This is a genomic window from Aquirufa regiilacus (assembly GCF_032470275.1).
Classification (GTDB): domain Bacteria; phylum Bacteroidota; class Bacteroidia; order Cytophagales; family Spirosomataceae; genus Aquirufa; species Aquirufa regiilacus.
In genome coordinates, this window is record NZ_JAVNWW010000001.1 from 346,030 (window position 1) to 403,700 (window position 57,671).

The following is a 57,671-nucleotide window of genomic DNA, read 5'->3' on the forward strand; positions in this document are numbered from 1 at the left end:
GGTGGTTACGGTAGGTTTTGCCGACAAGAAAAATGCCAAAGGGAAGTACGAAAAAGACCGTAAGATTTCATTCGTTCAAATTCCCTTGAACTTGACGCGTTTATATGTGATTGAACGGGATGATAAGGTTTTATTCTTGCCGATTGAACAGATTATCCAACATTACCTTCAAGTATTATACCGGAATGTGGAGATTGAATCGACGACTTTATTCCGCATAACCCGAAACGGCGATTTTGACGTGGTGGAACACGAAGATACGGAGACGGATTTCGTGGATGAGATCAAGAAAAAAATTAAAGATCGTCGTTTAGGTCGCGTTACGCGGGTGGAGGTTGAAGAGAATCATTCAGATTTCTTATTAGGTGAAATGTTGAAACGCTGGACGCTTGAGAAGTCGGATATCTTCATCAAGAAATCCATTTTGGATTTTACGGCATTTTGGCAAATCTTAAAACATCCTGAATTTAAGACCAAATTAGCTGCTAATCATGCGGTTGTGCCCCCATTGGGTTTGAAGTCGGTGAAAATCAGTGACATTTTTGATACGATGAAACGTGGGGATATCCTCTTGCATCATCCTTACAATAATTTTGAGCCGGTTATCCAATTGTTGGAACAAGCTGCCGAAGATTCTCAGGTATTGGCCATTAAAATTACGCTTTACCGGATCTCGAAAAATTCACGCATTGCAAGCGCTTTATTGCGCGCCGCTGAAAATGGCAAACACGTTTCTGTATTATTCGAAGTAAAAGCTCGTTTTGATGAAGAGAATAATATTCGCGAGGCGACACGCTTACAGAAGGCAGGTTGTTTTGTGATTTATGGAATTCCCGGTTTAAAAACGCATACCAAATTACTTCAGGTTATTCGAAACGAAGGTTCTCATGTCATGAGTTATGCCCATTTATCGTCGGGTAATTACAACGAGGATACGGCGAAACTGTATACGGATTTAGGCTTATTGACCACGGATTCGCGGATTACACAAGATATCTCCGAGTTTTTCAATGTAATCACGGGGCACTCCATGCCTACGCATTATGAACATTTGATTACTGCTCCACGTGATATGCGTAATCGATTGATTGAAATGATCGAAGAAGAAGTTGAAAATCATAAACAAGGAATTCCGGCTGGAATTTGTTGGAAAATCAATTCCTTACAAGATTTAGATACGATGGAGGCTTTGTATAAAGCTTCCAAAGCCGGTGTTCCTGTCTTATTAATTATTCGGGGTATCTGTTGTATTCGACCACAGCGTTCGGGTTTATCTGAAAATATCTTCATTAAATCGATTGTTGGAAATTACCTTGAGCACACACGCTTGTATTATTTCCATCGCGGGGGCGAAGCGAAAGTTTATGGAGGCTCTGCGGATGTAATGGTTCGTAGTTTTGACCGACGAATTGAGTCCTTATTTGAAATGGTCAATCCAAGGGCTAAGAACATGGCCATCACCATATTAGATTGGAATTTACGTGATACCGTTAATTCTTACGAGATGCAAGAGGATGGAAATTACTGGAAAGTTGAAAGTAGTGAGCCATTTAATATACATGAAGCTTTTTATCAAATTGCCGAGGAAGATTTAATAGAACAGCTTACCTTTGAAAAATATACCGTCAATTTGGCGCAAACGGAAAACTAAATTACACCAACAACAAACGAATGGAAAGATTTACAGGCTTACTGGGGATTGTCTTGATATTAGGCGTTTCTTTTTTAATGTCAAACAACCGCAAGGCAATTAATTATCGCACCGTGGGTGTGGGGCTATTATTGCAAGTAAGTTTAGCCGTTTTTATCTTAAAGACGGAGGTAGGTCAGGCCACTTTTCAATGGTTAGGTGATTCGATTAATACTTTGTTGGGCCAAGCAGATAAAGGCGCTCAATTTGTCTTTGGTTCTTTGGTGGATCGTAAGTTGATGTCCCAAGCATTCGGTGCTGGGAATGATTATATCTTCTTTTTCAAAGTTGTACCTACCATCATTTTTGTGGCGGTTTTGGTGAATATGTTTTATCATTTGGGTGTGCTCCAACGTGTCGTTTCTACGATGGGTAAAGGAGTTCACTGGTTAATGGGTGTGAGTGGAGCGGAGGCTTTGTCCAATGTTGCATCAACTTTTGTAGGCCAAGTGGAAGCTCAAATCATGATTAAGCCCTATTTGAAAAATATGACCAATTCGGAATTGATGGCATCCATGACAGGGTCGTTCGCATGTATTGCGGGTGGCGTAATGGCGGTCTACATTTCACTAGGTGTTCCTGCTGCTTATTTATTGGCGGCTAGTTTAATGGCTGCTCCCGGTGCTTTGGTGATTTCGAAAATCATGTTCCCAGAAACGGAGAAGTCGGAGACCCAAGGAATGGTTAAAATGGAAATTACAAAAACACATGCGAACTTAGTTGATGCGATTGCCGCCGGTGCGAGTGAAGGACTGAAAGTGGGTATGAATGTGATCGCGATGTTGATCGGTTTTATTGCCTTAATCGCTTTGGTAGATTTAGGCTTAGGCCATATAGGTTCTTGGATTAATATGCCAGAGCTTTCGATGAACTTGATTTTGGGAAAGGTATTCTCTGTCTTTGCATTTGCTATGGGTGTTCCTGCGCAGGATGTGGAGGTGGCAGGCGCCTTGATGGGTAAGAAAATGGTTGTGAATGAGTTTGTTGCTTATTTGGACATGGTGAAATTGAAAGCAACCTTGGATCCGAAAACCATCGCCATTACCAGTTTCGCTTTGTGTGGTTTTGCGAATTTTTCTTCTGTTGCGATCCAAATCGGGGGTATTGGTGAATTAGCGCCATCTCGACGTTCTGATTTAGCAAAATTAGGTTTCAAAGCATTAATCGCTGGAACCTTAGCTTCTTATTTATCTGCAACATTAGCCGGTTTATTATTGTAATATGCGCATTGATCCCGAAACCGTCGAGCGAATAAAGCAAACGGCTGCCGTGGCAGACGTGATCGGGGATTATGTGACAGTCAAGAAAAAAGGGGCTAATTATTGGGCCTGTTGCCCATTTCATGGGGAGAAGACGCCTTCGTTTTCTATTTCACCCAGCAAGGGAATCTATAAATGTTTTGGTTGCGGTAAGGCGGGCGATTCGGTTCGTTTTATCATGGACATTGAGGGGCTCGGCTACGGTGAGGCGCTTCGTCATTTGGCCAAAAAATACGGCATCGATATTCAGGAGGAGGAAATGACAGATGACCAACTCCTTCGCCAAAATGAGCGGGAGAGTTTGTTGATCATCTTGGAATATGCCAAAGAATTTTTCAAGAAACAATTAACGGACTCCGACGAAGGTAAATCGATTGCCTTGCCGTATTTTAAGGAGCGAGGATTTTCGGATGCAACCATTCAGGCTTTTGATTTAGGGTATAGTCCCGAAGGATGGGATGTCTTTTTGAAAACTGCGCTGAAGCACGGTTTCAGTCAGGATATCATTGAAAAGGCAGGCCTGGTGACCAATAAAAACGATGAAGGAAAGGTTTATGACCGCTTCCGGAATCGGGTGATTTTTCCTATCCACAGCGTTGCGGGTAAAGTCATTGCCTTTGGTGCCCGCATTCTGAAATCAGATGCGAAGAATCAAGCCAAATACCTAAACTCTCCCGAAACGGTTGTTTATCATAAGTCGGCGACGCTGTATGGCATCGCGCAGGCGAAGAATGAAATCCGACAAAAAGATGTTTGTTACCTCGTAGAAGGGTATACTGATGTGATTTCTTTGCATCAGGCGGGTATCAAAAATGTCGTGGCTTCTTCCGGTACTTCCTTGACCATCGAGCAGATTAAATTGATCGGCCGATTTACCAATCACGTGACGGTTCTCTACGATGGAGATTCTGCCGGTATCAAGGCGGCATTGCGTGGGATGGATTTGATTTTGGAAGAAGGTTTGCAGGTCAATTTAGTTGTATTTCCGGAAGGACAAGACCCCGATTCATTTGTTCGCTCGATTGGGAGTGAAGCATTTATCGAATACATTCAGAAAGAGGCGCGGGATGTTATCTCGTTCCAAGCAAATCTTTTCATGAAGGAGGCGGGAGATGATCCCTTCAAAAAATCCGAGTTGATTAAGGAAATGGTACAAAGTATCTCGAAGATACCGGATGCCATCCAACGGAGTTTATTCATCCAAAAGACATCGCAATTGATGCGTTTGGAGGAAGATGTGCTCTTGGCTGAGATGAATAAGTTGCACTTGAAGAAGGTGCAGCAAAAATCAATGCCCACTTTGTCTCCCCAAAATGAAGCTGAGTTACAAGCTTTATTTGAACCGGGTCCTGAAGTGGATGCGCCGGTTGAGGTTCAAAATTTGGCCTATTACCAAGAACTGGAATGTATGCGCTTGTTGGTCAATTATGGCCATCTCGAAATCAGTCCAGAGAAAGCCCCAGGCGTAAGTTTATTGCAATACCTGATACATGAGTTGGAAGAGGTACATTTCCAAACACCTTTATTCAAAGGTATCATGGATACTTGTCGGTCGGAATTCGCCCGCGGAGTCATCCCGGAGCCGTCCTTTTACTTGCATCACCCGGAAGAGGAGGTGCAGCGATTTGCGATCGACGCTTCTTCGGATAAACATGTATTATCGACTGTTTGGCGGGACCGACATGAGATTAAGGTGAAGAAGGATGAAGAGTTGTTGGAAGACTTTGCCTACAAGAATATCTTACGCTTACGTAAGGTTTACAACGATCAGCACATCAAAGATGTGATGGAGCGCATGGACCAGTACGTGGGTGATCCCAATGAAATGAACGATTTATTGCTTGAATTCATTCATTTAAAGGAAATTCAGAAAAATATTTCACAGGAATTGGGTACAGTTATTGAAAAATAGCTTATTTTCGTCCTGTTAAAATGAAAAGAATCCTGTCCATTATGCTATTGTTTGTCCTCCTGTATCAAGCGGGTGGCTTTGCATTGCGTTTCATTGCGCAGGATACGCATACATTTGAGGCAGGAGAAACCATTGTTGTTGAAATGCCTATTTCATTGCCTTATCAGACTGATTGGGATGCCCCACAAGCGGTTTCTGGAGAGATTCGTCAAGGAGATAATTTTTACCAAATGAAAGACCAGCAGGTCATTGACGGTAAATTGGTCACTACCTTGGTTGCCGATCAGAGCGCACGTGATCGATTCTTCGATTTGGCGGCTCAGGTGAATGAACATATGTCGGACCAGCCAGATAAGGCACCCGCGAAATCTAAATTAATCAATACCCTTGTTAAAGAATATTGTGCGCATGCATCTGCATGGGTTCTTTATGTGATGGAATGGCCTTCTCGTTCTGCAGAGCCATCTCACCCTGTTTTATCTACAACAGCGATTTCCGCTGATTTCTTCTCGCCTCCGAGGCAAGCTTAAATTTTCTCGATACTCTTTTGTTTTGATGGCCCAAAGGCCTTTGAAATCGTATGTGTATTTTAAAATTTAAGCATGAAAAAAATCTTACTATTGCTTTGTCTTGTGTTAATTACGGGACAAGCTGCTATGGCGCAAATGCCACATGATGGCATTTACATGAATAAAAAATTAGCCTGCGGGGCTGTTATTTACAGTAATTCCTCTTGGACCAATTTCTGGGAAAATCAATTATTTCGTGATAACAAGAATATCGGCCGTTTGACTACGGAATCCGTATCGGCCATGTTGGCCTATGGAATCACCAAGAAGCTTAACGTAATCGCCGTCGTTCCTTATGTGCGCACCAATGCGTCAAAGGGTAATTTGATGGGACAAGAGGGTCTTCAGGATGCTTCTTTGTGGCTAAAGGCGAAAGGCTATGCTGCGCATGGGTTAACCTTGCATGGGGTGGTGGGACTCAGTGTTCCCGTGTCGAATTATGTACCTGATTTTTTGCCGATGTCCATTGGAATTGGTTCAAAGGCATTAATCACGCGTGGCATGATTTCGTATGATTTGCCTAAACACCTTTATTTGAATTCCTCGATTGCGTATCAAATGCGAAGCAATGTTCGTGCGGATCGCGATGGGTATTTAGCCGGAAGTCGTTTTTATAATACCTCTGATGTTGCGGTTCCAGATGCTTTTGACGCTGCTCTTCGTTTGGGTTACTTGAAAAAAGATAATCAATTGGAGCTTTTTGCGGAACACTTTTCGTGCGTGGGTGGTGATCACATTCGTCGGAATGACATGCCATTTATAACAAATGACATGACAATGACGTCAGTAGGTGTTTATGGAAAATTCCAACCGAAAACCTTGGGTGTTAACGCGAGGGTTGCTTATGTAGTGGATGGTCAAAATGTAGGCCAAAGTTTGAGCCTATCGGTGGGGGTGTTGTACCAATTTAAATTATAATTCGATGAAATATATCTATACATTATTAGTTTTTGTCTTGCTGGCCTCTTGCACGAAAGAGGTAGATATGGTGGTTGACCAACCCTACGTTCCGTCTAATTTGGATGTGAGCGCGGGTGGATGGAAAACCTTTATTGCATCAGATGTTAGTGTAGCTGCTCCTCGATTGGTGACGGATGCAGCCTATTTGAAGGAAATCGATTCCTTGAAAACGGTGGTTATACCCTCGTTGACAGCTGCTCAAAAAACGGCTGTTCAGTATTGGGGTGCCGGTGCTGTATTGCGTTGGAATGAAATTGCACGTGAATTAGCGGCAAGATACAATCAAGCGCCTGCTGCGAATGCGGCTGGTGTTTATCCCGTTCCGAATGCCGCAGATCCATTAGCGGATCCCCGTTTTCCATTCGCAAATCCACCTTACACGGCGAGGGCTTTGGCTTATTTGAGTGTGGCACAATATGATGCATTGGTGACTGCTTGGAAATTTAAGTATCAATACAATCGTAAAGCGCCATATGTCGAAGATGCGACGATTAAACCTTTATTACCGGTTACATCTTTGCCAACTTACCCCGCTGAAGATGCTGTTGTGGCTCAGGCGAGTTATGTGATTTTATTGGCTATGTTCCCTGGGGAAGGTCCGTTTTTGGCTGAAAAATTAGCGGAAGCGAAAAATGTACGTATTTGGGCTGGAATGAATGTGGGTTCTGATGTTGCTGCAGGTGCAACGCTTGGAGGAGCAGTGGCTGCCCAAGTGATGGCGCGTGCGAAAACGGATGGAATGAGTGTAGCAAATAACCAAGCGATTGTAACGGGTTTAATTGCAAATTCAAAGTCTTTGGGCTTTGTAAATCCATGGGCAAGCCAAGAAATTCCGGCGCGTCCTCCGATGTTACCTAATTATGGTGCTGTGAAAACCTGGAATTTTGATCGTGCAACGATGGAATCAATTCGTCCAGCCATACCTTATTTAGAAGGATCGGCTGAATTCAAGAAGGATTTGGCTGAATTGGAAACAATTAATAAGAATCAAACGCGCAACCAAGCGGCGATCGCTAATTATTGGGCAGATGGTCCAGGGTCGTATACGCCTCCAGGACATTGGCATCGTTACGCTTGTGCTGCAGGAGTTGAGGCTAAATATTCTGAAGTTCGTATGGCGAGAATGTTAGCCTATGTTGGAACAGCATTAATGGATGCCGGGATTGCTTGTTGGGAAACAAAATACTATTACTACAGTCCACGTCCCCAACAGTTTGGTTTAAAAACCTCGGTGGGTCTTCCTAATTTCCCAAGTTACACGTCGGGACACTCCACCTTTTCATTTGCGGCGGCAACGGTTTTGAGCTCTTTTTTTCCTGCTAAAACAAGTTTGTTTAGTGGCTATGCGCAAGAAGCATCTGATTCGCGTGTGTATGGTTTAATCCATTTCCGTGTTGATTGCTCGATGGGAGGGAAGCATGGTAAGTTGATTGGAGATTTTGCTGTGAAACGTTCGCAGACTGATGGTGCACAATAAGTTGATTTTCTTAAAACATAATTGTTATGGTAACGATAAGTAAAAATAGACTCCATGCACTGGTTACGGCCTCATGGATGAATCGCGCGATGATCGCGATGGTATATATTTGGTTCGGATTATTGAAGGTCTTGGGAACTTCACCTGCGGAAGGATTGGTGACAAGGTTGTTTGATATTACGTTGGCACCCTTCATGAGTATCCAACAATTTTTGATGTTGTTGGGACTGATGGAATGTTTGATAGGTATGTTGTGGTTATTCCCTCGCTTGACAAAAATTGCATTCTGGGTAATGGGTGCTCATTTATTTACAACCTTTTTACCTGTCTTATTTTTGCCAAATGAAACTTGGCAATCTTTTTTTAGCTTGACACTGACCGGGCAATACATTATCAAGAATGTGGTATTGTTATCAGCGGCTTGGTTTATTTATGTTTTTTCCGAAAATTAGGGGTGAGGGTAAACGCTGCCGGGGTTAAAAACCCCGGCAGCGTTACGCTTTTTTCCATTTTAAGGCGACAAAAAACCCCTTATCCGTTCGAATAAGGGGTTTTTATTTGTATTTCGAATAATTCGATTTTAGACTATAGGCCTAGAATCTTCTTATTTAACTCTTCGTCAGCGCCAGTTCCCGCGAAATCATCGAACACTTTTTCAGTCGCCTTGATGATGTGGCTTGAAATAAATGGTGCTCCTTCTGTCGCTCCTTGAACCGGATCCTTGATGCAGCATTCCCATTCTAACACTGCCCAGCCATCATAACCGTATTGCGTTAATTTCGAGAAGATGCTCTTGAAATCTACTTGGCCATCACCTAATGAACGGAAACGTCCCGCACGATTGATCCAAGATTGGTATCCACCATAAACACCTTGCTTACCTGTTGGGTTAAACTCCGCATCTTTGACGTGGAACATTTTGATACGTTCGTGGTAGAAATCGATGTATTGTTTATAGTCCAATGCCTGTAAAACAAAATGCGATGGATCATACAATAAGTTGGCACGCTTGTGGCCTTTCACCTCATCCAAAAACATCTCGAACGTCACGCCATCATGCAGGTCTTCACCAGGGTGAATCTCATAACATAAATCTACGCCGCATTCGTCGAAGGTATTCAAAATCGGTAACCAACGGCGACCTAATTCTTTAAACCCTTGCTCAACTAATCCCGCAGGACGTTGTGGCCATGGATAAACCGTGTGCCACATCAAAGCTCCCGAGAATGTCGCATGTGCGTTCAATCCCAAGTTTTGAGAAGCCTTAGCCGCATATTTCAATTGTTGGACCGCCCATTCCGTTCGCGCTTTTGGATTTCCTTTCACAGAATCCGGTGCAAAACCATCAAATCCTAAATCGTATGCCGGGTTAACGGCAACTAATTGTCCTTGTAAGTGCGTAGATAACTCGGTGATTTGTAAGCCTTTGGCAGCCAACATTCCCACGATTTCATCGCAATACGTTTTTGACTCCGCCGCTTTTTGCAAATCGATGCAACGTGAATCCCATGATGGAATTTGAACCCCTTTGTATCCCAAAGACGCCACCCATGTGGTGATGCTATCTAAGGAATTGAAGGGAGCTTCATCCCCCATAAATTGTGCCAAAAATATCGCTGGCCCTTTGATCGTATTCATATTATTAAAGGTTTAGATTTTAACCCACTTTTGTGAACGTGTCGAATCCAAGATGCGCTCGCAAATCAATAACTCGCGGTATCCGTCGGCAAACGTCGGGTATTTTGGATTTTCAGGTTGCTTACCTGCTTCAACAGCCGCGTAAACTTCCTTGAATAATTGCTTCGATGTATCCGAGAATCCTTCGTTATGACCTCCTGGGAATGTCATTAATGCAGATGCTTCTGGATATGCCAATGATGGATCGCGCATTAATACTTGGTTCGCTTGATCGCGGTTACCAATCCAGATTTCGTTTGGCGATTCTGAATTGAAGGCAAATGTTTTATTTGATCCTGAAATTTCTAATTTCAATTGGTTCTTACGACCCGCTGAAACTTGCGATACCGTCACACAACCACGGTTTCCATTGTCAAAACGTAATAATACGTTGGCATGATCTTCCGTGTTAATATGTACATCCGCATAATCTTCGGGTTGCAACATTTTGCCTGAATAAGTCTCCACTGGCTTTAAAGGCTTTTTACGCACCTTGTGAACCGTGTTAAAATCAGCCATTACTTCCACCGTTTTCAAGCCTGTGATATATTCAATCACGTCTAACAAGTGTGAACCGATATCCGCAATCGCACGAGAATCGCCTGATTTATCCGGTTCTAAACGCCAGTTGTAGTCTGTATTATAAAATAACCAATCTTGTAAATAGCTACCGATGATCGAATAAATTTCTCCCAAATCGCCCTTCTCGCGCATGGTTTTCATTTGACGAACCAACGGATAATAACGCAAGTTGAAGTGCACCGCATTCACCAAGCCTGTTTTCGCTGCCAATTCCACTAATTCCTCAGCCTCATGTAAATCTTTGGCCAAAGGTTTTTCACATACCACGTGCTTACCTGCTAATAAAGCAGCTTTCGATTGCGAGTAGTGTAGGAAGTTTGGCGTACAGATATGTACACATTGTATGTCGTCTTGTTTCAATAAGTCTTCGAAAGTATACCAACGGCCAATGCCCAATTGCTTCGCTTTCGCTTCAGCTAATTCAATCGTTACTTCACAAAGTGCAGCGACGTCGATGTTGGGTAAGCGGCGAAGCGCTTCGATGTGTGCGGGTCCGATGAAACCGGTACCTACGATACCTACTTTAATTTTAGTCATGATCTATTAAATTTCGAATTTTGTCCATTTGTTTTGGTTGTCTTTGGCCGAACGAACCACGTTCTCAATGAATGCCATCCCCATAATTCCCTCCTCGATGCCTGGGAAATCGTACATCGGATCTTGTGGCTTTCCAGCCCATCGCGCGCGAACCGCAAAAGCAAAGTTGCGGTAGATGTTTGCGAATGTTTCTACATAGCCTTCTGGGTGTCCAGCCGGTTGGCGTGAATGCGCATTCGTCGCCGCAGATAAATTACCCACAGCCGTACGAATCGTACGTGCCCCTTCGTCACGGGTACGGAAGGTCAGGGTATTGGGCTCCATTTGATGCCAAGTGATACCTGCCTTACTTCCATAAATACGGAAATTGAAGTCATTTTCTTCACCGTTACAGATTTGTGAGCAATTCAAAACACCTTTGGCCCCATTATTATAATGTAGCAAGATGTTTCCATCGTCATCCAACATACGGCCTTCCACGAAGATCGTCAGATCCGCGCAAAGCTCCATAATGTGTAATCCAGTAATGTATTCAATTAAATTCTCGCAGTGGGTACCGATATCACCAATCGCTCCAGCTGCACCACAACGTTCTGGGTCTGTACGCCAAGCAGCTTGTTTCTGACCGGTAGCTTCGACTAAGTCGATCAACCATCCCTGCGGATATTCCACAATAATCTTGCGAATCTCGCCTAATTGGCCCGAATCAACGAGGTGTTTCGCCTCTTTGACCATCGGATAGGCAGTATAATTATGTGTTAATGCGAAAATCAGACCTGATTTATCGATGATTTTTTTCAATTCTTTGGCCTCGGCTAAATTCAATGTGGCTGGCTTATCGCAAACGACATGGAATCCATTTTCTAAGGCGAATTTTGCCGCTGGAAAATGTACGTGGTTAGGCGTTACAATGGAAACAAAATCCATACGCTCGCCTTCCGGAAGCTCTTTTTCTTTCAGAATCATCTCTTCGTAAGAACCATACACACGATTCTCTGGAAGATATAATGCCTCGCCTGTTGCTTTGGATTTTTCGGGATTGGAGCTGAATGCCCCACAAACTAATTCAATTTCGCCGTCTAATTGGGAACCTCTGCGGTGAACGGCACCGATGAAGGCTTCGGTACTTCCACCGATCATGCCCATTTTTAATTTTCTTCCTCGCCGACTAGCTGCGGTTGTGGATGTTCCACCTTGGATCATATATGATAGATTTAGATTGTTACAAAAATAGGGCTTAATTTGATTAAATTACCCTTTAAAGGGTTCAGATTTTTGAAATATTTTCAAAATAAATCAGGTTTGTCGGTGGAATTCAAAAATCTTTTTGTTTTTTTGGTACGATTTTTCCAATGTTGAATTTAATTTTTTTAAGATTACGAATTCTCTAAACTTTTAACTAAAACTAATCTATTATGAATCAAACTGTTAATGCCAATCGTTTATTTTTGGCGTCCTGTTTTGCACTCATCACTACTTCCATGGCTTTTGGAATTCGTGCGGGGGTTTTAACTCAATTGGGACAAGATTTCCAATTAGACAATGAACAATTAGGCTATGTGAATCAAATGGCATTTTTAGGTTTCCCTATCGCTATGATCATCGGTGGACCTTTGTACAATGTTCTAGGGCCAAAGAAAATCATCTGGGTTGCCTTCTTTACACACGTTATCGGTTTAGTGATGACCATTTTTGCTGGTGGTTTTTGGTCATTATTATTATCAACTTTCTTTGTTGGTTTCGGTAATGGAACTGTTGAAGCAGCTTGTAATCCCATGATTTCCGACATGTTCGAAGGAAAAGAGAAGACAAAAATGTTGAATCGTTTCCACATGTGGTTCCCAGGAGGTATCGTAATCGCGACACTTTTATCTCAGTATATGACAGGTGCCAACATGGGTTGGCAATTGCAAATCGCAGCTATCTTAGTTCCTGCTGTGATTTATGCGTATTTGTTCTTCGGTCAAGCATTCCCAGCTGCGAAAGTGGAAGGTGGTGCTTCTACAGGCGAAAACTTCAAGGCGATGCTTTCTCCGTTGTATTTATTTATGTTGGCTTGTATGGCCTTGACTGCAATCTCTGAATTCGGTCCTGAGCAATGGATTGGACCTATTATGGGCCAAGCAGGTGCAAGCCCCATGATCATTTTAGCTATCGTAACAGGTTTAATGGCAGTTGGTCGTTATTTCGCAGGACCTATCGTTCACAAATTAGATGCGGGTGGTGTATTATTAGTTTCGGCTATTTTGACAGCCATCGGTGTTTATTTGATGAGCTCTGCTACAGGTGAAATGGTGTATATCTCAGCGATTATTTTTGCATTAGGTGTATGTTATTTCTGGCCAACAATGATTGGTTATGTGGCTGAGAACATTCCGATGACAGGTGCTTTTGGTCTTTCGATCATGGGTGGTATGGGGATGTTTGCTACGTCTATTTTCCAACCGATCATCGGTAAGTGGTTAGATGCTAATACAGCTGAGGCATCAAAAACTTTAACGGGTGATGCAGTGGCTTTAGCGGCTGGACAAGCGACAATGGCACAAATGGTATTATTCCCATCGATTTTGATCGTAGCTTTTGCAGGTTTATATTTCTTCGGAAAGAAGACGAAACATGCTTAATCAATTCCTTGATAATTTTAAAAAGGGAGCCGGAGCTCCCTTTTTTTTGTGCCCATTTCCAACTAGCTTTGGCAAACCTTCAAGGATTGCCAAAGCTTAGGTGCGTATGCGGTATTTGTTTTTTTGCTTGTTTCTATTTGCCTGTAAACCCGATTACAATGTGGATCCATCCCAAGTGGAAAAAGCATTACGCGCGCAAGAAAATGAATATCCCGAAACCAAGATTTTAGGTGAAACGCGTATCGGAAATTTTGAGATTACATTAGCGAAAGAAACACCTTTACATCGCATTAATTTCGTGCGCTTAGTCAAGCTGGGTTATTTCACCGACCGCTATTTTTATCGAAATGTCTATGAAATAGGTATGCAGGGTGGGGGAGAGTTCGCGGATCGTTTGGCATATCTGGTGCCTGCGGAATACCCTGATCACCTGAAGCCGGAACGCGGAACCATTGCCATGGCGCGCTACGATGAAGGAAATCCTCAAAAGGCATCATCGCCCACGGAATTTTTTATCGTGACCAATACGGAGCAGGCTGCCCGCTTTTATAAGCAATACGTCGTTTTTGGCAAGATTACAAAAGGCTTGGCGGTCATTGATTCGATGCAAAAACAACGGTCTTTTGACGAAAAACCAGTGATTCCCGTCAAGTTTACGCTGTCTTTGTTGAAGGACTAATCAAGCTCGAAATGCCTGCGAAGGCCATGACTAATAAGCACCCCAATACATTCAGCCATAAAAAGGCCATCAAATCAATGTACCAGGCATAAATCACGATGGCTTCCGCCACAATCGCCGACCAAAATACTTGATTCCCTGAGGTGCGGGGTAAATAAAAGGCACATAAAAAGACACCCAAGATTGTGCCGTAAAACCAAGATCCGAGGATGTTGACGACCTCAATTAAACTCCCCATATTGACGGCAAAATGCGCAACAATCAGACACAGAATTCCCCAGCCTAGCGTAATCAATTTGGACACCCACCAATAATGTTGGTTTGAGCCCTCTGTGTTCATAAACCGCTGGTAGATATCCACCATGCTCGTAGATGTTAGCGATCCAAAAGCTGACGCCATGGAACCCATGGAAGCTAATAAAATCATAGCAATTAAAAAGCCTACAATCCCTACGGGCAGGTTGTCTGTGATAAATCGCAGAAATACATAATTTGTATCCTGTTCCTCAAAATCTGCGTGGGACTTTTTGATTTCGGTTACGGCTTTGCTACGTAAATCCTTTTGCTTTCCTTGTAAATCTTGAATGGATGTCTGTAGCTGTTCAGTTTTGGCAACATCATGGGTTTTAATGGCTTTCACCAAAGCGATTTCCTGTTGTTTTTTAACTTCAAACACATGACGATGCTCCGTACTTACTTGCTTGTAATTCGCTTGTTGGCTCCACAATCGCTCCGAATTCTTATTGAAAAATATAGGAGCCTCTTGAAACTGATAAAAGATGTATACGAAAATCCCCACGAGTAGAATCAAGAATTGCATTGGGATTTTTAGGAATCCATTTAATAGCAGCCCTTTCTTACTCGCGGTAGCCGATTGCCCGGAAAGGTAGCGGCCTACTTGGCTTTGGTCTGTACCAAAATAAGAAAGCTGGAGAAAAAATCCACCGATGATCCCCGACCAAATGTTATAGCGGTTATTGATATCAAATTTCCAGTCAATCAAATTGATCTTGCCCATTTTACCTGCGATGAGCAAAGATTCATGAACGCCAATCTCTTCGGGTAATTGATGTATGATCAACACCGCCGCAAGAAACATACCAGCTAAAACCACCGACATCTGTAACATTTGGGTGTAAGAAATTGCTTTTGATCCACCCATCATGCAATAAGTCGTCACGAGCGCTGCCGTCATGGCATTGGTCCAAGATAAATTCCAGCCCAATAAAGTTGATAAAATAATGGAAGGGGCTGCAATGGTAACTCCCGTCGACAAGGCTCGAGGAATCAGAAATAATAAGCTTGTTAAAATGCGTGTTTTGGAATCAAATCGCTGTTCTAAAAATTGATAGGCTGTGTAAACTTTTAGTCGGTAATAATTAGGAATGAAGGTGACCGAAAGCACAATCATGGCAATGGGCAATCCTAAATAGAATTGTACAAAGCGCATTCCATCCGTGTAGGCCTGGCCAGGAGCTGATAAAAAAGTAATGGCTGAGGCTTGGGTTGCCATGACCGACAACAAGACATGATACCAGGGTAATTCACGATCGGCCAGTAAGAAACCTTGCAAGGAGTGTTTTGTCTGTTTTCCACGGTAAATCCCATAAAAGACGATTCCGCCAATGGTACTTAGTAATACAATCCAATCGATGAGCGTCATTTCTTATTGATATAGGTAGCTGAAAACGATAAAGAACAGAATAAGTCCTAACAGAAATAATCCGAGCGATATATACCAATTAGCCCATTTGGGGACTTCTTGTTGGGGTTCAGTTTCCATGACAAAGGTTTAGTGCCCTGAAATTACACATAAATCCTTGATTATTTTGGGTGCCCTATTGGAATAATACATTTTGCTTCTTACCTTTGCAGTCCAAATTACGCGGGTGTGGTGGAATTGGTAGACATACCAGACTTAGGATCTGGCGCCGCGAGGCATGGGGGTTCGAGTCCCTCCACCCGTACCAAGGCAAGCCCTCAACACCGTTAGGTTTTTGAGGGCTTTTTTTAATTGAATAAATAAATAATTCTATATGAACATTTCACTCAATAAAGCAAGTGATTTACAAGGTCGTTTGACTGTTGTTGTAACAGAGGCTGATTACAAAGAGAAAGTTGAAGCTAAATTGAAAGATTACCGTAAGAAGGCATCGATCAAAGGTTTCCGTCCAGGCATGGTTCCTGCTACTTTGATCAAGAAATTGTATGGTCAGTCTGCATTGGTGGATGAAATTAATCACGAATTGGGTCATGCCGTAAGTGATTATATCAAAGAAAATAAATTAAACTTAGTAGGTGAGCCTTTGCCAGCTGTAGAAGAAGCAGATGCGATCGACTGGGAAAAAGATACAGAATTTACCTTTCACTATGATTTAGGTTTTCACGGTGATTTCACGGTGGACTTAGCTAAAATGAAAGCGATTCAATCCTACGAAATTAAAGCCGATAAAAAGGAGATTGACGAGACCATCGAAAACTTGAAAAAGCAATTTGGTGAGCAAACGCATCCAGAGTCGGTTGAAGATCGTGATTTAGTTTTTGGAACGTTTACACAAGGTGACTGGGTTGAGAAATCAGCTATCCCAATGCACGCGATTCAAGATAAATCTAAGAAAGTATTTGTCGGCGCTAAGAAAGGGGATACCTTGAAATTTGCGATCGATAAAGTATTTGTTGATGCGAAAGCTTTGGCATTAGCAACAGGAAAGAAAGAAGAAGAGGTTGCAGAATTGAAAGGTGAGGTTTCTTACGTGGTAGAAGACATCACGCGTCAAGTGCCTTCTGAAATGAATGTAGCATTTTTCGATAAGGTTTTAGGACCAGGAAAAGCAACGGATGAGAAGTCATTCCGTGCGGAAGTTGAGACGATTGTAGGCGAAAATTATGCTCGCGAAGCGAAATATTTATTGCGCATCGATGCTGAAAAAGCGATTTTAGAATCTGTTAAAATTGATTTGCCAGAAGAATTTTTACGTACTTGGTTGATTCGTATCAACGAAGGTAAATTCACACCGGAGCAAATTGATCAAGATTTTGATAATGTGAAGCGTGACATCCGTTGGAACCTAATCAAAAACGAAATCGCTGAGAAATTTGACGTGAAAGTTGACTACCCAGAAGTAGTTGAAAAAGCGAAAGATATGGTTCGTCAGCAGTTTGGTGGTTATTTATCTTCAGACCAACCGGGTATCGAAGAGATGATTGAGAAAATTGCAATGGGTTATTTGAGCGACAAGTCGAAAGGAGATAACTTCATGAACTTGTACAATCAAGCATTCTCGGATAAAGTTTCGAATGCGATTGTGGAAAATATTCCAAACAAAACGACTAAAATTGATGTTGATAAATTTAAAGAAATCGCAGCGGCGCTTTAATTTTAGAATTGTCACAATATTTTTGAAAACCCCGCTCTTCGCGGGGTTTTCTGTGAACTAAGGTTCGTACATTTGTGTTTTGCGTATTTAATGCCAAAATATTTTAAATTTGATTTTTAAACATTGAATCCTATGTATCCAAAAGAATTGTCAGGAGAAGAGTTTCGTAAATATGCCGTACATCACCGTGGCTTGAATGGCTTAGCGGTTGATCAATACATGAATCACATCGGCGATCGTCCGTTGCACCAAATTGAAGACATGACACAATACATCATTGAGGAGCGCCCGATGCGTTTCGCTCAAATCGATGTATTCTCGCGTTTGATTATGGACCGTATCATTTTCATGGGTGTTCCTGTGGATGATTACATGGCCAATATCATCGTGGCGCAATTGTTGTTCATGGAATCAACGGATGCAAAAAAAGATATCGTGATGTACATCAATAGCCCAGGTGGATCAGTTTATGCTGGTTTGGGAATTTATGATACAATGAATTACATCCGTCCAGAAGTAGCGACCGTTTGTACTTCTTTAGCTGCATCCATGGGTGCTGTTTTATTAGCCGGTGGTGCAGCTGGAAAACGTTCAGCTTTAGAGCATGCGCGTGTGATGATTCACCAACCATCAGGTGGAGCTCAAGGTCAATCACGCGATATTGAAATCACTGCCCGTGAAATCGTGAAAATTCGTCAAGAATTGTACGAGATTCTAGCGAAGCATTCTGGTAAATCATTCGAGGAAATCGAGCGTGATTCTGATCGTGACTATTGGATGAAAGCTGCTGAGGCCAAAGAATATGGTTTGATTGACGAGATTTTAACCCGTACGGTATAATTCATGGCGAGTAATAAAAAAGTAAGTTGTTCTTTTTGTGGCCGAGCTAAATCGGTGATTGAAAGCAATGCGGGTATGTTGTTGTCGGGTATCGAAGGACATATTTGCAATAGCTGCATCCAGCAAGGCTATGAGGTTATCAAAGAGGAGTTAGGCGCACCCGTGGCATCTGCATCTCATCATCAATTTGAATTGGTGAAACCCAAAGACCTAAAAGCCTATTTGGATGAATATGTCATCGGTCAAGAAGAGGCGAAACGTCACCTTTCTGTGGCGGTCTACAATCATTACAAGCGCTTGATGCAACCCGCATCCGCAGATGATGTGAAGATTGAAAAATCAAACATCCTCATGGTAGGTGAGACAGGTACGGGTAAAACTTATTTAGCCAGAACACTTGCGCAAAAATTACAAGTTCCTTTCTGTATCGCAGATGCGACCGTGATTACGGAGGCAGGTTATGTGGGGGAGGATGTGGAAACGATTTTAACACGTTTGCTTCAAGCAGCCAACTACGATGTGGAGAAGGCTGAATGTGGTATTGTGTTCATCGATGAGATTGATAAAATTGCCCGTAAATCGGATAATCCTTCGATTACACGTGATGTGTCTGGGGAGGGGGTCCAACAAGCCTTATTGAAATTATTGGAAGGTTCGATTGTTAATGTACCGCCACAAGGGGGGCGTAAGCATCCGGATCAAAAAATGATTGCCGTAAATACAGAAAACATCTTGTTCATCTGTGGAGGTGCTTTTGATGGAATCGATCGCCATATTTCGAAGCGTTTAAATGCGCGTCCGATTGGTTTTTCAGGTGATGATACATTCCATGATTCCTTCGAGAAGGATCAAATCATGAAGTATGTTTCGGCGCAAGATTTGAAGTCTTTTGGCTTAATTCCTGAATTATTGGGTCGTTTGCCTGTCGTAACATTTTTAAATCCATTGGATGCGACGGCATTGTTATCAATTTTGACGGAACCTAAGAATGCTTTGGTCAAACAATATGAGAAATTATTCTCGATGGAAGGTGTAGCCTTGCATTTTTCACCTGAGGCGTTAAGCTATATTGTGGAGCAAGCGATGCAATATAAATTAGGTGCACGTGGATTGCGTTCGATTATGGAAGCAATCATGACGGATGCGATGTTTGAAATTCCTTCGCAGTCGGAGCTTACTGACTTTACCATTGATTTGACCTATGCTAAATCGAAATTCGAACGTACCGTTTTTCACCAAATGAAAGTTGTCGCATAATATGAAAAGGATCGGATTATTATTCATACTAGCTTTATTAGCTAGTTCTTGCGCGAAAAAAGCGGTTGTCGCCGCTTTCGCACCTACGCCCGTATCGTCGGAGCCTGTAAAAGCTCCCGTAAATGAAGCTGAAAAACAGCGTGTGATGAATGAGGTAGTTCCAAGCAATAACGTTAATCAACCTGCTCCTCACCATGTGCAACAAAATAGTATCGAGGCATCTTTGCCGGCGGTTGCTGCTCCGGTTGCACCTAAAGCCCAACAAGAATCCGCTTCTTTGCATATTGATCGAATTTTAGATGCAAGTCCTGTAAAGTCTTACGTCAAAAAAGCTTCGTTTAAGCATTATAAGGCTAATCCACAGGGACCTAAGCATTGGGCACCCCAATTGAAAATTGGTTTGACTTTATTGGCTATTGGTGTTGTTTTAGCTGTTTTCGGTTTAGGCTTTGTTGGAGGACTCGCTGCACTCATCGGATTATGTTTCACCATTGTAGGACTTTTGGTTACCTATTAGGATGAGGCCATCGTTGGTTTTGTTGCACGGTTTTGGCGAGGATGCTCGGATGTGGGATGATTTTATTCCTGGTCGTTTTCCTAATCAAACCTTGCATATTCCCAATTATGCGGATTGGTCGGATTGTTTGACGATTGCCGAATATGCCCGAAAAATAGTGGATACTCTTCCACAAGAACAATCCTTTATTTTGATAGGTCATTCCATGGGTGGTTACATCGCATTGGAGTTGGCCAAGCAGTTTCCTCAGCAAGTGCAAGGAATCATTATGCTCCATTCAACGCCTGTTGCAGATTCCGCAGATAAGAAACTGCAACGCGATAAGACGGCAGCATTTATTCAAGAACATGGATCCGAGAAGTTTATTCGGTCTTTTGTTGCTAATTTATTTGCCTCACATTTTGTCGAATCCCATCAAGAATTGATGGATATGCTTGCAAATCGTTATTCCCAATTAAATCAAACGGGATTAATCGCTTCCACTTTAGCGATGAAAGTTCGCGAAGATTTGCAGGATTTTGTACGGTCAACGGACATTCCGACCTTATTTGTGTTGGGCGAAAAAGACCCTTTGATTACAACTGAAGCTATCGTTGAGTTGTTGGCGGGGAAAGACCAACATAAATACGTAATTTTATCGGGCGTTGCGCACCAGGGTTGTTATGAAGCACCCGAGGAAACATACGCTGCGATTAACCAATTTATCAACGAGATTCATGCCTAAGATTATTGTGGCCTTGGATGGCTTTTCTTCTTGTGGAAAGAGTACAACTGCCAAACGTGTAGCTGCCAAATTGCATTATGCGTTTGTGGATACGGGTGCGATGTACCGTGCCGTTGCTTTGTATTTTCATCGCAATCAAATTGATCTTGCCAACAAAGATGCCGTGGCAGATGCCTTGCAACATATTGATATAACTTTCGAGTTTAACCAACAAAGACAAGCGTCTGATACCATCTTAAATGGGGAGAATGTTGAGGTGGAAATCCGAAAAATGTATATCTCTGAAATGGTAAGTCAAGTGGCTGCGATAACCATTGTTCGTCGGGCCATGGTAGCACAACAGCAGCAGATGGGTAAGAAAAAAGGGATTGTGATGGATGGTCGGGACGTGGGAACCGTCGTTTTTCCAGATGCCGAGGTGAAAATTTTCATGACTGCACAACCGCATATTCGTGCGCAGCGGCGTAAACTAGAACTTTTGCAAAAAGGCGAGGACTTGCCTTTGGAAGATATTATTGAAAATTTACGCATGCGCGATGAGATTGATTCTAATCGGGAAGAAGGTCCATTGAAGCGCGCGGAGGATGCCATCGATTTAGATACCTCATTTCGAAGCATGGACGAACAAGTTGATTTTGTCTTAGCACAGGTTGAACGTGTCAAACGTGAAAATAAGTAAGCCCTATTTGATTGTTGGCCAAGGTGTCGCAGGAACTGTCCTCGCGCATCACTTCCTGCAAGCCAATATTCCTTTTCAGATTTGGGATTCTCCCATACATTTTAATTCTTCTTATGCTGCTGGTGGGATTTTTAATCCTGTTACAGGCCGTAAACTTGAAAAAACGTGGCTAGCTGATGAGTTGTTTGATTATCTTTTTCCTTTTTACCAACAACTCGAAAAGACTTTAAACGCCTCTTTTTTTTATCCGATGCCTTTGTTTCGTCCCTTTGCGAATGCAGAAATGAAGCAATGGTTGCTCGATCGAAAGTCGGAAATCAACCATGATTTTTTGACTTGGACCGATGACGGGGTTTGGGTCAAGCAAGCCGGTTGGGTGGATGTGGCTAGTTTGTTACGTCATTCGAAAAACTATTTTGAGAAGCAGGGCATTTACGCCGCCAAAACATTCCAAGTGGCAGATGCCATGGATTTTGAAGGAGTTATTTTTTGCGAAGGTTTTCACGCTACGCAAAATCCCTTGTGGAATAAATTGCCTTTCCTTCCTGCTAAGGGTGAATTAATTCGTTTTCAATCGAATGAACCTTCCCGCGATTGTATTCTAAACAAAAATGGGTTTATCCTCCCATTGCCGGATGGCGCGTTCAAAGTGGGCGCGACGTACCGTTGGGATGAATTCACACAAACGCCTACCGCATCGTCACGCGAAGAACTTTTCGGTAAATTGACTAGCATGGGTGTATCGAACTATGAACTTTTAGATACTTACGTAGGAATACGACCGGCAACGCAAGATCGCAGGCCATTTGTCGGGATGCTTTCCGGAAATAATCGGGGAATATTCAATGGTTTTGGCTCTAAAGGTGTATCCTTAAGTCCTTATTTTGCGCATACCTTTACACAAGATATCTTGGGTGAAAAAGAACTGCAAGCAGATGTTTCAATTCGTCGCTATTCGCATTTATTTTCGGTATAAATCCTTAAATTTGATTTCGTGTAAAATTCTATCGGATGCGCTTTTTCCGTTTGCTTTTATTGGGCTTGTGTTCTTTGCTGTTTGCACAGCAATTGCAAGCACAAGATTTTTACCCGAGCCAACGTGCTTGGGATAAGACGCGCATTCAGCATCAAAAATTTGCCTGGAAGTATCTTGCGAATCAAAATTTTGAGGTCTATTATTTTGGCAAAAATGAGGCTTTAGCTCGAACGACTTTACAGCTATTGGATGCAGATTATCAACGCATTACGAATTTGTTGTCCTATACGCCTTATCAAAAGACGCGTATTTTTGTCTATCCCTCGGGAAATGAATTAGCCCAGTCAAATAGTGGAATTAGTTACGCGAATGCACAAGAGGCGGCAGACGAAAATCGGGCAAAGTTCCGGATTGAAATTGCATACCAAAACCAATTCCAAGAATATAGGCTGAACTTGCTGAAGCAGCTTTCTCAGGTTTATTTACATGATATTTTGTACGGGGGTAGCATCAAGGATGCACTGCAAAATTCTTTATTATTGTCAGTGCCCGAATGGTTTACGTCTGGATTGTCGGCTTACCTCGCTGCTGGCGAAACGCCTGCTATGAATCAATACATGTTTCAGGTAGTCGTTGCGAATAAAGTTCGGAAACCTGTTTTGGCACGCGGTATAGAAGCCGAATATTTAGGTCAATCGATCTGGTCTTACATTGCTAGGGTTTATGGTGCGAACCAAATTGGGAATATTGTCAACTTAACGCGTATTATTCGAAATGAACAATCGAGTATTTCGAGTACACTTCGAAAGCCTATTGCTAAATTCCTGAAAGAATGGTTTGAGTTTTATGTCAGCGAAGCGAAGCAATATGAAGTCAATGTGCAGCCTGTTCCTCAAAAGACATTATTGTCTTTTGATATGACGAAAGGCGAACAAATTCGTGATGTCCAACTAAGTCCAGATGGTAAATGGTTTGTATATCTACTAGATGATTCGGGCCGATTCCGCGTCATGTTAAGATCGGTGCTAGGTAATTCAACAAAGGAAATCTTTCGTACAGGATTAAAAGATCCCTTGCGCAAAGAAACAAGTGTATCCCCTTTGGTTCAATGGGCTGCAAATCAAGATTTATACATCCTAGCGAATCAAGAGGGTAAAAGTTTTCTTCATGTTTTTCAGTGGACGAAGCAGAACTTAAAGCTTGCCTCTAAACGTAATTTAGGGGACATTCGTTTTTTAGATTTTGAATTAAATGCAAATGCCCAACGGATGTTGGTTCGATCCTTTAAACTCGGCCAAGTTGATGTGGGTATCTATGATATTCGTCGGAATCGTCTTTCAGCCATTACGCAAGATTCCAATCAGGAATCCGAAGCGCATTGGTGGGGGAATGAAGGGGATGTTATTTATTTGACGGATCGAATTTCGGATAGTACCTATTTAAAAGAAAAGGGTTTGTTTGTGATGAAACATTGGCGAGCGGAAGATCCAGCCAATGCGAAGGAGCTGTTTATGCATAAAGGCACCATTCGAAATGTCAGACCTATTTCGGATTCCTTGATTTATTTTCTGAATGAAAATCCAGCAGGGAATGAATTAGTATCCTATCATGCCGCGGATCAAAAGTTGTATCAAACCATTGTAAAATCAGGAGATTGGTCAGCCTTCAGATGGGCAGGGGATCAATTGTTGGTGCAAAATCGGTCGGTTCTGACAGAGCAAGTACAACAGTTTGAAGGTAAGTCGCTCGCGAATATCCCAAGCTATTTGTGGTATCCTATGTTACCGGATACATCAAGTGCTTTAGCTCAACCGATACCAAGTGATGAAAATAGACGGGTCACGGATGTGCGAAAATCACGTATTGAGCGCCAACAAGCCTTGCGTCTACGAAAAGATACGAATCGATTAATAGGTCCTTTGGATTACCAAAATTCGTTGGTTCTCAACGGTTCCGAAGGTAGTTTTAAAGTTGATCCTATCCGTGGCTTAGGGTATAGTATGGATTTGAAAATGAATGATTTGTTAGAAAATCATTTGTTTAAAGTGGGGTCCTATGTATCTGCGAACATCAAGAATGTTGACCTTTGGGGGGAATATAATTACTTGGCCAATCGGGTCGATTGGACATTGCGGGTTGATCGGAAGATACTAGATCAGGAAACGGAGATTTTATCTCAAAAAATCCGTTATAATCGCGTGGAATTGAAGGCTGTTTACCCATTTACGTTGGTGAGTAAATTTAGTGTTTCCGGGATGTTTACGAATAATCGGGCAATCGATCAATACAATGTGAGTACGCCTGAAAATGTTTCTTCTTATGTGGGGGGGCGACTTGCTTATACTTTTGATAATACGGTTCATGTTGCTGAGAATCTGCAAACGGGATTTCGCTTATTTACGGGTATTGAGTTCCAACAATCCATGCAAAAATCTTCCTTTACACGGATCAATTTAGATGCGCGGAGGTATTTAAAAATTTCGAATAGTCTGTTTTTAGCCACTCGACTTTCCGCATCACAAGCCGTAGGAAATGCAGCCACCCAAACTTTATTAGGCGGGATGGATAATTGGTTGTTTATCGATCGTGAGATTCAAAATAAAGAAAATCCCTTGGGGACAGCTGGAATAGCCCAACGCGATGTATTCATGAGCGATTTTGCCACATCACTTCGTGGTTTCAAAATGAATAAGTTGGCAGGGAATAGTCATTTGCTTCTGAATGTAGAACTACGTGTTCCCTTGAAATCATTGTTAGGACCAAGTTATGCTAAATCTCAATTTTTGAATACGTTCCAAATGCTGGGCTTCTTTGACATGGGCAGTGCGTGGACAGGTGCAACGCCTTTTTCTCGGACAAATGGATTTAATACGAATACCTATGGTGGGAATACCAATCCATTCCAGGCCACGGTGACTGATTTTCGAAATCCTTTCTTATTTGGTTATGGGGTAGGTGCCCGAGCCAACATTGTTGGTTATTTTGTCAAGTTGGATTATGCTTATGGCATAGAAAACGATGAAATTAAATCGCCTATTACGTACTTAACGCTAGGTCATGACTTTTAGATTACTTTGTATTTTCCTTTTTGTACAGTCTCAATTATTCGCACAAAGCCTGTCGGTTTCTAATTTGCCAATTTTGCAAATTAATACGAAAGGGGCAACGATCGTAGATGAGCCTAAAATACCGGCTAAATTTACCTTGTTTGATCGAGGGAAAGGACAATTAAATCAATTGACCGACAAGCCAACATTTGTTTTTTGGGCGGGTATAGAATACCGTGGAAGTTCTTCTCAGGGTGATTGGTATTTCCTGCCAGGTTTGGTTAAAAAACCCTATGGCTTTGAAATTTGGGCAGATTCTTTATCCATGACAGCCGTGAAGTTGCCTATCGCTCAGTTTGGCGCTGAGTCTGATTGGGTGCTGAATGCTTCGTACAATGATCGAACATTTTTGCGAGATGTTCTTGCCCAACAATTAGCTAGTCAATTTGGCTTGCAGCATTCAAAAACGCGGTATGTCGAAGTGATACTAAATGATGCCTATCAGGGAATTTATGTCTTGATGGAGAAAATTAAGCAGGGTGGAAATCGTCTGGATATCGCAGATTTAACCCCTACAGATAATGCTGGGGATACCGTAACGGGTGGCTATTTGGTCAAGATTGATAAAACAAGTGGAGCTGTATCTCGCAATTGGAATAGTGCCTATGTATCTGGGAAAGGGACTGAAAAGAGCTTTTTCCAAATTGAATATCCGAAGTCGGAGAATATAACGACCCAACAATTCACCTACATCAAGAATTATGTAAACACATTTGAGAAAAGTTTACAAGAAGAACAGCCACTGAAGGCTACGACGACTTACCGGTCCATGATGGACATGCCTTCGTTCGTGAATTATTTCTTGTTGAATGAGCTGAGTAGGAACGTGGATGGTTATCGACTGAGTACCTATTTTCATAAGGATAAGGACTCAAAAGGCGGGAAATTAACGATGGGGCCAGCTTGGGATTATAATTTGTCTTTCGGAAATGCAGATTATTACGATGGTTATTTACCTCAGGGTTGGGTGTACAATAAACTAGAGCTGACGGAAGGTACGCCAGATTATTTCCAGACGCCTTTTTGGTGGGGTAAGTTGATGAAAGATTCTGTTTTTGTAAATTCGGTGAAGCGTCGTTGGAGTAGTTTGCGGAAAACGACTCTGACTCCTCAGGCGATATTTAAATTCATGGATTCTACGACGGTAGCCTTGAAAGATCCCATGCAACGAAACTTTGGTCGCTTTCCTTTGTATGGGAAAAAAGTATGGCCTAATTATTATGTAGGAAATAACGCGAATGAAGAGTTATTTTGGATGGAGAATTGGATTTCTGCGCGTATTACTTGGTTAGATGCTGCAATTGCTCGGTTAGATGCCACGCTTATTTTGGGTAATGAATCGGAAGTTTCGATTCGTGCTTTCCCAAATCCAGCCTCGCAATTGATTCAATTGGAATTTCCGCTACAGCAAAATGGGAATCTCAACTTAGAAATTTTTGATCTTTTAGGTCGATCTGTATTGAAGAAAGCCTTGGGTTCGCAGGTGAAAGGACCTCAACTCATTCCAATGGATATTTCAGCGCTTGCACCTAGTCGGTATGTCATCGCTATCCTGCAGGATGATGCAATCTTATACCGTTTTCCGATTGTTAAAAGTTTGGATTAGCGTCTACTCTTATTATTATTACCTATGTCTCAAACCGTTGATATTTTACCTTTATTGGCCGTCACGCGTAAGGCTTCTACGCAATTAGCTTTCGCGGATGCCCGTACGAAAATTGCAGTTTTGCATCGCTTGGCCGAATTACTGATTGAGCAGACGCCCATCATTATTGGGGAAAATGCGAAGGATTTGGCTCAAATGGATCCACAAGATCCTATGCGCGATCGTTTGTTGTTGACAGCGGCTCGTATAGAAGCGCTTGCGGCAAGTTTACACGATGTGGCTGCCTTGCCTGATCCTTCCGGACAGGTTTTACTGGATAAGGTTCTTTCCAATGGCTTAAAATTGCAGAAGATTTCTGTGCCCTTAGGGGTAGTGGGCGTGATTTACGAATCTCGTCCCAATGTAACCATCGATGTCGCTGCCTTGTGTATTCGTTCAGGAAATGCCGCTGTATTGCGCGGTGGGACGGATGCTTGGTTTACGAATCAGGTATTGGTTGGTTTAATTCATGAAGCGCTCCTGTCGCAAGAATTGCCTGCTGATCTTGTGCGTTTGTTGCCAACGGATCGTTCGCACGTCACGACCTTACTTCAAGCTGCTAAATACATCGACGTGATTATTCCACGTGGGTCCGAAGCCTTGATCCAACGGGTTCGTCGGGAATCTTTAGTTCCTACCATTGAAACAGGAGCGGGCGTTTGCCATACCTATGTAGCTGAAAGTGCAAAGCTTGAAATGGCTGTTCCTATTGTTGTGAATGCCAAAGTTTCGAGGCCATCCGTTTGTAATTCGTTGGATACGGTGATTGTTCATCGCTCTCAATGTAAGTCATTTGTGCAAAAAGTTGCGGCCGATTTTATATCCTATCAGGTTCAAATATTCGCTGATGCCGCCGCGTTTGCTGAATTGGAAGCTATTCAATATCCTTTTTTGCACCGTGCAGAGGTGGCTGATTTTGGTCGGGAATTCTTGGATTTTGCCTGCTCAATAAAAGTAGTCGATGACTTGGCAGAGGCTTTGAATCACATCGATCAATATTCTTCTAGGCATTCCGAAGCGATTGTGACGGAGGACGCTTCAGAGGCGCAAGTATTCTTACAGGCCGTTGATGCTGCTGCCGTTTATTGGAACGCATCGACGCGTTTTACCGATGGCGGTGTATTCGATTTAGGTGCTGAAATCGGAATCTCCACCCAAAAACTACATGCCCGAGGACCATTTGCTTTGGAGAAATTGGTGACGGAAAAATGGGTAATTCAAGGAGCTGGACAGGTTCGATAGCCTAGAATTCGTGATCTAAGCCTAGTTTTTGTTTCAATTCACCCAAGATTGGATGCTTTTGAACCAAGAAATCATACTTGTCTGATTGTGTGTAAAGGAGCTTTTTGTCGCCATTTTCTTGGATAGTAACATCCAAAACGATATCAATCGCATAATTTTGAAGACGTTCGCGTAAAGTGCCCAATACTTCCATGCGCAATTGCTCATTGAAATGTTGGACCTGAACTTCGTTTTCTACTTTGATATGTGCAACCGTATCGATTAATTCAATCGGGCGGTCCATCATCACAAATTTGTTGATCAAATTCGCATCTTTGAATTTCTGTGCAATCTCATTCCACACGCCCAATAATTTGGCTGAATCAAAATCTTGATTATTGAAATCATTCGCTACCGCTTGTTCTTTTACCTCATCTTCTTGTGCCTTGGGTTTAATGACACTCTTACTCGAGCGTAATCCACTAAGGCCCGCCGCCGGTATTTGGGTAACCGGTTTAGCCTGAGGTTTTGGTTCTTCAGCTGCGGGTGTAGGCGCAGGCGTAGGTACAGTCGCAGGCGCGGGTTCACTAACGGCAACAGGAGTTTCCGTCACGGGTGCTGCCGTTACTTCGATGGCTGGAGGTGTTGAAACAGTTGTCTGTGTTGTGGCCCCAGCGCTTTTAGCTTGGGGCTCAGGCTTTTTTCCGGTACCGCCCTCCGTGGCTAGTTGGTAAACCGATGGTAAATAATTGATTTTCAGTAAGCAGAGTTCGAGGTGGAGTCGGGCGTTTTTTGCCGACTTGTAATTACTCTCACAGGTTGAACAAATGTTCATCGCGGAAAGTAAGAAGGATGTGCTCGTTAATTCGGCTTGTTGCTTGAATTTTGCACGGGTTTCATCAGAAATCTCCATTAATGCCAAGGTTTGAGGGTCTTTGGCAAATAACAAATTTCGAAGATGTTCCATGAATCCACTGATGAATTGTTGGCCATCAAAACCTTTGCGCATGATTTCGTCCAATAAAACGAGTGTCTCTACATGATTTTGTTGGATCAAGTGATTCGTCAAACTCACGTAATAATCACTGTCTAGGATGTGCAAGTTTTCAAGCACATCTTTATGACGTAATGCATTATCAGTCGAGAATGTGACATTCAAATCAAACATGGATAGCGCATCGCGCAAACCACCATCGGCTTTGATTGCAATTAATTCCAAGGCAGATGGTTCTGCTTGAATATTTTCCTTTTGTGCAATATTGGCTAAGTGGTCAGCCATGTCTTTCCATTGAATCCGATTAAAATCGAATATCTGGCAACGCGACAGAATGGTCGGCAAAATTTTATGCTTCTCCGTCGTGGCAAGAATGAAAATCGCATAGGATGGGGGTTCTTCCAATGTTTTCAGAAAGGCGTTGAATGCCGCCGCTGAAAGCATATGAACCTCATCAATGATGTAAATCTTATAACGACCCCGTTGAGGTGGATAACGTACTTGATCAATGAGGTTACGAATATCGTCTACTGAGTTATTCGATGCCGCATCTAATTCATGAATCGTTAAGGAAGTATTGTCTTGGAAAGATTGGCAAGATGGGCATGTGCCACACGCTTCGCCATCGTTTCCGATGTTTTCGCAATTGATTGTTTTCGCTAAAATACGTGCACAGGTTGTTTTTCCCACGCCCCTCGGACCACAAAATAAGAAGGCCTGTGCCAAGTGGTTTGACTTGATGGCATTCTTTAAGGTGGTGGTAATGTGACTTTGGCCAACGACCGAATCAAATTGGGTAGGTCTGTATTTTCGCGCTGAAACAATAAAATTTTCCATACTGCAAGTTAACTTTTACGTGTGCAAATTCCAATAAGCTAGTTGGGTAAATGCAAGATTGCGCTGACAGGAAAATGGTCCGTTGGGAAACGGCTGGCCCAAGTTTCTGAGTGCGTCGCGTGTTGGCTACACGTGACCCCATTTTTGACAAAAATGTAGTCGATGTGTTTACCTTCTTGTTCTTGTTTGAATCCGTTAAATGAACTGTAAGGGCCATAATGTCCTGCTTTGCTAATGGATTCTGCGTCGATCAAGTGCTGAGGATTTGCCTTAGCTAAGATGATTTGAATCGGTTCGTCGTCGGGTGTTGCATTAAAATCGCCCGTGATGATGGCAGGTGATTTCCCGGCGATTTCGGCTACTTTGGCAAGAACTAATTTCGCGCTTTCTCGGCGTGCAATTTTGCCTAAATGGTCGAAATGCGTATTGAAAACGAAGAATTTCTTACCTGATTTGATTTCGTTGAATTCACCCCAAGTGACGACGCGGCGGCATGCGGCATCCCAACCAAATCCTACCTTTTCACAGGAATCGGAAAGCCAAAATGTCTTTTCTCGGATGAGTTTGAATTTCGCTTTGTTGTAAAATAGGGGAGAGAATTCGCCCGCTTCTTTGCCGTCATCACGACCTTTTCCAAACCAGGCATAATCAGGTAAGGCTTTCGCAAAATCCTTGATTTGATGTACGAAGGCTTCTTGCATTCCAATGATATCCGCCTGGTGGTATTGGATTAATTCCGCACAATGTTTTGCACGGTATTTCCATTGGTCTTGACCATCTGACTCGGTATCTAAGCGAATGTTAAAGGTCATGGCTTTGATTTGTCCATGACTTTGAAAGCCTAATAAAAGGAATACTAAAAAACAGCTTAAAGTTTTCATAATATTTTCGATTTGAGGCCAAACGCGGTCTTTTTTGCCATTTTCTATGACGAAATCAGCGCCACGTTGGTATTGTTCAGGTTGCGGTTGTAAATCAATCATCTGCATGATTGCCATGTAGGATGATTTGTTTCTTTTTTGAATATGTTGAATGCGCTCATCCAATGGACAGCTCACGGCAATCAGTTGCTTGAGTAATTCCGGTTTGTTGCGAGCGGTTATCAGTGCGGATTCGTATAGATAGAATGGTGAATCCGGCGCATTTTCCAACCAAGTTACAGCCGCTTGTCGAACAGCGGGATGGATAATCGCATTGAGTTTTTGAATGTCGCCGGGGTATTTTTGCAAAAGGCCTTTCATCCATGGACGATTGTAGGTACCATCAGGAAGATAGGCTCTGGATCCAAATTCCTCCAGGATCGCGGCTTTAACTTCGGGGTCTTGATCGCAGATATTACGCGCATGGACATCAGCTTCAAAAACAGGAATTCCTAGGATAGAAAAAATCCGACAAATCGTTGATTTGCCGGATCCTATTCCGCCTGTAATGCCAATAAAGGGTTTCAGGCCTTGTTCGTTCATTTTATTCTTCCGTTAAACGAGATGACGCATCTTTGGAAATCGCTGATTTTTCAAAAACCATACGAACTCCTTTGCTTGAATCTACTTCTACAACGATGGTTTTCTCACGAATCGATACAACACTTCCGTGTGCTCCACCAATCGTAACCACTTTGTCACCTGTCTTTAATTCACTGATAAATTTTTGTGCTTCTTTCGCCTTTTTTTGTTGTGGACGAATCATGAAAAAATAAAACACCACAAAAATACCTCCGAAAAGGACGATTTGCATGATTTGTGGATTGGCTTCTAATAATAACATAGGACTATTTTTTTTGAGGTAAAACTTCTATTTTAAACGCAACCATGTTGTCGGCTGGTAAGGTATTTGCATAGGCGGTAACGGTTTTTTGAACTTTCCCTTCCTTGCCATGTGAATCAAATGTGACTTTGATAAATCCTTTTTTGCCGGGTTGAACTAGGTCCTTCGACCATTTGGGTGTCGTGCAACCACAAGAGGAATTCACGGAACTAATTTGCAAGGGTAGGTTGCCTTTGTTACGAAAATGGAAGGTATATGATATACTATCTCCTTCGGTAATTCGACCGAGGTAAACCAAGGGTTGGTCAAAGACCATTTGCGGACGTTTCTCTTCCGTTGGGCGCAAAGCTACTGGAATTGCATTTTCAGCATCACTCAGTGAGTCTTTTTGTTTATTGGTACAGGCCAACAACAAAACAAAGGCTCCCAAATAAATCGAAAGACGAAGCATCTTATTTTGCTTTGATTTGGCTCATCATTTTCTCCACGTCCTCCAGCAATTTTTCTGCTTTGATTTTCGTGTCGTTCACGACTTTCTTGCCTTCTGATTTCGCCATGGTTTCTGGAATTTCTTTTCCGTCCACGATGTCATTAATCAATTGGGTCAATTGTTCTTTGTATTTATTCAATTGGAAATACAATTTGCTACGTGTATTCTCACCTTTATCAGGTGCATATAGAATACCAAGCACGGCTCCTGTAGCAGCTCCTACAACAAATGCCCAAAAGGATTTTGATGATCTACTCATAATTATTTACTGGCTATGTCGATTAATCCTCGACCTGATTTTTGAATAATTTTCTCTCCTATAAGCTTCACTGAAACAACATCCAAAATACCGTTGATAAACGGACCTGATTTAGGTGTCGAATAGTTTTTCGCTACTTCAATGTATTCGTTAATACTCACTTTGACCGGAATGCTTGGGAATTTAATCATCTCGGCTACGGCCATTTTTAAAATGATTAAATCAGACGTGGCTAAACGTTCGGAGTCCCAGTTTTTTGTCTGGTCATTCACCCAAGTTGTTAGGGATTTATCTTCCTTCACACAATAGTCGAATAATTCTTCAAAGAATAATTTATCCTCATCCCATTGTATAGCAAGGGCCTGTAAGCTTAAATCTTCTAAGGCCTCCACTTTAAATGTTTTGGTACTTAGGCTTTTGATTACATCCTTATTAACATGCCAATTTAAATCTTTTTCCTCAAAATATGCTGTCATAATCGGATGTTTTAACAGATAATTTTTCAAAAGATATTGTACGATTTCAACGTCCTTCACAAGGTCTTTTCCTGCTTCTGGTAAATAGGAAGTAAAGCTGTCGTCTGGTAATATGCCTTCTAAGAATAATTTCTTGAGTAAGGTTTCTTCGTCCTCCGACCAGCCAATATTGTTATCCGCAAATGCGCTTTGCAAATCTTTCCATTTTGGTAAGATTGCTAATACTTTGTTGTTGGCAATTTGAGAGGTCTTAATCGTCTTTTCCAACAAACGTCTTTGTTCATCCCATTGACCGATCATCGGGATGTTTTGTAAGTAGAAAAGTAATTTTAAGTATTGTTTGTAGATGGATTCAACCTCGGTAACCATGTTGACACGCATATCGCGCGCTATTTTAGCAACATTGTTTTGGTAAACACGGTATACGGATTGAGCAGCTTCTAGCGATTCTGCCGGAATGCTTTCTTCCGTGGGAACTCCTTGAAAAAATTCGTTTAATTGAATTTCGGCTAGTTTTCGCAAACCCTCGAGACGAGGTGTTTGTTCTTCTTTCGCAACCATCAATGAAAGATCGGGTTGAAAAATCGCTTGTAAGCCATCAAAGGCTAATTGGTATTGCGCGCGTTCCTGCGTCCAAAAGGCATACATTTGTTGAAATGCTTTGACCCGTAGTAGTCTTCTGTTAACCATCCGAAAATAAAGAGCGTTCTTGATTTGTAAAACACAAAATTACAAATTTTAATTTAGAAAGGTCCTATCTTTGCGCCAACTTATTCCATACATGGGCGCACTTAGTCATCTGAATCAATACTTCTGGAAATATAAATGGCTTCTACTCTTAGGAATGCTGTTTACGTTTTTTTCCAATTTTTTCGGAGTTGTGCCTGCGCAGTTGGTTCGTTTTGCCTTGGATTTGGTGACGGAGACCATTGATGTCTATTTTCTTTTCAAGGGTTTTTCGATGCAAGCTGTCTTTTATGAGGTATTTGCGAGTACCCTGTTTTATTATGGAGCCCTGATTGTTTTAATGGCTTTTATCAAAGGTATTTTCTTGTTTTTGGTGCGTCAAACCTTAATTGTGATGTCGCGCCACATCGAATTTGAAATGAAACAAGAGATTTATGCCCATTACCAAACGCTTCCGCTTTCATTCTATCGCAAGCAAAATACAGGCGATTTAATGGCGCGTATTTCAGAGGATGTTAGTAAAGTTCGTATGTACGTGGGCCCTAGCATCATGTATGGCTTGAACTTGATTACGGTTTTTGCTCTTGTTATTTATTACATGTACCACGTGAGTACAACCTTGATGTGGTACGTACTTTTACCGCTTCCAATCTTGTCGTTTAGCATTTACTATGTTAATTCTTTAATTATCAAGAAGTCGGAGGAGATCCAAGCGGGTTTATCTACCATCTCGACCTTTGTACAAGAAGCCTTTTCTGGGATTCGCGTCTTGAAATCCTTTGTGCGTGAGAAGCAATCTTTAGCAGCATTTACGGAAGCATCCGCGAATTACCGTCGAAAGTCTTTGGACCTAGTCAAGATTGATTCTTTATTTACCCCTTTGATTTCTTTATTGGTCGGATTTAGTACCCTCTTAGTCGTATATGTAGGCTCGAATGAGGTCATGGCGGGCCGCATGACCTTGGGAAATATCACCGAATTCATCATGTATGTATTCATGTTGACTTGGCCCGTAACTGCTTTAGGCTGGACGAGTTCACAAATTCAGCGGGCGGCAGCATCACAAAAACGTATCAATGAATTTTTAGATATCAAATCGGAATTAATTCCAGGTAAGCAGATTACGCAGCCGATTCAAGGTAAATGGACTTTCAAAGATTTGTGTTTTACATACCCAGGAACGGATCGTGAAGTGTTGAAGGACATTAATCTTGAAATTAGTTCTGGGGAATCTGTTGCCTTATTGGGAACAACTGGTTCAGGAAAGAGTACCATTGCCTTATTAATGGCACGCTTTTATGATCCCGTATCGGGTGATATTTTATTGGATGATATTCCCTTGCGTGATTGGGACATCCAGCATGTTCGTAAACATTTGGGTTTTGTGCTTCAAGATGTCTTCTTGTTTTCCACAAGTATTGCGGAGAATATTCGCTTTGGACAAGATGATTTAACGCAAGAGCAGATGAAAGAAGCTGCGCAATATGCGGATGTATATGATAACATCATGGATTTTCCAGATCAGTTTGAGACGATTTTAGGGGAACGTGGTGTAACCTTGTCAGGTGGCCAAAAACAACGAGTTTCCTTAGCGCGTGCCTTGGCGAAAAATCCGATGATGTTGGTGTTAGATGATTGCTTATCTGCCGTAGATACCCATACGGAACACAAGATTTTGACACATTTGAAGAAGATTATGCAAGATAAAACGAGCTTAATTATCTCGCATCGTGTGTCTTCTGCTAAATTAGCCAATCGCGTATTCGTCTTACAAGATGGGCTAATCGTGGAACAAGGGAAGCATGCGCAATTGATGCGCAAGAAGGGTTTGTATTACGAATTATACCAACAGCAATTGAACGAAGAGCAAGGATTATAGTAGATTTCCACTTAATCGGATCAATTCAATTTCGGCAGATTTCGCGGCATATCGCGCCTCGATTAAACGCGTTTCCGCCGCTACGGCATTACGTTGTACCTCACGTAATTCATAAGAAGTCGCAATACCAATTTTAAAACGGTCAAAAGCGATATCAATGTTTTGCTTTGCAATCGTATAATTTTCCGTTTCCAACGAGATCAAATTCAATGCGTTTTCGTAGGCCGTGTAAGAACGTTCAATGGCAGCGATTAATTGGTTTTTCGTGTCTTCTATTTGCAATTGGGCAATCTCAGCATTGATTTTTGCGTTCTGAATGCGACGCTTTTGATTGTATCCATCAAAGATGTTGATCGTAGCGCGTAGCCCATAATTGAATACGTCACTCGAGCCACGTTGTACACCAAATCCCGCACCATTGACCACATTATTGACAGCATAGCCGGCTAATAAATCAATTTGAGGTGTTTGTTGGCTTTTTAAATTTCGCGTATCCAAATCACTGATTTTTTTCGAAACGAGTGCCACCATCAGCGCTGGGTTTTGCTTCAAGGCCATCTCCTTCAATTCGCCTAAATTTAATTTAGGTAATAAATCGATGACAGCAAGCGTTTGGAAGGTTGTCAAGTGTGGGCGTACTAAAAGAGTGTTAAGGCTTATTTTGGTGTTCAAGTCCGATTGTTCTTGTGCCACTAATAAGGCCTTGTCCTCATTATAATCTACCTGCGCGGAATAGTAATCCACTTTAGAACCTTGCCCTACTTCGTAGCGATCTTTGGCTAGTTTTAGACGATCATTCGAAATTTCAAGTCCCTTTCGAAAGTTGTTTACACGCAAATCTTGTCGGATGATATCGTAGTATAAGGTGCTAATTTGAGCGATTAAATTTTCGATTGACGTTTCTGTTTGTTTGGCGCCTAGATTTTGGAGTTCTTTAAATCGGTCACGTAAAACGAACATTCCTTTGCCATCGTATAGTGTCCATGCCATAGCAATACCTGCATTGCCATTATTCGATTTTACGCCAGATTGTACCAATGGCGCACGTAGGCCACCAAAAAACTCTTGATCTAATCCCGAAACGGTATAATTTTTGGTGGCGGTCCCTGTAATCGTGGGTAAAAACCCCGCATTACCCAAGCTATTGTCATTTGCTGCCTGTATTTCTCTTTTCTTAAGAATCTGAATCGAATATTGATTCTGTAAACCTTGTTGGATGGCATCTTCCAAGCGTAACATGTCTTGTGCATTGCTTGAAAGACTAGTTAGTATGAATAAACTAATTAGGCCAAATAATTTCATATTGTATAGGTTTTGATAATTACCAACAAACATAAGGATTTTGTGCCACATAACGAAAGGGAAGGCCGATAAGACCATGTAGGGAATTTTGCGTTGAATTGCCTAATTTGCAACATGAGCTCGATTCTTGTCAAACAATTGTACATATTTCCCATTAAATCCCTGGCTGCCATTGCCGTAAATGAGGTGACTGTAGATGCTGCAGGTTTTGTCGGTGACCGAAGATTTATGTTAGTAGATTCGGAGGGAAAATTCATTACCCAGCGGACGCGTCCTGATTTAACTCGATTTAGGTTAAGCCAAGTCAGCGACGGCTACTCGGTTCAAGATCTTATAACAGGTGAGACCAAGGTGCTGTCGGCCCAACCGCAACTCAAGGAAGTGCTGACGGCAGAACTCTGGGAGGATTCTTTACAGGTGATCGAAGTAGGAGAGGGTTGGTCTGCATGGTTTTCTGATTTATTGCAAGAGCCTGTTCGACTCGTCAAGCAACAACAGAATTCCCCTCGATTAATCAAAGAGAGCTACCAGACGCAAGGATCGAATCAGAGCTCCTTTGCGGATTCATTACCCATCTTACTAGCTTCTGCGGCATCTTATGAACAAGTTGAAGCCGTTTTTGGGCAATCGTATGATCCTTTACGATTTCGCGCAAATTTGATTGTGTCCGGTTGCGATGCCTTCGAAGAGGATACCTTTGCTGAAGTAGCTATTAATGCTGTTCAATTGTTTGGGGCAAAGCCTTGTGCACGCTGTCAGTTGGTGAACGTAGAACCTGCTACTGGCCAAGTGGATAGAGGTATATTAAAGGCCTTGGCATCGTTTAGGCAAAAGGATAATAAGGTGTATTTCGGCCAACAAATGGTGCCAATAAGCCTTGGGAAAATTAGGGTGGGTGACGAAGTTCTTGTGATAAAACGAAAAGATGCGCTTTTTTAGAACCATTCATTTTTTGAGTTTGGATGTCGTTTTGGGCGCTGTTTCATTGCACATGATGTATTATCATGCCTTGTTGCATGTTTGGCCCTCTTGGGAATACGATGCGCTATTGGGCATTTCGGTGTTTTTGATTTATGGGATTGACCGCCAAATTGATAATATTTCATTAGGCGCTTCTGATAGATTACATGTCTTTCATGCGCAAAATCGACGGAAGTTGTTGTTGATTTTGCTGGCACTAGGTTGCGTGAATATTTATCTATTGTATCGTGTTGAAATGGCGATGATACGTCTGGGACTGGTTTTAATACTTATTTTAGGGGGATATTGGCTTGCTTGGACGAATGGGTTTTTCAAATGGGTTTGGGGCATTAAGGAGATTTTTACCTCCTTGATCTACAGTGCTGGAGTCTTATTGCCTACTTTTTTTGCGGGAGGATTTCATTTTGTATGGGGAATGGCGCTGTTTCTTTTAGCCTTGTTGAATTTATGCTTATTTACCTGGATTGATGTGGGAGGGAATCGCAGATTTCTTCAGCTTTTAATTTGGGCAAGTGGTGCTTGGCTTATGCTGATGTGTTTTTCGGGTTTTCACCTGGATGTTTGTGTCATATTACTACTCATATGGGGAATTCATACGGGGATTTATTATTTTAGCCCACGGATGCACATGCGCCCTTGGGCAGAATGGGCATTCGCGAGCCCCTTGATTTACATACTATGCAATTTATAAAGACCAAAGATGCCTTTCAGGCGCTTCGATATCCTGAATTCCGGGCTTATGTGACAGGAAATACGCTGTTTACGATGGCTTTATTGATTCAGGAGGTGATTTTGGCCTATGAATTATATCATCTGACACATAATCCGCTGGCTCTGGGTTTAATTGGGCTAGCTGAGGCGGTCCCTTATATTTCCTTGGTCTTGTTTGGGGGGCATTTTGCTGATAATCGCGATAAGAAAAAGATCATGCAAGGTTCGCTTACGGTAATCATTTTAGGTTCCGTTTTATTGCTCTATGCAGCGATGCAGTTGAATGCAGGTGGGACAGATTTTCATATTTATTTAATCTATTTCGTTATTTTTCTTATCGGCCTAGCTAAAGGATTTTTCAGTCCAGCTGCGTCTTCGTTGAATCCGTTTCTTGTACCCAAAGAGGTTTTTGCAAACGCGGCTACTTGGAATAGTTCTTTCTGGCAATTGGGTTCCATATTGGGTCCAGGAATGGCGGGGTTTTTATATGCCTATGCGGGTTTAGCGGGTTCGTTGATGATTGTCATTGGCTTGCTTTTAGCCGTGATGGCCTGTATGTTTTTAATTGATAATCGGCCTGTTCCTCCTAAAAAGGTTACACATGAATCCATTTGGCATAGTTTGCGCGAGGGGATTGAATATGTATTTAAGACGAAAATTATCTTATATGCGATTTCGTTGGATTTGTTTTCCGTGCTCTTTGGTGGGGTGATTGCCATCTTGCCCATCTTCGCGGAGGACATTTTGAAGGTAGGTGCTGAGGGTCTTGGGATCTTACGCGCTGCCCCGTCGGTAGGAGCAGTAGTTACTATGCTTACCTTGATTTATTTCCCTCCATTGAAAAATGCATGGCGGAATTTACTTTTAGCTATTGCGGGATTCGGTGTAGCGACTTTGGTTTTTGGACTTTCGACCAATTTTTGGTTGTCGGTAACAGCCCTATTCTTCACCGGCGCATTCGATTCGGTCAGTGTCGTTATACGTCAAACGGTCTTACGCATTTTTACGCCCGATGAAATGCGTGGGCGCGTTTCTTCCGTGAATGGAGTATTTGTCAGTACCTCGAATGAAATGGGTGCTTTTGAGTCGGGCGTTGCTGCCAAAGTTTTCGGAACTACCCCATCGGTTCTGATTGGCGCAGGTGTGACACTATTTCTAGTTACCATTGTTGCATTTAAATCCAAGGATTTATTAGAGCTAGATGTCGAAAAAGAAGCAGCTGGATAATTACTTGTTTGCTTGAATGCTCGTATTCCAAGCCTTCAATGTTTCCAAAATGGAATTCCTGCTTTCCTGTGCCCAGACAATATCGGCCACATTATTTATAGGACTCGTATTTTCGCCGAGTAATGCAGGCATCAAATTGAATGTATGTGTTTTTAACTTCTTCACTCCTTTGTCATTGACCGAAATACATTCGATCACCTCGATGTTGGAAATGACAACTAAGCCATCTGCCGTTTTCGACGCATGAATCTCAATGGACTCAATTAAGTTCTTTGGGATATCGCTCGTTCCGATAATATCAGATCCTTGGTAATGGATGGTTTTGATTTCGTGTCCACCTACCAACAAAAATGAGATGCGTTGTTTGCCCGACTTCGTCGCGAAAAAATCCCCGATTGACTGAAAGAAATTACGTTTCGGTAATTGGATAACACCTAGGCCAACAAAATCACGAGGTGTTTGGCTAGCGAGGAACGAAAACGAGGAAGGCAAAATGGAGCTCATGAGAATATTTTTTACGAATTTATCTTAAAAATGGCAAACCAACAATTACAGTCGGATTTTAGGCTTAGGGAATTCAAAATGCTGCGCAAAACCTTGGAACCACTGGTGGATTGACTCAAAGCCCTTTTTGTTTAAGCTGTAATGAATAAACTGGCCCTTTTTTACGGCATCTATTAATTGTGCCTGTTTCAATAAATCCAAATGATGCGAAATACTGGGCTTCGTCATATCAAATTGCTTGGCAATTTGTCCCGCATTTTGTGGGCCCTGCATGAGAAATTGGAGTATCTCTCTTCGGGTGACATCATTAATGGCTTTGAAGGCTGCTTCCATAGTGCTTAAATAATTAGGCGAATATCTAATTATTCTGTTGAATTTCCAAATTTAGAGATGGTCTGCTTTGCGATAGGCATCAATAAGTTTAATTTCACCCTCTTTTCCCGGATGGAAATTACCATGTTCCATGCCCAAAACGCCTGTGTATTTTTTCTGGCGTAGGTGTTCGAATATGTTGGCATAATTCACTTCCCCCGTTCCGGGTTCTTTGCGGCCAGGGTTGTCGCCTATTTGCAAATAAGCGATTTCCGACCAGCATAAATCCATGTTCTTAATCATGTTACCCTCGTTGCGTTGCATGTGGTACATGTCGAAAAGGATTTTACAAGATGGGCTATTAACACCTTTGCAGATCATGTAGCTTTGATCGGAATGGCGTAAAAATAAGTCGGGATTGTCGCTTAAGGGTTCCAGAACCATTGTTAGCTTATGGGGTTCAAGGATTTCTGCGCCTCTTTTTAATACTTCGATGACGTTTCCTGTCTGTATGCCCATCGGTAAGTTGCGGGTGAAATTGCCTGGAACAACGGTTGCCCATTTGGCATTGACGCGCTTGGAGGTTTCGACGGCTTCCCGGCAGGATTTTAAAAAGATATCTGTCCAAGTTTTATCGCCTGTCGTCATGTGTGACTTATCGAAAAATCCGGGGAACTTGATCACAAAAACACCCATATCCATGCCTAGCTTGCTTAGCATTGCCCCAATTTTCGCTTGTACTTCTACAGGCTTTTCCATCATTTCATTGTCTTCCAATGCCCGAAATCCCATTTCATGCATGAATTTCAATTGGTCAATGTAATCTTTACCCGCATGTTGTTCAAACATGCCAAAATGGGGTGCATAGTTCAAGCTAAATGTATTGTTAACAGGATTATTTCCTTTCATGGCTTGACTACCTAAAACACCTGCAGTCATTAATTGGCTAAACGATCGACGATTCATGCTATTTCTTTTTTAAGGTGCTTAAATATTCTACTAAATCCGTTAATTCTGTTGTTGACATGCCATCTGCCAGTCCATCCGGCATCATGGAATTGTCTATTTGTTTGACCGACTTTAAGGCCGACGTCTTGAAATTTTGGATACTGCCGCCGGGTAATTTTAGGATGATATCGGTTTCGTTTTTGGAGGTCACGATGCCTTGATAAACATCACCTTTCTTTGTCGTAATCTCAAAGGTTTCATAGCCAAATCCAATCCCAGCATTTGGATGAAGAATGGACAAATACATGCCTTCTTTCGATAATTTTGAGCCTATTTCGGATAATTTAGGGCCAAAATCGATGCCTTCATTATTGATTTGATGACACATGGCACATTGCTCCACAAATACCTTGATGCCATTTTTTGCCACACCTTTTAGGTTAATTAAATCATTTAAAGCAGGATGTTTTGTTTTGGTATTACTTTGCGTAGCACTTAAATAGGTGTTCGCCTCTACGCGAACACCTTTGCGCCATGCCTTGCTAACGGATTCGACAACGGATGGAATCAAGTTGGCCGGTATTTGCTTATCCTTCAACGCTTTCAATACAAAATCTTCGCCAGCAGGGTAGGAGTTTCCAATGCCCTTCGCTGCATCTTTTCGGACGATTAGCTCCAGTTTGTTGTTCAACATCGTCTGACTTAATAATGCGATACTCTCCTTGCTTCCATGCCAACGAATCGCATCGATGATTGATCGTTTTACCGTATTGTTGCCTTGGGCAAATGTTTTGTTGATAAAATCATTTCCCCCTGCTAGCGCATAAAGTGATTTGGCAGCTTGTCGGCCCCCCTTATTACCCAAGATGATTTTCATGAGCTCGGGTTTTAACTCTACCAAATTGTATTTTTCAATCAACTTCGTGAATTCATCTACATCGCTTTTGGGTAATAATCCGATGACCGTTTTGCGAGCTAACGCATTTTTCTGAATGTATTCAGGGGCTAAGTGGCGGATAGCGATTAATGTAGCCGCCGCATCTTGTTTCAGATGCGTATTGATTAATTGAATTAATAAGGCTGATTTTTCATCTCCTGGGATGAAATCCAATGCACGAAAGTAACGTAGCTTTTCGTTGAGTGGTTTCGCTTCTTTTAAGAATTGGAAAAGGTATGCATTCGCCAAAGGTGTTCTAGCACGGAATATAATATCACGAAAAGCCGGTGAATCTGCTGGCTTTAAGGCTAAGTAAGCAGCTAAACGTGCATCCCACAATCGATCTGCGCCGATACCTATGGCCTCTAAATACCAACGATCCCCACCGCCATGTTGGCTAGCCAATGCTGCCCAAATCGCGTCTGCCTCCGTGTTTTTTACATGGTGAAGCGCAATGGCTAATTCACGTTTTACCTGGAAGTCTACATCTTTTACTACCCGTTGCGCTATAGCCTTCCATGCATCGAAAGGACGCGTTTTCATCGCTCGGATAGCCATCATAAGCCATTCGACAGACGGATTTGTTAAGGCCTTGTCGATGTAGCTTAATCCATCCGGACCTTGGGCTAGCAACCAGAATAATCGTGCTTTTAAACGGGGATTTTTTTCGTTTTGATATACGGCCGCGATATCTTTCGTGGCTTTTTCTCCAAAACTTTGTAAAGCTTTATAGCCTACATATCGGGTCGCGAGGTTCGGATTGAATAAGGCCGTAATGGCTCCCATGGGGGAACCTAAGTGTAGCTTTTTAATAAGGTATGGCGTGTTTTTGGGTGCGATTCGGTAGATACGGCCCTTGTTTTGGTCACCTGCCTGATGGCCTCCTACACCGGGATCATACCAGTCGGCTATGAAGATAGAACCATCGGGAGCTACGGTGACATCCGCGGGACGGAACCATTGATCCTTGACTCCTTCCACGAGATTGATGATACTCGCTGTATAGCCTGCGCCTTGTGCTTTTGTTGGATAGGCACGCACAACATTAGGGCCGGCATCGGCATGAATGATTTGATTTTGGAATTTTGCGGGGAGTAATTGTCCCTCATAAACGAGAATTCCCGTTGGAGATCCAGAACCCGTTTGTAATAAATTGGGTACCACGCCAGGATCGTTTAAATGCCAGTGCTGTAGGGGAATTTCGGATTCCATGTTGGTGCGATTCACCGACCAGCCTTCGCCCGTCATTTCGTCGGTGTATCCATAATTTCCATGTTCAAAAACGGAATTGATTCGAACGCCTTTATTGCCATCATCATCATTATCCGATTGCCAAATTGCACCATAGGAGTCAACAGCTACTTCAAAATTATTTCGAAAGTTTTGGCCTAGACATTCCACATTTGATCCATCCACATTGCAGCGGAAGACCATGCCTTGCTTGTATTTGTTTGGCCCAATGATGTCTCCATCTTGGTCTAAAACGGGTTTGCCTTTCGCATCTAAAAGCTGTTTGCCTTCATTTCCTAAGTTGAAATATAATTTCCCGTCGGGTCCAAAAGTAAAGGCATGTGCACCATGATCATGTTGTTCGCCACCAATTCCCTGAAACATGATTTCTTTGCGGTCAGCTTTATCGTCGTGATTATCATCGTATAATCGCCAGATGTAAGGGCTTTGGGCGACGATGACCATGCTGTCAAGTACGGCAATGCCAAGTGGGGCATTTAATTCGGGTGATTGATAGAATACTTTTTCTTTATCGGCCTTGCCATCTCCATTCGTATCTTCTAAAATGATAATTCGATCTCCGGCGGGATTTGTAGGATTGCCCGCGATAGCTGGTCGATAGTTGAATGCCTCCGTAATCCAAACACGCCCTTTGGAATCGATATCCATGTTGGTCGGATTCTTCAACATCGGCTCAGTCGCAAAGGTCGTTATTTCTAGTTCCGGATCGATTTGCAATCCTGCCAGCGCGTTTGAAGCTTCATGTTTTTGCGATTCGGTTAAAGAATCCAAAAGTGCTTGTCCCCAGCGTTGGTGTTCGTTTTTTTGAAAAGAGGAAATGCCTAAGTAAGCCAATAGGCATAATGAACCGAGAATGGACAAGCGTCCACGGAAGGAATTTTTCATGTGATTAAAATAGGTTGAGCGAAACGCTTTGTTATAAAGGTCTTTTAATTCAGCAAAAAATGCAAATTTATCGCTTGAAGAATTGGTTCAATTTAGAACGAAAATTCAGGTAGGCCAATAGGTTTTTGGGACTTAATAAATTCGTTTTTAAGTAAGCTTTCCAGTCTTTGGCAGTACGTGGAGGATTTAGTAAGGTCGCCCGACTAAAATAAAAGGCTTTTTTGCTCCAGGCAGATTTATTTTCGTGGCAATCCATCCGCATGAGGTAATATGCTTGCAAGATGGGTTTGATGAGGTAATTATATTTGTATTGTGTGTGCGCGTTGATACTTGCATACATGAAAATCCGGTTTTTGATAAAAGCATCTGCATATACGTGGTCGGTCATGCTGATCCCTCCCTCATTTTTCCGATAGACGGACATGACTTCAGGTAAATATCCGATGGGTCCCTGCTCTGCCAAAATAACATATAAAGGGATGTCACCACTTTTTGAGTGCAAAAACCATTCCGGTAAGGCATGGGCATATTTCCGGCGCATCATCACGGCGGCTGTCGCCATGAACCATGTTTCTTTTTCTACTAGGAAGTCGGCGGATCCAACCCAAGGGTTTTGGTCGGCGGAATTGATTAATTGGGGTGCCCGACCGCTGCCGTCCTCGAAAATGATTTCTGCATTGTGAAAGCAAGCGGATGCATGGGGATGTTGATCCAAAAAGTCAACTTGGCGTTGCAATTTCAAGGGATCTGTCCAATAGTCGTCGCCTTCAATGTGAACGATGTATTCGCCTTTGCAATCTAGAAAACAATGGACATAGTTTATTTTTGATCCTAGGTTTTCTGGACGAATATAGGCTTTGATTTTATTGGGATGTTTCAACGCATATTCGCGTACGATATCCGCTGTCCCATCCGGAGAATGATCTTCGCCGATGATGATTTCATAGTCAAAGTTGACCTGCTGCTCCAAGATTGCATCTAAACTCGTGCGTATATAGGCTTCATGTTTATAGGTAATGAAGCAAATGCTCACTTTGGGATTGCTGGGCGTTTGGGAACCCGGAAAGAGCTGTTTATCGTAGTGCGAAAAATCCATGCGTATTATTCCATTTCGGCATAACCTACGCCCGTTTGACCAAAGTGATTCCCATTGTAAAACATGATTTTCTTGCCTTTGTGATCAATGACAAGAGGGTATTCAATCATGGTATGATCCCAATCTGAAGGATTTTCGCTTACGTCGATACCTACTTGTTCATCGAAACGCGTCCAATGGATTCCGTCTTTGGATTCCGCGTAATAAATTCGATAAGAACGGTCGCGGTTTGTCCGGTAATCGGTTACAGCTCGGGCTGAGAACCACATTTTATAGATACCGTTTTCGATAAGGACACTGGGTCTCGAAATGCCGCCCTCTACTTCATCCCGGTAATCGATGGCTACTTGGCCTTTACGTTCCCAGCTTACTCCGTTGGTTGATTCTGCGTATTTAATATGATAACAAGGTTCCATCAGCCCTTGATCTTCTAGCCAATGGGTACAGTTTAAGTACCAAGCTTTGTATTTCCCATCGTCAAATAAAAAGCAGGCAGAACCGTTGAAATAGGGCTCTGTGGCTGTTGTACTAATGATGGGGCCTGTAAATTTTTTTGTGAAATGAACGCCGTCCGTAGAACTCGCAAGTCCTAATGCATTGTGGTAAGGGATTGTATTGCGTACGGTCCAGCCGATGTAGTATAACCACTTTTCTTCACCATGTTGCATAAACCAGGTAGGCATGATGCCGCAATCGTCAAAAGTGCCCGGAACACCTAAATCCAAGATGGGTTCAGGGTGTAGGTAAAGGATATTGGAAAGATTGTTTGGGTCAAGATCGATGAAGGATGCTTGGCAGCGTCCTTTCTCATCGCGCGCAGAATAATAGAGTCTTATTTTGTCTGCATAAGAAGTGTCAGCACATACGACATGTGCATAACCTCGCTGGTTCCATGATGATTTTCCATCAGGGCAAAATATAAGTCCTTTTTTTATCCACTGCATATAATTGGACGTGGTGTTTGAAAAACCACGTCCAAAGATACGAGCATTTATCGAATTGTTGAGAAACTCGTCGGGCTCAAGTACATGGTTTCGACCTTATCCACGATTTTACCATCTTTCTCCGATTCTCCTTTGACTGAAATCCACTTAGGATCTAAGCGGAATGCATCAAAACTTGCCTTACCCGCTGCTTCACTCTTGTGTGCAAGGAAATACAATAATTTAGGTTGAGATCCATCTTTGGGAATGGTGGTGAAGTAAGCAATGTTATCCATGCCATGCTTTTTGAAGAGCTTGGTGGTATAATCACGGAAACGAGCTAATATATTAGGTAACTTATCTGGTGCCGCCGTATAGGTGCGCATCTCAAATGTGCGATCAACATCTGCACTTGATGGTTTGATTTTCGGGCTGAAATCGGTCGCATGCATAAAGATGCTTGTTACTTTAGCAACGATTTTACCACTTTCTTCGGATTTGCTCGCAACAGCTTTCCATTCGGGATCTTTTCCAAAATGGCTCCATGAAGTATCACGCGCCGCTTGACTTGGATAGGATAAAATGTAATAAAGCGCATTGTCGGTGTTTGTATTTGGAATCCAATAACCCACATTCGTCATGCCATGTTTTTCGAATATTTTAGTCGTATGGTTTGTAAAACGTTGAATCAATGCATCTAATCTACCTGGGTGGCAGTAATAAATACGCATTTCATAATAACGCGTATCGGGTTTCTTTGTGAATCCTAGGAAGGATATGCTCATCAAGCAAAATAGGAATATGTTTTTCATAGAAAATAGTTATTTGAGGACTAATGTAGCTCAATTTGAATTTAAAAATATCCTGAATGGTTATATTTATTAGGCAGGACCTAATCGCTTGGCCATCACATGTTGTAAATAGGCGAATATCATGTCAGGTTTTAACGTTCGCCAGTTGGGGATCTGCAGGTTTCCTCCAAAATTGATGTAATAGTCAACATGGTATTTGGCCCATTCTTGCTCGACAAATTCCGCAAAGTGCAATCCTACGATCCATCCATCCTCGACTTCTTCAAACCACTCGGCATAATAATCATCTTCAAATGTGCCGTGGAAGTTGAAGACATTTTCGCCAACCAACACAAAATGTTTAATACCAATTGCCAATAAGTGATCGATTACTTGCCGCTTCAATAACATGATGTCATTGTGCAAGGTATCATTCCATTCTCCGAATAATTCAATGATGCTGTATTGTTGGTAGTAATCTGTAAATAGAATCTTGCAATACAATGTTTCCGAATCGATCTCATCCCAAAGCGGATGAATGTAATACCCATAGATGTCGTTTTCGTATTCGGTTTGTGAATATGTTCGGCCATAAAAGGGGGACTTGCGGTCATGTGCCGCATTGTATAGGGATTCCCACTGAAAAGATGGTTCGATTTCTTGCATATGGGTTCAAAATAAATAGAAAAGGCTTGCCGAAGCAAGCCTTTTCGAAGAAGATCAGGAATAGGTTACTTGAGTTTGGCTCCTAGGAAAACCCCATTTCCATCAAATTCTACTTTGTAATTTTTCCCAGCTAAGCTGATGTATACTTCAATTTCTTTAACGGTCGCATCGGCAGTGACTGATTGCGCTTTGTTAAATGTCCAACCCGCATAATTGGTATTCAAATAGGTGATGGCAGCTGCAGGAATTTGTGCTTGGGTAATTTCTGCGACCGTGAAATTAGGTAGTGATGGATTGTCTTTTGGACCTTTCCCAGCATTTTGGACTAAATTAAAGTCTTTGTCAAACATGTAAGTTTGGACTGCTCCTGCTACAGAAACAAGCACATGATAGTGGATCGTAACATTGTCTGCTGCGATACTGACAGCATTTTTAAGCGTCCAACCCACGGCATTTGTATTTAAATAGCTTGTAATTGCTGCCGGTAATGCGCTTAAGTCTGTCTTTGTAATAACGGGTTTGGTTGGAATTTCTTTACTTGAAATAACCTTACCACTGGCATCAATCGTTAGCTCATAGGATACACCTGACTTTTCCACATGCACATGGTAAATTGTAATTCCTTGGCTATCAATTTTCGCCGTTGCTCGCTGGAAAGTGTAATCCGTTAATGCGGTTTGTACGGCTACTGGTAAATCAGTCAATGCTAAATTTGTCACTGCCGGACCATGACTTCCTTTTTCTTTCCCCCCTTTTGGACCTCCAGGCATACCAGTTGTTTGCGAAACATATGCTCCTTTATCATCAAAAAGTACGGAATAAAATTCTGTTTTGTATTTCAATTCTACCCGATAGCCAGTAGGTGTACCGGTCGTCTTTTGGGAAGCATGTAATAAATCGTACCCAGGAAAATTAGTGGCTAGGTATGTTAAAACACTCGCAGGTAAAGCAGTGGAATCAATTTTTGAAAAGGCTTCTTTGATTGCTCCTTTGGATGTTAATACGATTTGCGTTTCAGCTGTTGCTGTTGTCACATCGGCTACGTACAAAGCATTGGGTTGAATAACTGAGTAAGCCACTTTCGCGGTAGGGAAACTTTGTTGGATCGTTGACTGTACAGCTTGCGGTATGTTCGCCGCGTTAATTGCCGTAAATCCTTCTAGATTCATGGCTTCCTCTTTACTGCAAGAGCTAATTAAAACTGTGCTAGCGAAGGCAAATAGAATGAGCTTTTTCATGGTTGTAAAAATTTAGTTGAACACATGGTTAACGTTAGGTTCTAGGCGAATCTTGTGCAAAGATGTTGATATTAGGCTCGCATGGCCCAAGCAATCGACGAATTGACCCATCTAGTCTACCAATGTTTAATTTTTGTTAAATATGATAGTACCTTGTATTGCATAGTACTATTTAATTACTATGTTTGTGCTATGAAAAATCGCTATCGAACCCTTATGTTGTTTATGGTGCTGTTGGTTTCCGCGCAGTCCATGTTTGGATTAGGCCTGCCTCAACGACTTTATCCCGCAAAAGTTATCAAGAAATCAATCCAAGTGCTTGTTCGAAAAGTATCGCGTTAATTCTTAAAAATTCTCTTAATTTTGGGTTTCATTCAATCAGCCCATGTCCATCGCTTTTATTTCTTGGGATCCCAATCCCGTTATTGTTGACCTTTTCGGTTTTCCGATTCGTTGGTACGGTTTCTTTTTTGCCATGGCTTTTTTGGCGGGATTTCGCGTCGTGAGTTACATGTTCAAGCAGGAGGGACGTTCTACGGAACAAGCTGACCAACTCTTGATGTACACGATGGTGGCGACGATTGTAGGTGCACGTGCTGGACATTATTTTTTCTATGAATTTCCTTTATTGCAAGCTGATCCGCTTCGTTTTTTCTTGCAGATGATTACGCCTCCGTTTTCAGGTTTGGCTTCGCATGGCGCTGCCATCGGACTCTTTATTGCTTTTTATCTTTATGCACGTAAAAATGCGGGCATGTCATACCTCTACATTACAGATCGCATTGTTCCCGCTGTAGCCTTGGCAGGATTTTTCATTCGCATGGGGAATTTGATGAATTCGGAAATTATTGGCAAACCCACAGAATTGCCTTGGGGCTTCAAGTTTTTACGTGATACGGAATTCAATCCTTATGGAGACCCTAATTTAGTACTCGCAAGACATCCGTCTCAATTGTATGAAGCACTTTCTTGTTTGCTTATTTTTGCACTTTTGATGTGGTTTTGGTCAAAGAAAAAGAAGGATACGCAAGAAGGCTTAATGACAGGATCGTTTATGGTCGTCCTATTTACCTTACGTTTCTTCTACGAGTTCTTAAAAGAAAACCAAAGTGCTTTCGAGAATAATTTGACCTTGAATATGGGCCAAATTCTTTCCATACCCGCGGTACTTTTTGGCCTCATTGTATTGGCTTATTCTTTTAAGAAGGCGAAGGCCTAATCTCTAGGGTATAGGGCGAGCACGCCCACAAGATCATGAATATCTGCTAAATACATACTTGTAGGTAGGATTGCTTTGCAAATCGCTGGGGCATTCGGATCCGGATATGCAAATTGATTACACAAAAATCCATGGGATTTTAAATGGTCAAAAAGCTTCGTATCTGCCGAGCTAAATGCCGGGTAATCTTTAACTAGGCTAACATATTGTGCATTTTGCGTGAATGCTCTAGCAAGTTCTTGAGACTTACTTATCCGTTCATCGTAGGCCTCCTGTGCATGGAGACATGCATAGACATAAGCCGGATTTGCGGGCGATCCCCCCACCCAAAAGGGATCTTTTTTAATCTCCGCTATATCAGCTTTTGTACCTAAAATTAGGCCAGCTGGTATGCCAAAGGCTTTCGATAAAGAACTCGTTTGAATCAAATTTGCCGGCGTATCTATGCGTGTCGAGACAATTCCCAATCGATGCGATTCATCCACAATCAAGGTCTGATCTGATGATAAGTTCTGCTCAAATCCCGTGAGAAATTCTTCCACCCAGGGTGCTCCAATTCCATCCATGCACAGAATTTGCGCATCTTTTTTCCAATCCATGAAGTTGCCCGCAGCAGGTTTGTAAGGATGACGCCACAAAGCCGGATGCGTTTTGGGCGCTAAAGATATACTCGCTTCCGGATATTTCTGTTGGATATATTGCATGACCGTTTGGCCAGCAAGCAATCCCGAGCTACACAAGGCCGCCGCTTCTACGCCAAAGCGTTTAGCCATGACATCTTCTAAATTTTCCCACACGTCCATGCGGTAATTATTCAAGCGCGAACTTCCCCAATTTTGACTAAAAATCTGAATTCCCTCTTGTAACTTTTCTTGGAAGAGGGGATGCGAGCCTATGTTGAGGTAATTTGTTCCGCCTAACCAACGGTATTCCTTGCCCTCGAAAGAAACAAGGCGCTCCGGAATCTGGTTTTGGTGGATTTGGTAAGACATGCTTAGCGAATTAATTCGGCACCGGTTCCTGAGGCCTTGGCATAATAGACTTTTCCGTAATCGATGGTGATTCCTTTCGCGATTTGATCATCGACTAGCAAACATCCATCCATGTCAACGAAATCCAATAAGGGTAGTAATTGCGCGATGGCCGAACAGCCAATGGTCGATTCGGTCATGCAGCCCACCATGACTTTGAGTCCCAGGCTTTTGGCTTGTTGGATCATACGTAGGGCAGGCGTAAGCCCCCCACATTTCATTAATTTGATATTAACTCCATGAAAATAGCCGGCACATTTGGCTACATCTTCTTCCAAAATACAGGATTCATCCGCAATGATGGGTAATTCAGATGCTTGGAAAACGCGCTTCATGCCCTCCCAATTGTCAGCTTTCAAAGGTTGTTCGATGAATTCCACGCCTAATTTTTTTAATTCAGGTGCGAAATAAATGGTCTGTTCAGGCGTCCATGCGGTATTCGCATCAACGCGAAATACAGCATCGGTTTCCTTGCGTAAGGCCTCAACGATTTCTAAATCTTGGTCGGTGCCCAACTTGATTTTATACAGCGGAAAAGGCATTTCTCGCATTTTGGAAACCATGGTTTCCACGGTATCGATGCCAATCGTGTAGTCGGTTATCGGATTATTCGAAATATCTAATCCCCAGATTTCATACAAGGCTTTGTTATGCGTTTTACCCCAAAGGTCCCAATAGGCCACATCCAACGCACATAAAGCAAAGGGATGGTCGTCTAGTAATGTTTTGGATAACATCTTCCAGAAATCGGTGGGATGGGGTAAAATGTCATTTGGCAATAAATGCCGTATGCTTTCCACTTGCGCCACCATTTTTTCCATGGTGATGCCATAATAGGGGGTCTCTGTTGCTTCTCCGAAGCCGCTTTTGCCATGCCAACTCAACTCCACAATGAGGGTTGGTTGAACGTCACGCGATTCGTGCGTGATCGTAAAGGTGTGCTTAAGCGGCAGATCGAATTGATGAAGCTTCAGTTCCATACATGCTTATTTGAGTGGAATAAAGGGTAGTTTAGTCTCTTTTTGACCCGCTTTTTGCCAAACTAAACCATCTGCTTTTGACCAATTGATTAAATCACCGGAACCGTTATGGGCTACAGTTTCACCGTTTTCTACGGGAATCCATTGGTCTAAATCTGCTGATGCTTTCGGTAAGAATTTGATTTCTTTTTCTGCATATTCGGGGAAATCTCCGGATACCCAAGGTAAGAAATAAACCCAGAAGCAAGTCAATGTCGAAATCGGGTTTCCAGGGAATGCGAAAACAACTTTGCCGTCGGGGCGCGTAGCCACCAACATCGGTTTTCCCGGTTTTTGTGCAATTTTATGGAAGACTGTTACGAATCCAGCTTCGGTTAATACACCCGGAATTAAATCTTTTTTGCCAGCAGAAACTCCTCCTGATAGTAAAATGATGTCATTTGACTCTAAGACTTTATCAATATTCGCTTTGATTTTTTCTGCGGAATCAGGTAGGTGACTAGAGTTCGCTTTGAAGCCCTTCGACAGTAAAACGGATTTCATCATCATCACATTCGAAGAACGAATTTGATGAACAGCTGGCGTCTCGTGTAGTCCTACAATTTCATCGCCGGTGGAGAAAATATGAACGTGCGGTTTCGATTCAACTTCGATATGCGCTTTACCCACGGTTGCTGCAATGGCAATTTCCACGGGTCCGATTTTTGTGCGTTTTTTGACTAAGATGTTACCTTCTTGGGCATCCATTCCTTGCGTATGAATAAATTGACCTTTTGCCAAAGGTGTTTTCCCAATGTAGGTGGCGATTTTTTTCTCGATGCTTAGATCTTCTATTTTGATGATGGCTTCAGTCCCTTTGGGAGCCGTCGCACCCGTCATGATTTCCATGGCACCATCGATTTTTTTAATCGCTTTCACCGGCTCTCCCGCATATAAAATGCCTTCGATTTTCCAGGTAGGCGCTGTAATGTCTTTCACTGCAATTCCATCCATCATGACACGGTCGAAAGGAGGAAAATCACGGTCGGCAACTATTTTTTCAGCCAAATTCATGCCCAAAGTTTTAGCTAGGGGTAATTTTTCAGTCCGGAAAGGAATGGTGATATTTTTTAAGAGTGCAATGGCTTCAATAGGACTGATCATGTTTGTTGTTTTACGTATTTGTTAAATTTCGCTATTTTTTGCTAATTCTCCTGTATTTTTGTCTTCTAAATTTCAAATCAGCTATGGCTATCGATTTTTCTCACTTGCAATCCGATGGCACCCCCGGCATGGTGGATGTCAGCTCAAAAAACGAAACGGTGCGCGAAGCAAAAGCGCAGTCTATTGTGTTTTTAGGTGCGGAAATTGTTCAACATTTCGAAGCGGCTGGTTGGCAAAATAAGAAAGGTAGCATCCTTCAAACGGCAATTATCGCTGGAACCATGGCGGCGAAAAAAACCTCAGATTTGATTCCGCTCTGCCATCCCTTGGGATTGGATTCCTGTAAATTTGAAACGGAAGTTCAGGCAGATCAAATCATTATTACATGTATTTGTCGGCTTGAAGCCAAAACAGGCGTTGAAATGGAAGCCTTGGTGGGCGCCTCTGTTGCGGCATTAACCGTTTACGATATGTGTAAATCGGTTTCCAAAGGCATCGTGATCAAAGAAACCAAATTGATCTCAAAATCAGGGGGTAAATCGGATTTCAAAGCCTAATATGTCATCACATCACATCATTCGAGACAAGCAAGAACCTGCGCTGATAATCGCGAACGGGGAGGCGTGTTCGATGGATATTTTGGATCAATTGCTCGAGTGGTCACCTACTGTGATTGTGTTAGATGGAGCGCTAGAACGCGTGATTTCCTTGGGTATCAAAGTGGATGTGTGGTTGGGGGATTTTGATCATTCGAATAACGTAGATTTGAGTAATTATCCCTTGAAAAAAGTACATACGCCGGATCAAAATTTAACGGATTTGGAGAAGGCCTTTGAATATTTAATGGAGGAGGGTTATCCGGCTGTGAATGTGATTTGGGCGTCCGGGAAACGCATGGACCACACCTTGAATAATTTTCATTCGCTGGTACGCTATGGTCGGAAATTGAAAATTGTGTTCTTCGATGATTATTCAACGTCGTTTTTGTTGCCTCCCACGTTTGAGAAATGGTATCCAGCGAAAACACCTATTTCGCTCATGCCCTATGGAGAGGCCTTTGATGTTAAATCTTCGGGTCTTACCTACGACTTAAATCATCCCGTTTTGAAATTGGGTACACAGACAAGTTCAAGCAATGAAGTTCGAGAAGATGGGATTGTTAAAATTTCCTACGAACGTGGAGCGCTTATTTTGATGGAGTGCCACGATTAATTTTGTCCTGCTCCGACGGTTTGTAAAACACCGGACGCGACGGTACTTCTGGGAAGTAATTCTGCTCGACCCAATTGCCCGGAAAATCATGTGGGTATTTATAATCGGCCCCGTAATTCAAATCTTTCATTAAACGTGTAGGTGCATTGCGTAAATGCAAGGGCACCGGTAAATTACCAGTTTGCTCCACGTAAGCCATGGCTTTGTTGATGGCGTTGTAGGCCGAATTACTCTTAGGCGATGTTGCCAAATAAATGACAGTCTGCGATAAGATGATGCGCGATTCTGGGTTACCGATCACGCGGATGGAATCGAAACAGGATTGAGCTAACAGGAGCGCGTTTGGATTTGCCAAACCAATGTCTTCGGAGGCTAATATCAATAAGCGCCGACCGATAAATTCGAGGGATTCACCACCGGCCAACATTCTTGCCAACCAATATACCGCCGCATCGGGATCTGAACCACGAATCGATTTGATGAAGGCAGAAATGATGTCATAATGTTGTTCGCCGTCCTTGTCGTATTGCGCTAAGTTTTTTTGAAGACGTTCCGTTACGAGGGCGTTCGTTAACTCAATTTCGTTCGCACCTTCCGTGGTGATGAGCAATTCGAAAAGATTCAGCAGTTTTCTTCCATCGCCGCCCGAAAAATGAAATAGCGCGTCGGTTTCCGTTAACGTGATTTTTTTATTGGCGAATAATTTATCCGTGCTAATTGCCTTGTCGATCAGTTGGCGTAAATGCACATCATTCAATGCCTCTAACACATACACTTGGCAACGCGATAAAAGGGCTGAAATAACTTCAAATGAAGGGTTTTCGGTCGTGGCGCCAACTAAGGTTACGATTCCTTTTTCAACGGCGTTCAACAAGGAATCTTGCTGAGACTTAGAAAAACGGTGAATTTCATCAATAAACAAGATGGGTGATTGTGCCTCGAACATGCGATTTTTCTTCGCTAATTCGAGTGTCTCCCGAACTTCTTTCACGCCAGATTGCACGGCAGAGAGCGTGTAAATGGTTCTTTTTAATGCTCCAGCGAGTAAGGTAGCTAAGGTTGTTTTGCCTACCCCGGGAGGCCCCCACAGAATGCAAGAGGGAAGATGACCTGCATCAATCGCTTTACGTAAGGGCGCATGAGCTCCAATGACCTTTTCTTGGCCAATGTAGTCTTCTAAGGAAGTGGGGCGCATGCGTTCTGCGAGTGGTTGCATCATCCTTCGAAGTTACGGGAATTTTGTAAAATAGAAATAGAATTAGTAGCTTGGAGAACTAAATAAACCTATTAAAATATGAATTCATCACGTCGTTCCTTTTTGCGCAATTCAGCCTTTGGGCTTGGCGCATTGGCCTTTGCCTCACCTGCATTGCAGGGTCTGGCGGCAGTTAAATACAAAAAATTAGTTGGGGTTCAGTTGTATTCCGTGCGCGACGATATGCGCAAGGATCCACAGGGAACTTTGAATGCCTTAGCCGAAATGGGCTATAAATATGTGGAACATGCGAATTACATGAACCGTAAATTTTACGGTTGGGAAGCCAAAGAATTCCGCAAGCGCCTCGATGACTTAGGAATGAAAATGCCTTCTGGTCACACGGTTATGGGCAAGGCTCACTGGGATGATGCCAAAAATGATTTTACTGATTTATGGAAATATACGGTAGAAGATGCAGCTATCATGGGTCAAGAGCTCGTTATCAGTCCTTCAATCGATATGGGTATTCGCAAGGATAAAAATCTCTTGTTGAAATACATGGAGATCTTTAACAAGTCTGGTGAATTATGTAATAAGTCGGGCATGCGTTTCGGATATCATAACCACGACTTCGAATTTTCAGAGAAGTTGGAAGGTGAGTTATTATATGATATCATGTTGAATAACACGGATCCTAAACTCGTAGCCCAGCAATTAGACATAGGTAATATGATCAATGGTGGGGGTGTGCCTGCCGAAGTTATGAAGAAATTCCCAGGTCGTTTTGTTTCGATGCACGTGAAGGATGAGGTGCCAGCCAAATCGGGTCATGAGCATTTTGAATCAACTGTCTTAGGAAAAGGTTCAGGTCAAATCGATGTGCAAGCTTTGGTGAAATTAGGAGATAAAGAAGGAGGAACGAAGCATTTTATAATCGAACAAGAAGCTTACCAAGGATTACAACCACTTGAGTGCATGAAGGAGAATATTGCCATTATGCGAGGTTGGGGGTATAAATAGATGGGTTTTGGGTGTTTATCCAAGTCCTCAGGCTGAAGCCTGAGGTTACAAATAGTTTTATCCTCAGGCATTAGCTTAGGAACTTTAGTGAAATTTATAACCCCAGGCTTTAGCCTGGGGACTTTAAAAAAAGAAAGATTACAAATGAAAAAACTAACCTTCATCGCCCTACTCGCAGCGCCATTTTTTGCGTCAGCGCAATCATCTTTAAAACCTGTTATCGCACAAAAAGCGGATGCCTTGAAAGACAAGGTCATTACTTGGCGTCGCGATTTCCACGAGCATCCTGAATTAGGAAACCAAGAGGTGCGGACGGCAGGAATTGTTGCAGCGCACTTACGTTCGTTGGGCATCGAAGTGCAGGAGAAAGTAGGGTATACAGGTGTTGTGGGTGTATTGAA

Annotated in this window: 52 protein-coding genes and 1 tRNA gene (2 of these 53 only partly in view); 29 read left to right on the forward strand and 24 right to left on the reverse strand. The window is 42.4% G+C overall.

Features of this window, described 5'->3' with window-relative positions; translation table 11 throughout:
* The 7 genes from ppk1 to PQG45_RS01510 all read left to right on the forward strand — a co-directional run.
* Positions 1-1,651, forward strand: partial view of a polyphosphate kinase 1 gene (gene ppk1 / locus PQG45_RS01480; RefSeq protein ID WP_316070162.1) — the 3' portion only. Its footprint begins 638 nt before the window's first position; 1,651 of the gene's 2,289 nt are visible here — the last part of the coding sequence; its start codon lies beyond the left edge, outside the window; its stop codon occupies positions 1,649-1,651.
* A 20-nt stretch (positions 1,652-1,671) separates the two neighbouring features.
* Entirely contained in the window at positions 1,672-2,910 is a 1,239-nt protein-coding gene (locus tag PQG45_RS01485; protein ID WP_315575876.1) for a NupC/NupG family nucleoside CNT transporter, read from the forward strand.
* A 1-nt stretch (position 2,911) separates the two neighbouring features.
* Entirely contained in the window at positions 2,912-4,861 is a 1,950-nt protein-coding gene (gene dnaG / locus PQG45_RS01490; protein WP_316070163.1) for a DNA primase, read from the forward strand.
* A 20-nt stretch (positions 4,862-4,881) separates the two neighbouring features.
* Positions 4,882-5,391 (forward strand): hypothetical protein, encoded by a 510-nt coding sequence (locus tag PQG45_RS01495; protein WP_316070164.1) that lies wholly within the window; start codon positions 4,882-4,884, stop codon positions 5,389-5,391.
* A 72-nt stretch (positions 5,392-5,463) separates the two neighbouring features.
* Positions 5,464-6,348 carry a hypothetical protein gene (locus tag PQG45_RS01500; protein ID WP_316070165.1) on the forward strand — a complete coding sequence of 295 codons (885 nt, stop codon included), beginning with the start codon at positions 5,464-5,466 and terminating at the stop codon, positions 6,346-6,348.
* A 4-nt stretch (positions 6,349-6,352) separates the two neighbouring features.
* The gene (locus tag PQG45_RS01505; protein WP_316070166.1) at positions 6,353-7,867 is read left to right on the forward strand and encodes a phosphatase PAP2 family protein; all 1,515 of its coding nucleotides are present in this window, start codon (positions 6,353-6,355) and stop codon (positions 7,865-7,867) included.
* 26 nt (positions 7,868-7,893) lie between these two features.
* Complete coding sequence (locus tag PQG45_RS01510; RefSeq protein ID WP_316070167.1) at positions 7,894-8,319, forward strand: hypothetical protein; 426 nt, start codon at positions 7,894-7,896, stop codon at positions 8,317-8,319.
* A gap of 133 nt (positions 8,320-8,452) precedes the next feature.
* Here PQG45_RS01510 and PQG45_RS01515 read toward each other — a convergent pair whose 3' ends face one another.
* From PQG45_RS01515 to PQG45_RS01525, 3 genes are read right to left on the reverse strand one after another with little or no spacing between them, the layout of a single operon-like run.
* On the reverse strand, positions 8,453-9,505 hold the full coding sequence (locus PQG45_RS01515) for a sugar phosphate isomerase/epimerase family protein (RefSeq protein ID WP_315575866.1): 1,053 nt from the start codon (positions 9,503-9,505) through the stop codon (positions 8,453-8,455).
* 12 nt (positions 9,506-9,517) lie between these two features.
* Positions 9,518-10,663 (reverse strand): Gfo/Idh/MocA family protein, encoded by a 1,146-nt coding sequence (locus PQG45_RS01520; protein WP_316070168.1) that lies wholly within the window; start codon positions 10,661-10,663, stop codon positions 9,518-9,520.
* A gap of 6 nt (positions 10,664-10,669) precedes the next feature.
* Complete coding sequence (locus PQG45_RS01525; RefSeq protein WP_316070456.1) at positions 10,670-11,809, reverse strand: Gfo/Idh/MocA family protein; 1,140 nt, start codon at positions 11,807-11,809, stop codon at positions 10,670-10,672.
* A gap of 269 nt (positions 11,810-12,078) precedes the next feature.
* On the opposite strand from PQG45_RS01525, the gene PQG45_RS01530 reads away from it, so the two are divergent.
* Both PQG45_RS01530 and PQG45_RS01535 read left to right on the forward strand, forming a co-directional pair.
* A complete protein-coding gene (locus tag PQG45_RS01530; protein ID WP_316070169.1) occupies positions 12,079-13,287 on the forward strand; it encodes an MFS transporter in 1,209 nt (402 codons plus the stop codon).
* A 106-nt stretch (positions 13,288-13,393) separates the two neighbouring features.
* Positions 13,394-13,966, forward strand: a complete 573-nt coding sequence (locus PQG45_RS01535) for a peptidylprolyl isomerase (protein ID WP_316070170.1) — start codon at positions 13,394-13,396, stop codon at positions 13,964-13,966.
* Here PQG45_RS01535 and PQG45_RS01540 read toward each other — a convergent pair.
* Positions 13,941-15,629 (reverse strand): sodium:solute symporter, encoded by a 1,689-nt coding sequence (locus PQG45_RS01540; RefSeq protein ID WP_316070171.1) that lies wholly within the window; start codon positions 15,627-15,629, stop codon positions 13,941-13,943. The genes PQG45_RS01535 and PQG45_RS01540 overlap by 26 nt on opposite strands.
* Before the next feature lie 222 nt (positions 15,630-15,851).
* On the opposite strand from PQG45_RS01540, the gene PQG45_RS01545 reads away from it, so the two are divergent.
* From PQG45_RS01545 to PQG45_RS01595, 11 genes are all read left to right on the forward strand, one after another.
* A tRNA-Leu gene (locus tag PQG45_RS01545) sits at positions 15,852-15,936 on the forward strand.
* A 66-nt stretch (positions 15,937-16,002) separates the two neighbouring features.
* Positions 16,003-17,343, forward strand: coding sequence for a trigger factor (locus PQG45_RS01550; RefSeq protein WP_316070172.1), 1,341 nt, complete (start codon positions 16,003-16,005; stop codon positions 17,341-17,343).
* A 132-nt stretch (positions 17,344-17,475) separates the two neighbouring features.
* Positions 17,476-18,183, forward strand: coding sequence for a ClpP family protease (locus PQG45_RS01555; protein WP_316070173.1), 708 nt, complete (start codon positions 17,476-17,478; stop codon positions 18,181-18,183).
* Positions 18,184-18,186: 3 nt separating this feature from the next.
* Positions 18,187-19,440 carry an ATP-dependent Clp protease ATP-binding subunit ClpX gene (gene clpX / locus PQG45_RS01560; RefSeq protein ID WP_315575855.1) on the forward strand — a complete coding sequence of 418 codons (1,254 nt, stop codon included), beginning with the start codon at positions 18,187-18,189 and terminating at the stop codon, positions 19,438-19,440.
* A gap of 1 nt (position 19,441) precedes the next feature.
* Entirely contained in the window at positions 19,442-19,957 is a 516-nt protein-coding gene (locus PQG45_RS01565) for a hypothetical protein (RefSeq protein ID WP_316070174.1), read from the forward strand.
* Position 19,958: 1 nt separating this feature from the next.
* Positions 19,959-20,681: an alpha/beta fold hydrolase gene (locus PQG45_RS01570; RefSeq protein WP_315575851.1), complete on the forward strand. Its 723-nt coding sequence runs from the start codon at positions 19,959-19,961 to the stop codon at positions 20,679-20,681.
* Positions 20,674-21,360, forward strand: coding sequence for a (d)CMP kinase (gene cmk / locus PQG45_RS01575; RefSeq protein ID WP_316070175.1), 687 nt, complete (start codon positions 20,674-20,676; stop codon positions 21,358-21,360). The genes PQG45_RS01570 and cmk overlap by 8 nt, the downstream gene beginning before the upstream one ends.
* Complete coding sequence (locus PQG45_RS01580; protein WP_316070176.1) at positions 21,347-22,336, forward strand: NAD(P)/FAD-dependent oxidoreductase; 990 nt, start codon at positions 21,347-21,349, stop codon at positions 22,334-22,336. Before cmk ends, PQG45_RS01580 begins: the two co-directional genes overlap by 14 nt.
* 35 nt (positions 22,337-22,371) lie before the next feature.
* Complete coding sequence (locus PQG45_RS01585; protein ID WP_316070177.1) at positions 22,372-25,404, forward strand: hypothetical protein; 3,033 nt, start codon at positions 22,372-22,374, stop codon at positions 25,402-25,404.
* 73 nt (positions 25,405-25,477) lie between these two features.
* Positions 25,478-27,049, forward strand: a complete 1,572-nt coding sequence (locus PQG45_RS01590; protein ID WP_316070178.1) for a CotH kinase family protein — start codon at positions 25,478-25,480, stop codon at positions 27,047-27,049.
* A gap of 24 nt (positions 27,050-27,073) precedes the next feature.
* Complete coding sequence (locus PQG45_RS01595) at positions 27,074-28,330, forward strand: glutamate-5-semialdehyde dehydrogenase (RefSeq protein ID WP_316070179.1); 1,257 nt, start codon at positions 27,074-27,076, stop codon at positions 28,328-28,330.
* Between the two features lies 1 nt (position 28,331).
* Here PQG45_RS01595 and PQG45_RS01600 read toward each other — a convergent pair whose 3' ends face one another.
* From PQG45_RS01600 to nusB, 6 genes are read right to left on the reverse strand one after another with little or no spacing between them, the layout of a single operon-like run.
* On the reverse strand, positions 28,332-30,140 hold the full coding sequence (locus tag PQG45_RS01600; protein WP_316070180.1) for a DNA polymerase III subunit gamma/tau: 1,809 nt from the start codon (positions 30,138-30,140) through the stop codon (positions 28,332-28,334).
* Positions 30,141-30,178: 38 nt separating this feature from the next.
* Positions 30,179-31,603: a dephospho-CoA kinase gene (gene coaE, locus PQG45_RS01605; RefSeq protein ID WP_316070181.1), complete on the reverse strand. Its 1,425-nt coding sequence runs from the start codon at positions 31,601-31,603 to the stop codon at positions 30,179-30,181.
* Position 31,604: 1 nt separating this feature from the next.
* Entirely contained in the window at positions 31,605-31,904 is a 300-nt protein-coding gene (yajC, locus tag PQG45_RS01610) for a preprotein translocase subunit YajC (RefSeq protein WP_315575838.1), read from the reverse strand.
* Positions 31,905-31,908: 4 nt separating this feature from the next.
* Positions 31,909-32,355: a DUF1573 domain-containing protein gene (locus tag PQG45_RS01615; protein WP_315575836.1), complete on the reverse strand. Its 447-nt coding sequence runs from the start codon at positions 32,353-32,355 to the stop codon at positions 31,909-31,911.
* Between the two features lies 1 nt (position 32,356).
* Positions 32,357-32,653 carry a YtxH domain-containing protein gene (locus PQG45_RS01620; RefSeq protein WP_315575834.1) on the reverse strand — a complete coding sequence of 99 codons (297 nt, stop codon included), beginning with the start codon at positions 32,651-32,653 and terminating at the stop codon, positions 32,357-32,359.
* Between the two features lie 2 nt (positions 32,654-32,655).
* Positions 32,656-33,777 carry a transcription antitermination factor NusB gene (gene nusB / locus PQG45_RS01625; RefSeq protein ID WP_316070182.1) on the reverse strand — a complete coding sequence of 374 codons (1,122 nt, stop codon included), beginning with the start codon at positions 33,775-33,777 and terminating at the stop codon, positions 32,656-32,658.
* 133 nt (positions 33,778-33,910) lie between these two features.
* On the opposite strand from nusB, the gene PQG45_RS01630 reads away from it, so the two are divergent.
* Positions 33,911-35,695, forward strand: a complete 1,785-nt coding sequence (locus PQG45_RS01630; protein WP_315575830.1) for an ABC transporter ATP-binding protein — start codon at positions 33,911-33,913, stop codon at positions 35,693-35,695.
* Here the strand turns inward: PQG45_RS01630 and PQG45_RS01635 are convergent.
* Complete coding sequence (locus tag PQG45_RS01635; protein WP_315575828.1) at positions 35,690-36,997, reverse strand: TolC family protein; 1,308 nt, start codon at positions 36,995-36,997, stop codon at positions 35,690-35,692. The two genes, PQG45_RS01630 and PQG45_RS01635, sit on opposite strands and share 6 nt — an antisense overlap.
* Before the next feature lie 114 nt (positions 36,998-37,111).
* On the opposite strand from PQG45_RS01635, the gene PQG45_RS01640 reads away from it, so the two are divergent.
* The 3 genes from PQG45_RS01640 to PQG45_RS01650 are packed head-to-tail and all read left to right on the forward strand — an operon-like array spanning position 37,112 to position 39,916.
* A complete protein-coding gene (locus tag PQG45_RS01640; RefSeq protein WP_316070183.1) occupies positions 37,112-37,936 on the forward strand; it encodes an MOSC domain-containing protein in 825 nt (274 codons plus the stop codon).
* The gene (locus PQG45_RS01645; protein ID WP_315575824.1) at positions 37,923-38,669 is read left to right on the forward strand and encodes a hypothetical protein; all 747 of its coding nucleotides are present in this window, start codon (positions 37,923-37,925) and stop codon (positions 38,667-38,669) included. Before PQG45_RS01640 ends, PQG45_RS01645 begins: the two co-directional genes overlap by 14 nt.
* Positions 38,657-39,916: an MFS transporter gene (locus PQG45_RS01650; RefSeq protein WP_315575823.1), complete on the forward strand. Its 1,260-nt coding sequence runs from the start codon at positions 38,657-38,659 to the stop codon at positions 39,914-39,916. Before PQG45_RS01645 ends, PQG45_RS01650 begins: the two co-directional genes overlap by 13 nt.
* Here PQG45_RS01650 and PQG45_RS01655 read toward each other — a convergent pair whose 3' ends face one another.
* The 9 genes from PQG45_RS01655 to PQG45_RS01695 all read right to left on the reverse strand — a co-directional run bounded on the left by PQG45_RS01655 (position 39,917) and on the right by PQG45_RS01695 (position 49,467).
* Positions 39,917-40,420, reverse strand: coding sequence for a hypothetical protein (locus PQG45_RS01655; protein WP_315575821.1), 504 nt, complete (start codon positions 40,418-40,420; stop codon positions 39,917-39,919).
* 45 nt (positions 40,421-40,465) lie between these two features.
* Complete coding sequence (locus PQG45_RS01660) at positions 40,466-40,753, reverse strand: autorepressor SdpR family transcription factor (RefSeq protein WP_315575819.1); 288 nt, start codon at positions 40,751-40,753, stop codon at positions 40,466-40,468.
* 51 nt (positions 40,754-40,804) lie between these two features.
* Positions 40,805-41,698: a hydroxypyruvate isomerase family protein gene (locus PQG45_RS01665; protein ID WP_316070184.1), complete on the reverse strand. Its 894-nt coding sequence runs from the start codon at positions 41,696-41,698 to the stop codon at positions 40,805-40,807.
* 1 nt (position 41,699) lies between these two features.
* The gene (locus tag PQG45_RS01670) at positions 41,700-44,753 is read right to left on the reverse strand and encodes a PVC-type heme-binding CxxCH protein (protein ID WP_315575815.1); all 3,054 of its coding nucleotides are present in this window, start codon (positions 44,751-44,753) and stop codon (positions 41,700-41,702) included.
* A 67-nt stretch (positions 44,754-44,820) separates the two neighbouring features.
* A complete protein-coding gene (locus PQG45_RS01675; RefSeq protein ID WP_315575813.1) occupies positions 44,821-45,849 on the reverse strand; it encodes a glycosyltransferase family 2 protein in 1,029 nt (342 codons plus the stop codon).
* A 5-nt stretch (positions 45,850-45,854) separates the two neighbouring features.
* The gene (locus PQG45_RS01680; protein WP_315575811.1) at positions 45,855-46,793 is read right to left on the reverse strand and encodes a hypothetical protein; all 939 of its coding nucleotides are present in this window, start codon (positions 46,791-46,793) and stop codon (positions 45,855-45,857) included.
* A 47-nt stretch (positions 46,794-46,840) separates the two neighbouring features.
* Positions 46,841-47,584 (reverse strand): NIPSNAP family protein, encoded by a 744-nt coding sequence (locus PQG45_RS01685; RefSeq protein ID WP_315575809.1) that lies wholly within the window; start codon positions 47,582-47,584, stop codon positions 46,841-46,843.
* A gap of 69 nt (positions 47,585-47,653) precedes the next feature.
* Complete coding sequence (locus tag PQG45_RS01690; protein ID WP_315575807.1) at positions 47,654-48,229, reverse strand: hypothetical protein; 576 nt, start codon at positions 48,227-48,229, stop codon at positions 47,654-47,656.
* 65 nt (positions 48,230-48,294) lie between these two features.
* Positions 48,295-49,467: a PepSY-like domain-containing protein gene (locus tag PQG45_RS01695; protein WP_316070185.1), complete on the reverse strand. Its 1,173-nt coding sequence runs from the start codon at positions 49,465-49,467 to the stop codon at positions 48,295-48,297.
* A 385-nt stretch (positions 49,468-49,852) separates the two neighbouring features.
* Between PQG45_RS01695 and lgt the strand changes: the two genes are divergently transcribed.
* Entirely contained in the window at positions 49,853-50,686 is an 834-nt protein-coding gene (gene lgt, locus PQG45_RS01700) for a prolipoprotein diacylglyceryl transferase (RefSeq protein WP_315575805.1), read from the forward strand.
* Here lgt and PQG45_RS01705 read toward each other — a convergent pair.
* Genes PQG45_RS01705 through PQG45_RS01715 form a run of 3 tightly spaced genes read right to left on the reverse strand, consistent with a single transcriptional unit; the run spans position 50,683 to position 53,840 of the window.
* Positions 50,683-51,678, reverse strand: coding sequence for a hypothetical protein (locus PQG45_RS01705; protein WP_316070186.1), 996 nt, complete (start codon positions 51,676-51,678; stop codon positions 50,683-50,685). The two genes, lgt and PQG45_RS01705, sit on opposite strands and share 4 nt — an antisense overlap.
* A gap of 2 nt (positions 51,679-51,680) precedes the next feature.
* Positions 51,681-52,697 (reverse strand): dipeptide epimerase, encoded by a 1,017-nt coding sequence (locus tag PQG45_RS01710; RefSeq protein ID WP_316070187.1) that lies wholly within the window; start codon positions 52,695-52,697, stop codon positions 51,681-51,683.
* Positions 52,698-52,703: 6 nt separating this feature from the next.
* Positions 52,704-53,840: a molybdopterin molybdotransferase MoeA gene (locus PQG45_RS01715; protein ID WP_315575801.1), complete on the reverse strand. Its 1,137-nt coding sequence runs from the start codon at positions 53,838-53,840 to the stop codon at positions 52,704-52,706.
* Between the two features lie 83 nt (positions 53,841-53,923).
* On the opposite strand from PQG45_RS01715, the gene moaC reads away from it, so the two are divergent.
* Positions 53,924-54,397 (forward strand): cyclic pyranopterin monophosphate synthase MoaC, encoded by a 474-nt coding sequence (gene moaC / locus PQG45_RS01720; RefSeq protein ID WP_315575799.1) that lies wholly within the window; start codon positions 53,924-53,926, stop codon positions 54,395-54,397.
* A 1-nt stretch (position 54,398) separates the two neighbouring features.
* Positions 54,399-55,052 (forward strand): thiamine diphosphokinase, encoded by a 654-nt coding sequence (locus PQG45_RS01725; protein WP_316070188.1) that lies wholly within the window; start codon positions 54,399-54,401, stop codon positions 55,050-55,052.
* Here the strand turns inward: PQG45_RS01725 and PQG45_RS01730 are convergent.
* Positions 55,027-56,271, reverse strand: coding sequence for a replication-associated recombination protein A (locus PQG45_RS01730; RefSeq protein ID WP_315575795.1), 1,245 nt, complete (start codon positions 56,269-56,271; stop codon positions 55,027-55,029). The genes PQG45_RS01725 and PQG45_RS01730 overlap by 26 nt on opposite strands.
* Before the next feature lie 75 nt (positions 56,272-56,346).
* Between PQG45_RS01730 and PQG45_RS01735 the strand changes: the two genes are divergently transcribed.
* Positions 56,347-57,270: a sugar phosphate isomerase/epimerase family protein gene (locus tag PQG45_RS01735; protein ID WP_315575794.1), complete on the forward strand. Its 924-nt coding sequence runs from the start codon at positions 56,347-56,349 to the stop codon at positions 57,268-57,270.
* 144 nt (positions 57,271-57,414) lie between these two features.
* Positions 57,415-57,671: the beginning of an amidohydrolase gene (locus PQG45_RS01740; RefSeq protein ID WP_315575792.1), read on the forward strand. The gene runs 1,066 nt beyond the window's last position; 257 of the gene's 1,323 nt are visible here — the first part of the coding sequence; it begins with the start codon at positions 57,415-57,417; the stop codon falls past the right edge of the window.

Coding starts and splice junctions, on each gene's coding strand:
- PQG45_RS01485 (WP_315575876.1), top strand. CDS start 1,672: ATGGAAAGATTTACAGGCTTACTGGGGATTGTCTTGATATTAGGCGTT.
- dnaG (WP_316070163.1), top strand. CDS start 2,912: ATGCGCATTGATCCCGAAACCGTCGAGCGAATAAAGCAAACGGCTGCC.
- PQG45_RS01495 (WP_316070164.1), top strand. CDS start 4,882: ATGAAAAGAATCCTGTCCATTATGCTATTGTTTGTCCTCCTGTATCAA.
- PQG45_RS01500 (WP_316070165.1), top strand. CDS start 5,464: ATGAAAAAAATCTTACTATTGCTTTGTCTTGTGTTAATTACGGGACAA.
- PQG45_RS01505 (WP_316070166.1), top strand. CDS start 6,353: ATGAAATATATCTATACATTATTAGTTTTTGTCTTGCTGGCCTCTTGC.
- PQG45_RS01510 (WP_316070167.1), top strand. CDS start 7,894: ATGGTAACGATAAGTAAAAATAGACTCCATGCACTGGTTACGGCCTCA.
- PQG45_RS01515 (WP_315575866.1), bottom strand. CDS start 9,505: ATGAATACGATCAAAGGGCCAGCGATATTTTTGGCACAATTTATGGGG.
- PQG45_RS01520 (WP_316070168.1), bottom strand. CDS start 10,663: ATGACTAAAATTAAAGTAGGTATCGTAGGTACCGGTTTCATCGGACCC.
- PQG45_RS01525 (WP_316070456.1), bottom strand. CDS start 11,809: ATGGGCATGATCGGTGGAAGTACCGAAGCCTTCATCGGTGCCGTTCAC.
- PQG45_RS01530 (WP_316070169.1), top strand. CDS start 12,079: ATGAATCAAACTGTTAATGCCAATCGTTTATTTTTGGCGTCCTGTTTT.
- PQG45_RS01535 (WP_316070170.1), top strand. CDS start 13,394: ATGCGGTATTTGTTTTTTTGCTTGTTTCTATTTGCCTGTAAACCCGAT.
- PQG45_RS01540 (WP_316070171.1), bottom strand. CDS start 15,629: ATGACGCTCATCGATTGGATTGTATTACTAAGTACCATTGGCGGAATC.
- PQG45_RS01550 (WP_316070172.1), top strand. CDS start 16,003: ATGAACATTTCACTCAATAAAGCAAGTGATTTACAAGGTCGTTTGACT.
- PQG45_RS01555 (WP_316070173.1), top strand. CDS start 17,476: ATGTATCCAAAAGAATTGTCAGGAGAAGAGTTTCGTAAATATGCCGTA.
- clpX (WP_315575855.1), top strand. CDS start 18,187: ATGGCGAGTAATAAAAAAGTAAGTTGTTCTTTTTGTGGCCGAGCTAAA.
- PQG45_RS01565 (WP_316070174.1), top strand. CDS start 19,442: ATGAAAAGGATCGGATTATTATTCATACTAGCTTTATTAGCTAGTTCT.
- PQG45_RS01570 (WP_315575851.1), top strand. CDS start 19,959: ATGAGGCCATCGTTGGTTTTGTTGCACGGTTTTGGCGAGGATGCTCGG.
- cmk (WP_316070175.1), top strand. CDS start 20,674: ATGCCTAAGATTATTGTGGCCTTGGATGGCTTTTCTTCTTGTGGAAAG.
- PQG45_RS01585 (WP_316070177.1), top strand. CDS start 22,372: ATGCGCTTTTTCCGTTTGCTTTTATTGGGCTTGTGTTCTTTGCTGTTT.
- PQG45_RS01595 (WP_316070179.1), top strand. CDS start 27,074: ATGTCTCAAACCGTTGATATTTTACCTTTATTGGCCGTCACGCGTAAG.
- PQG45_RS01600 (WP_316070180.1), bottom strand. CDS start 30,140: ATGGAAAATTTTATTGTTTCAGCGCGAAAATACAGACCTACCCAATTT.
- coaE (WP_316070181.1), bottom strand. CDS start 31,603: ATGAACGAACAAGGCCTGAAACCCTTTATTGGCATTACAGGCGGAATA.
- yajC (WP_315575838.1), bottom strand. CDS start 31,904: ATGTTATTATTAGAAGCCAATCCACAAATCATGCAAATCGTCCTTTTC.
- PQG45_RS01615 (WP_315575836.1), bottom strand. CDS start 32,355: ATGCTTCGTCTTTCGATTTATTTGGGAGCCTTTGTTTTGTTGTTGGCC.
- PQG45_RS01620 (WP_315575834.1), bottom strand. CDS start 32,653: ATGAGTAGATCATCAAAATCCTTTTGGGCATTTGTTGTAGGAGCTGCT.
- nusB (WP_316070182.1), bottom strand. CDS start 33,777: ATGTATGCCTTTTGGACGCAGGAACGCGCGCAATACCAATTAGCCTTT.
- PQG45_RS01630 (WP_315575830.1), top strand. CDS start 33,911: ATGGGCGCACTTAGTCATCTGAATCAATACTTCTGGAAATATAAATGG.
- PQG45_RS01635 (WP_315575828.1), bottom strand. CDS start 36,997: ATGAAATTATTTGGCCTAATTAGTTTATTCATACTAACTAGTCTTTCA.
- PQG45_RS01640 (WP_316070183.1), top strand. CDS start 37,112: ATGAGCTCGATTCTTGTCAAACAATTGTACATATTTCCCATTAAATCC.
- PQG45_RS01645 (WP_315575824.1), top strand. CDS start 37,923: ATGCGCTTTTTTAGAACCATTCATTTTTTGAGTTTGGATGTCGTTTTG.
- PQG45_RS01650 (WP_315575823.1), top strand. CDS start 38,657: ATGCAATTTATAAAGACCAAAGATGCCTTTCAGGCGCTTCGATATCCT.
- PQG45_RS01655 (WP_315575821.1), bottom strand. CDS start 40,420: ATGAGCTCCATTTTGCCTTCCTCGTTTTCGTTCCTCGCTAGCCAAACA.
- PQG45_RS01660 (WP_315575819.1), bottom strand. CDS start 40,753: ATGGAAGCAGCCTTCAAAGCCATTAATGATGTCACCCGAAGAGAGATA.
- PQG45_RS01665 (WP_316070184.1), bottom strand. CDS start 41,698: ATGAATCGTCGATCGTTTAGCCAATTAATGACTGCAGGTGTTTTAGGT.
- PQG45_RS01670 (WP_315575815.1), bottom strand. CDS start 44,753: ATGAAAAATTCCTTCCGTGGACGCTTGTCCATTCTCGGTTCATTATGC.
- PQG45_RS01675 (WP_315575813.1), bottom strand. CDS start 45,849: ATGGATTTTTCGCACTACGATAAACAGCTCTTTCCGGGTTCCCAAACG.
- PQG45_RS01680 (WP_315575811.1), bottom strand. CDS start 46,793: ATGCAGTGGATAAAAAAAGGACTTATATTTTGCCCTGATGGAAAATCA.
- PQG45_RS01685 (WP_315575809.1), bottom strand. CDS start 47,584: ATGAAAAACATATTCCTATTTTGCTTGATGAGCATATCCTTCCTAGGA.
- PQG45_RS01690 (WP_315575807.1), bottom strand. CDS start 48,229: ATGCAAGAAATCGAACCATCTTTTCAGTGGGAATCCCTATACAATGCG.
- PQG45_RS01695 (WP_316070185.1), bottom strand. CDS start 49,467: ATGAAAAAGCTCATTCTATTTGCCTTCGCTAGCACAGTTTTAATTAGC.
- lgt (WP_315575805.1), top strand. CDS start 49,853: ATGTCCATCGCTTTTATTTCTTGGGATCCCAATCCCGTTATTGTTGAC.
- PQG45_RS01705 (WP_316070186.1), bottom strand. CDS start 51,678: ATGTCTTACCAAATCCACCAAAACCAGATTCCGGAGCGCCTTGTTTCT.
- PQG45_RS01710 (WP_316070187.1), bottom strand. CDS start 52,697: ATGGAACTGAAGCTTCATCAATTCGATCTGCCGCTTAAGCACACCTTT.
- PQG45_RS01715 (WP_315575801.1), bottom strand. CDS start 53,840: ATGATCAGTCCTATTGAAGCCATTGCACTCTTAAAAAATATCACCATT.
- moaC (WP_315575799.1), top strand. CDS start 53,924: ATGGCTATCGATTTTTCTCACTTGCAATCCGATGGCACCCCCGGCATG.
- PQG45_RS01725 (WP_316070188.1), top strand. CDS start 54,399: ATGTCATCACATCACATCATTCGAGACAAGCAAGAACCTGCGCTGATA.
- PQG45_RS01730 (WP_315575795.1), bottom strand. CDS start 56,271: ATGATGCAACCACTCGCAGAACGCATGCGCCCCACTTCCTTAGAAGAC.
- PQG45_RS01735 (WP_315575794.1), top strand. CDS start 56,347: ATGAATTCATCACGTCGTTCCTTTTTGCGCAATTCAGCCTTTGGGCTT.